The sequence below is a fragment of the Ornithinimicrobium sp. F0845 genome (assembly GCF_023015765.1).
Lineage (GTDB): Bacteria > Actinomycetota > Actinomycetes > Actinomycetales > Dermatophilaceae > Ornithinicoccus.
Map to the genome: position 1 here is coordinate 1 of NZ_JALKAL010000014.1, position 56,008 is coordinate 56,008.

At 71.0% G+C, this 56,008-nt stretch carries 56 protein-coding genes and 1 tRNA gene (1 of these 57 cut by a window edge); 26 read left to right on the plus strand and 31 right to left on the minus strand.

Features of this window, described 5'->3' with window-relative positions:
* Positions 1–485: 485 nt before the first annotated feature.
* Together MWU75_RS16460 and MWU75_RS16465 are read right to left on the minus strand one after the other, a co-directional pair.
* Positions 486–569 (minus strand) — tRNA-Leu (locus MWU75_RS16460).
* A 67-nt stretch (positions 570–636) separates the two neighbouring features.
* Positions 637–2,013, minus strand: a complete 1,377-nt coding sequence (locus MWU75_RS16465) for a DNA polymerase IV (RefSeq protein WP_247092940.1) — start codon at positions 2,011–2,013, stop codon at positions 637–639.
* Between the two features lie 38 nt (positions 2,014–2,051).
* Between MWU75_RS16465 and MWU75_RS16470 the strand changes: the two genes are divergently transcribed.
* From MWU75_RS16470 to MWU75_RS16480, 3 genes are read left to right on the plus strand one after another with little or no spacing between them, the layout of a single operon-like run.
* Positions 2,052–2,819, plus strand: a complete 768-nt coding sequence (locus MWU75_RS16470) for a HipA family kinase (RefSeq protein ID WP_247092942.1) — start codon at positions 2,052–2,054, stop codon at positions 2,817–2,819.
* Positions 2,816–3,193 carry a DUF3037 domain-containing protein gene (locus tag MWU75_RS16475; protein ID WP_247092960.1) on the plus strand — a complete coding sequence of 126 codons (378 nt, stop codon included), beginning with the start codon at positions 2,816–2,818 and terminating at the stop codon, positions 3,191–3,193. Before MWU75_RS16470 ends, MWU75_RS16475 begins: the two co-directional genes overlap by 4 nt.
* Positions 3,190–3,717 (plus strand): YbaK/EbsC family protein, encoded by a 528-nt coding sequence (locus tag MWU75_RS16480; RefSeq protein WP_247092962.1) that lies wholly within the window; start codon positions 3,190–3,192, stop codon positions 3,715–3,717. The genes MWU75_RS16475 and MWU75_RS16480 overlap by 4 nt, the downstream gene beginning before the upstream one ends.
* A 57-nt stretch (positions 3,718–3,774) precedes the next feature.
* Here the strand turns inward: MWU75_RS16480 and MWU75_RS16485 are convergent, their stop codons facing one another.
* Complete coding sequence (locus MWU75_RS16485) at positions 3,775–4,290, minus strand: phosphoribosyltransferase (protein ID WP_247092964.1); 516 nt, start codon at positions 4,288–4,290, stop codon at positions 3,775–3,777.
* Positions 4,291–4,323: 33 nt separating this feature from the next.
* Complete coding sequence (locus MWU75_RS16490; RefSeq protein ID WP_247092966.1) at positions 4,324–5,229, minus strand: LysR family transcriptional regulator ArgP; 906 nt, start codon at positions 5,227–5,229, stop codon at positions 4,324–4,326.
* Positions 5,230–5,299: 70 nt separating this feature from the next.
* Between MWU75_RS16490 and MWU75_RS16495 the strand changes: the two genes are divergently transcribed.
* On the plus strand, positions 5,300–5,893 hold the full coding sequence (locus MWU75_RS16495) for a LysE/ArgO family amino acid transporter (protein ID WP_247092969.1): 594 nt from the start codon (positions 5,300–5,302) through the stop codon (positions 5,891–5,893).
* On the opposite strand, the gene MWU75_RS16500 is transcribed toward MWU75_RS16495, so the two are convergent.
* From MWU75_RS16500 to MWU75_RS16510, 3 genes are read right to left on the minus strand one after another with little or no spacing between them, the layout of a single operon-like run.
* Positions 5,879–6,724 carry an RNA methyltransferase gene (locus MWU75_RS16500; protein ID WP_247092971.1) on the minus strand — a complete coding sequence of 282 codons (846 nt, stop codon included), beginning with the start codon at positions 6,722–6,724 and terminating at the stop codon, positions 5,879–5,881. The genes MWU75_RS16495 and MWU75_RS16500 overlap by 15 nt on opposite strands.
* Positions 6,721–7,482: a sulfite exporter TauE/SafE family protein gene (locus MWU75_RS16505; RefSeq protein ID WP_247092973.1), complete on the minus strand. Its 762-nt coding sequence runs from the start codon at positions 7,480–7,482 to the stop codon at positions 6,721–6,723. Before MWU75_RS16505 ends, MWU75_RS16500 begins: the two co-directional genes overlap by 4 nt.
* Positions 7,479–8,261, minus strand: a complete 783-nt coding sequence (locus MWU75_RS16510) for an ABC transporter ATP-binding protein (RefSeq protein ID WP_247092975.1) — start codon at positions 8,259–8,261, stop codon at positions 7,479–7,481. Before MWU75_RS16510 ends, MWU75_RS16505 begins: the two co-directional genes overlap by 4 nt.
* 43 nt (positions 8,262–8,304) lie before the next feature.
* Between MWU75_RS16510 and MWU75_RS16515 the strand changes: the two genes are divergently transcribed.
* Positions 8,305–9,054: a hypothetical protein gene (locus MWU75_RS16515; RefSeq protein ID WP_247092976.1), complete on the plus strand. Its 750-nt coding sequence runs from the start codon at positions 8,305–8,307 to the stop codon at positions 9,052–9,054.
* A gap of 351 nt (positions 9,055–9,405) precedes the next feature.
* On the opposite strand, the gene glgA is transcribed toward MWU75_RS16515, so the two are convergent.
* Positions 9,406–10,617, minus strand: coding sequence for a glycogen synthase (gene glgA / locus MWU75_RS16520; RefSeq protein ID WP_247092978.1), 1,212 nt, complete (start codon positions 10,615–10,617; stop codon positions 9,406–9,408).
* 54 nt (positions 10,618–10,671) lie between these two features.
* On the opposite strand from glgA, the gene glgC reads away from it, so the two are divergent.
* The 3 genes from glgC (at position 10,672) to cphA (ending at position 15,816) form a co-directional block, all read left to right on the plus strand.
* The gene (gene glgC / locus MWU75_RS16525) at positions 10,672–11,925 is read left to right on the plus strand and encodes a glucose-1-phosphate adenylyltransferase (RefSeq protein WP_247092980.1); all 1,254 of its coding nucleotides are present in this window, start codon (positions 10,672–10,674) and stop codon (positions 11,923–11,925) included.
* 65 nt (positions 11,926–11,990) lie between these two features.
* Positions 11,991–12,923, plus strand: a complete 933-nt coding sequence (locus MWU75_RS16530; protein WP_247092982.1) for a cyanophycinase — start codon at positions 11,991–11,993, stop codon at positions 12,921–12,923.
* A gap of 19 nt (positions 12,924–12,942) precedes the next feature.
* Positions 12,943–15,816 carry a cyanophycin synthetase gene (gene cphA / locus MWU75_RS16535; protein WP_247092984.1) on the plus strand — a complete coding sequence of 958 codons (2,874 nt, stop codon included), beginning with the start codon at positions 12,943–12,945 and terminating at the stop codon, positions 15,814–15,816.
* Positions 15,817–15,951: 135 nt separating this feature from the next.
* Here cphA and MWU75_RS16540 read toward each other — a convergent pair whose 3' ends face one another.
* The 3 genes from MWU75_RS16540 to MWU75_RS16550 are packed head-to-tail and all read right to left on the minus strand — an operon-like array spanning position 15,952 to position 19,699.
* On the minus strand, positions 15,952–18,153 hold the full coding sequence (locus MWU75_RS16540; RefSeq protein ID WP_247092986.1) for a tetratricopeptide repeat protein: 2,202 nt from the start codon (positions 18,151–18,153) through the stop codon (positions 15,952–15,954).
* 5 nt (positions 18,154–18,158) lie between these two features.
* Positions 18,159–18,914, minus strand: coding sequence for an enoyl-ACP reductase FabI (fabI, locus tag MWU75_RS16545; RefSeq protein ID WP_247092988.1), 756 nt, complete (start codon positions 18,912–18,914; stop codon positions 18,159–18,161).
* Between the two features lie 41 nt (positions 18,915–18,955).
* Entirely contained in the window at positions 18,956–19,699 is a 744-nt protein-coding gene (locus MWU75_RS16550; protein WP_247092990.1) for a beta-ketoacyl-ACP reductase, read from the minus strand.
* 66 nt (positions 19,700–19,765) lie between these two features.
* Here MWU75_RS16550 and MWU75_RS16555 point away from each other — a divergent pair, with 66 nt between their 5' ends.
* The 7 genes from MWU75_RS16555 to MWU75_RS16585 all read left to right on the plus strand — a co-directional run bounded on the left by MWU75_RS16555 (position 19,766) and on the right by MWU75_RS16585 (position 23,967).
* A complete protein-coding gene (locus MWU75_RS16555) occupies positions 19,766–20,158 on the plus strand; it encodes a DUF3099 domain-containing protein (RefSeq protein ID WP_247092992.1) in 393 nt (130 codons plus the stop codon).
* Entirely contained in the window at positions 20,145–20,348 is a 204-nt protein-coding gene (locus MWU75_RS16560; protein WP_247092994.1) for a hypothetical protein, read from the plus strand. The genes MWU75_RS16555 and MWU75_RS16560 overlap by 14 nt, the downstream gene beginning before the upstream one ends.
* A gap of 3 nt (positions 20,349–20,351) precedes the next feature.
* On the plus strand, positions 20,352–21,146 hold the full coding sequence (locus tag MWU75_RS16565; protein WP_247092996.1) for an SURF1 family protein: 795 nt from the start codon (positions 20,352–20,354) through the stop codon (positions 21,144–21,146).
* Positions 21,147–21,240: 94 nt separating this feature from the next.
* The gene (locus MWU75_RS16570) at positions 21,241–22,008 is read left to right on the plus strand and encodes an SDR family oxidoreductase (protein ID WP_247092998.1); all 768 of its coding nucleotides are present in this window, start codon (positions 21,241–21,243) and stop codon (positions 22,006–22,008) included.
* A gap of 97 nt (positions 22,009–22,105) precedes the next feature.
* On the plus strand, positions 22,106–22,522 hold the full coding sequence (locus MWU75_RS16575) for a universal stress protein (RefSeq protein WP_247093000.1): 417 nt from the start codon (positions 22,106–22,108) through the stop codon (positions 22,520–22,522).
* Between the two features lie 96 nt (positions 22,523–22,618).
* Complete coding sequence (locus MWU75_RS16580) at positions 22,619–23,137, plus strand: MarR family winged helix-turn-helix transcriptional regulator (protein ID WP_247093002.1); 519 nt, start codon at positions 22,619–22,621, stop codon at positions 23,135–23,137.
* Entirely contained in the window at positions 23,134–23,967 is an 834-nt protein-coding gene (locus tag MWU75_RS16585; RefSeq protein WP_247093004.1) for an alpha/beta hydrolase, read from the plus strand. The genes MWU75_RS16580 and MWU75_RS16585 overlap by 4 nt, the downstream gene beginning before the upstream one ends.
* Before the next feature lie 31 nt (positions 23,968–23,998).
* On the opposite strand, the gene MWU75_RS16590 is transcribed toward MWU75_RS16585, so the two are convergent.
* Together MWU75_RS16590 and MWU75_RS16595 are read right to left on the minus strand one after the other, a co-directional pair.
* A complete protein-coding gene (locus MWU75_RS16590; protein ID WP_247093125.1) occupies positions 23,999–25,879 on the minus strand; it encodes an ABC transporter ATP-binding protein in 1,881 nt (626 codons plus the stop codon).
* Positions 25,880–25,901: 22 nt separating this feature from the next.
* Positions 25,902–27,500, minus strand: coding sequence for an ABC-F family ATP-binding cassette domain-containing protein (locus MWU75_RS16595; RefSeq protein WP_247093005.1), 1,599 nt, complete (start codon positions 27,498–27,500; stop codon positions 25,902–25,904).
* 115 nt (positions 27,501–27,615) lie between these two features.
* Between MWU75_RS16595 and MWU75_RS16600 the strand changes: the two genes are divergently transcribed.
* Positions 27,616–28,539, plus strand: coding sequence for a neutral zinc metallopeptidase (locus MWU75_RS16600; RefSeq protein ID WP_247093007.1), 924 nt, complete (start codon positions 27,616–27,618; stop codon positions 28,537–28,539).
* 75 nt (positions 28,540–28,614) lie between these two features.
* Here MWU75_RS16600 and MWU75_RS16605 read toward each other — a convergent pair whose 3' ends face one another.
* From MWU75_RS16605 to MWU75_RS16645, 9 genes are read right to left on the minus strand one after another with little or no spacing between them, the layout of a single operon-like run.
* Positions 28,615–29,232 carry an acVLRF1 family peptidyl-tRNA hydrolase gene (locus tag MWU75_RS16605; RefSeq protein ID WP_247093009.1) on the minus strand — a complete coding sequence of 206 codons (618 nt, stop codon included), beginning with the start codon at positions 29,230–29,232 and terminating at the stop codon, positions 28,615–28,617.
* Between the two features lie 4 nt (positions 29,233–29,236).
* Positions 29,237–29,563, minus strand: a complete 327-nt coding sequence (locus MWU75_RS16610; RefSeq protein WP_247093011.1) for a metal-sulfur cluster assembly factor — start codon at positions 29,561–29,563, stop codon at positions 29,237–29,239.
* Positions 29,564–29,593: 30 nt separating this feature from the next.
* Positions 29,594–30,058, minus strand: a complete 465-nt coding sequence (gene sufU / locus MWU75_RS16615; RefSeq protein WP_247093013.1) for a Fe-S cluster assembly sulfur transfer protein SufU — start codon at positions 30,056–30,058, stop codon at positions 29,594–29,596.
* A 9-nt stretch (positions 30,059–30,067) separates the two neighbouring features.
* Positions 30,068–31,360 (minus strand): SufS family cysteine desulfurase, encoded by a 1,293-nt coding sequence (locus MWU75_RS16620; protein WP_247093015.1) that lies wholly within the window; start codon positions 31,358–31,360, stop codon positions 30,068–30,070.
* Positions 31,360–32,121, minus strand: coding sequence for a Fe-S cluster assembly ATPase SufC (sufC, locus tag MWU75_RS16625; protein ID WP_247093017.1), 762 nt, complete (start codon positions 32,119–32,121; stop codon positions 31,360–31,362). The genes MWU75_RS16620 and sufC overlap by 1 nt, the downstream gene beginning before the upstream one ends.
* Positions 32,122–32,146: 25 nt before the next feature.
* Positions 32,147–32,497: a non-heme iron oxygenase ferredoxin subunit gene (locus tag MWU75_RS16630; protein WP_247093019.1), complete on the minus strand. Its 351-nt coding sequence runs from the start codon at positions 32,495–32,497 to the stop codon at positions 32,147–32,149.
* The gene (gene sufD / locus MWU75_RS16635) at positions 32,494–33,711 is read right to left on the minus strand and encodes a Fe-S cluster assembly protein SufD (RefSeq protein WP_247093021.1); all 1,218 of its coding nucleotides are present in this window, start codon (positions 33,709–33,711) and stop codon (positions 32,494–32,496) included. Before sufD ends, MWU75_RS16630 begins: the two co-directional genes overlap by 4 nt.
* A complete protein-coding gene (gene sufB, locus MWU75_RS16640; RefSeq protein WP_247093023.1) occupies positions 33,711–35,132 on the minus strand; it encodes a Fe-S cluster assembly protein SufB in 1,422 nt (473 codons plus the stop codon). The genes sufD and sufB overlap by 1 nt, the downstream gene beginning before the upstream one ends.
* A complete protein-coding gene (locus MWU75_RS16645) occupies positions 35,129–35,842 on the minus strand; it encodes a winged helix-turn-helix transcriptional regulator (protein ID WP_247093127.1) in 714 nt (237 codons plus the stop codon). Before MWU75_RS16645 ends, sufB begins: the two co-directional genes overlap by 4 nt.
* Before the next feature lie 262 nt (positions 35,843–36,104).
* Between MWU75_RS16645 and MWU75_RS16650 the strand changes: the two genes are divergently transcribed.
* From MWU75_RS16650 to MWU75_RS16660, 3 genes are read left to right on the plus strand one after another with little or no spacing between them, the layout of a single operon-like run.
* Positions 36,105–36,806 (plus strand): ABC transporter ATP-binding protein, encoded by a 702-nt coding sequence (locus tag MWU75_RS16650; RefSeq protein WP_247093129.1) that lies wholly within the window; start codon positions 36,105–36,107, stop codon positions 36,804–36,806.
* On the plus strand, positions 36,803–37,597 hold the full coding sequence (locus tag MWU75_RS16655; protein ID WP_247093025.1) for an ABC transporter permease: 795 nt from the start codon (positions 36,803–36,805) through the stop codon (positions 37,595–37,597). The genes MWU75_RS16650 and MWU75_RS16655 overlap by 4 nt, the downstream gene beginning before the upstream one ends.
* Positions 37,598–37,639: 42 nt before the next feature.
* Complete coding sequence (locus MWU75_RS16660) at positions 37,640–38,581, plus strand: COX15/CtaA family protein (RefSeq protein WP_247093027.1); 942 nt, start codon at positions 37,640–37,642, stop codon at positions 38,579–38,581.
* Here MWU75_RS16660 and MWU75_RS16665 read toward each other — a convergent pair.
* Entirely contained in the window at positions 38,562–39,116 is a 555-nt protein-coding gene (locus tag MWU75_RS16665; protein WP_247093029.1) for a hypothetical protein, read from the minus strand. The two genes, MWU75_RS16660 and MWU75_RS16665, sit on opposite strands and share 20 nt — an antisense overlap.
* Before the next feature lie 108 nt (positions 39,117–39,224).
* Between MWU75_RS16665 and MWU75_RS16670 the strand changes: the two genes are divergently transcribed.
* Both MWU75_RS16670 and MWU75_RS20395 read left to right on the plus strand, forming a co-directional pair.
* The gene (locus MWU75_RS16670; protein WP_247093032.1) at positions 39,225–40,331 is read left to right on the plus strand and encodes a histidine kinase; all 1,107 of its coding nucleotides are present in this window, start codon (positions 39,225–39,227) and stop codon (positions 40,329–40,331) included.
* A complete protein-coding gene (locus MWU75_RS20395) occupies positions 40,328–41,086 on the plus strand; it encodes a response regulator transcription factor (RefSeq protein WP_247093034.1) in 759 nt (252 codons plus the stop codon). Before MWU75_RS16670 ends, MWU75_RS20395 begins: the two co-directional genes overlap by 4 nt.
* Here MWU75_RS20395 and MWU75_RS16680 read toward each other — a convergent pair.
* Positions 41,020–41,928, minus strand: a complete 909-nt coding sequence (locus MWU75_RS16680; RefSeq protein WP_247093131.1) for a heme o synthase — start codon at positions 41,926–41,928, stop codon at positions 41,020–41,022. The genes MWU75_RS20395 and MWU75_RS16680 overlap by 67 nt on opposite strands.
* A gap of 285 nt (positions 41,929–42,213) precedes the next feature.
* On the opposite strand from MWU75_RS16680, the gene tkt reads away from it, so the two are divergent.
* The 5 genes from tkt to pgl are packed head-to-tail and all read left to right on the plus strand — an operon-like array spanning position 42,214 to position 50,591.
* Positions 42,214–44,436, plus strand: coding sequence for a transketolase (gene tkt / locus MWU75_RS16685; protein WP_247093036.1), 2,223 nt, complete (start codon positions 42,214–42,216; stop codon positions 44,434–44,436).
* 5 nt (positions 44,437–44,441) lie between these two features.
* Entirely contained in the window at positions 44,442–45,602 is a 1,161-nt protein-coding gene (tal, locus tag MWU75_RS16690) for a transaldolase (RefSeq protein ID WP_247093039.1), read from the plus strand.
* Positions 45,599–47,230, plus strand: coding sequence for a glucose-6-phosphate isomerase (locus tag MWU75_RS16695; protein ID WP_247093041.1), 1,632 nt, complete (start codon positions 45,599–45,601; stop codon positions 47,228–47,230). The genes tal and MWU75_RS16695 overlap by 4 nt, the downstream gene beginning before the upstream one ends.
* On the plus strand, positions 47,227–48,771 hold the full coding sequence (gene zwf, locus MWU75_RS16700) for a glucose-6-phosphate dehydrogenase (protein ID WP_247093043.1): 1,545 nt from the start codon (positions 47,227–47,229) through the stop codon (positions 48,769–48,771). Before MWU75_RS16695 ends, zwf begins: the two co-directional genes overlap by 4 nt.
* The gene (gene pgl / locus MWU75_RS16705; RefSeq protein WP_247093045.1) at positions 48,768–50,591 is read left to right on the plus strand and encodes a 6-phosphogluconolactonase; all 1,824 of its coding nucleotides are present in this window, start codon (positions 48,768–48,770) and stop codon (positions 50,589–50,591) included. The genes zwf and pgl overlap by 4 nt, the downstream gene beginning before the upstream one ends.
* Before the next feature lie 186 nt (positions 50,592–50,777).
* Here the strand turns inward: pgl and MWU75_RS16710 are convergent, their stop codons facing one another.
* The 7 genes from MWU75_RS16710 to yvcK form a co-directional block, all read right to left on the minus strand.
* On the minus strand, positions 50,778–51,137 hold the full coding sequence (locus MWU75_RS16710; RefSeq protein ID WP_247093047.1) for an RNA polymerase-binding protein RbpA: 360 nt from the start codon (positions 51,135–51,137) through the stop codon (positions 50,778–50,780).
* A gap of 215 nt (positions 51,138–51,352) precedes the next feature.
* Positions 51,353–51,595, minus strand: coding sequence for a preprotein translocase subunit SecG (gene secG / locus MWU75_RS16715; protein WP_247093048.1), 243 nt, complete (start codon positions 51,593–51,595; stop codon positions 51,353–51,355).
* 107 nt (positions 51,596–51,702) lie between these two features.
* Positions 51,703–52,494, minus strand: coding sequence for a triose-phosphate isomerase (tpiA, locus tag MWU75_RS16720; RefSeq protein ID WP_247093049.1), 792 nt, complete (start codon positions 52,492–52,494; stop codon positions 51,703–51,705).
* 6 nt (positions 52,495–52,500) lie between these two features.
* The gene (locus MWU75_RS16725; RefSeq protein WP_247093050.1) at positions 52,501–53,706 is read right to left on the minus strand and encodes a phosphoglycerate kinase; all 1,206 of its coding nucleotides are present in this window, start codon (positions 53,704–53,706) and stop codon (positions 52,501–52,503) included.
* Positions 53,707–53,719: 13 nt separating this feature from the next.
* A complete protein-coding gene (gene gap, locus MWU75_RS16730; protein ID WP_247093051.1) occupies positions 53,720–54,724 on the minus strand; it encodes a type I glyceraldehyde-3-phosphate dehydrogenase in 1,005 nt (334 codons plus the stop codon).
* A gap of 180 nt (positions 54,725–54,904) precedes the next feature.
* Positions 54,905–55,885, minus strand: coding sequence for a DNA-binding protein WhiA (gene whiA / locus MWU75_RS16735; protein WP_247093053.1), 981 nt, complete (start codon positions 55,883–55,885; stop codon positions 54,905–54,907).
* Between the two features lie 34 nt (positions 55,886–55,919).
* On the minus strand, positions 55,920–56,008 hold the final stretch of the coding sequence (yvcK, locus tag MWU75_RS16740; RefSeq protein WP_247093055.1) for a uridine diphosphate-N-acetylglucosamine-binding protein YvcK. 877 nt of this gene lie beyond the right edge of the window; only the last 89 of its 966 coding nucleotides appear in the window; the start codon falls outside the window, past its right edge — the gene reads right to left on this strand; it ends in the stop codon at positions 55,920–55,922.

A 56,008-nucleotide genomic window follows, 5' to 3' on the forward strand; every position in this document is an offset into this window, starting at 1 on the left:
GCATCGATCGTGCGGGTCGCGGCTCTGGGCTGATTGAGGTGGCCCGGCCACGGAAACGATGGGCGTCATCGTCACAACCGCCAACCACCGCTTCTCGAGCTGCGACTAGGATGAGGGCCGTCGCTAAACATCCGGACATCGGCGGATCCGGTACGTCACGACCCTGCGTCATGTTCGAACAACTGTCTAGCGCGTCATAGTGGGCGAAATGACGCATCACCAAGTCGGCCGTCGGCGGACCAATCACCATCGGCATCGGGACAACGTCACTGACCAGCATCAGCACGTGGTCGAGGAGGCGCCGACAGGTGAATCTGACCCGCGAAACAGATGCGCTTCTAGCGCTTCGCGCCGAGGTCTGGCAGAGACTCGGTCACACGCCGTCGATCGGCTGGTCAGGGACACCGCGCGGTGACCGAAGCGCGTGGGGGTTCAAGTCGCCAATAGACGCAACGACCATATCCGCAGGCCAGAGGCCTGTTCGGTGTCCGGAGGGGGACTTGAACCCCCACGCCCGTTAAGGGCACTAGCACCTCAAGCTAGCGCGTCTGCCATTCCGCCACCCGGACGAGGGTGCCACCGCTTCACACGGTGGGCAACGACGGGAAAGATTAGCACGCATCGGCCCCAGAACCCTCACCCGTCCCGCCAGTCGGGGGGTGACCCGACCTCCAGGTCCGGGTCGTCGGCCGCGAAGGTTCGCACGGGTCCCGGTGCGGTCAGTGGCCCCTCGAACCGGACCGTCACCCGACCCAGGCCGCTCCCCCAGACCCAGCCCGCGCCATACTCCCGGTGGACCACGTCCGCACCGGGGCGCCAGTTCGTGCCCCTGACGACCTCCGCCGTATGCCGGGGTGCAGGGTCCATCTCCACCGCACCGAGACTGTCGGGCACCTCCGCACCGCCCGGGGCCACGGCAAAGAGGCCCTCGCCCAGGGCCAGTTCCTCCTGGGCGTGGGTGGTCAGGCCGGAGACGCCCACGCCGAGCAGCCGGATGCCGGAGGACACGTCGATGGCACCCAGCAGCCGCCGTGCCTGACGCCCGATCACGGCGGGATCACCGGTGGCATAGGGCAGGGTGCCCGAGCGGGTCTGCTGGCTGAAGTCGTGCTGGCGGACCTTCACGGTCGTGGTCCGGCCGAAGCTGGCGGCCTGCCCGAGTCGGCTGGCCACCCGGGCCACCATCAGGTCCAGCTCGCGCTCCAGCACGGCCGGGTCCGCGATGTCGGTCTCGAAGGTCTCCTCGACCGAGATGCTCTTGGTCTCGCGCTGGGTCTGCACCGCACGGTCATCCTCCCCCCGGGCCAGGTGGACCAGGCTCGAGCCGTGCGCCTGCCCGAAGATGGCGACCATGTCCACCTCGCTGACCTGCGCCAGGTCGGCCACGGTCTCCACCCCGAAGCCGTGCAGCCGCGCCGCCGTCGCGGGTCCGACGCCGGCGATCGCCCGGACCGACATCGGTGCGAGCACCGCCCGCTCGGTGCCCGCCTCGATCAGAGTCAGCCCAGCCGGTTTGTTCAGCTCGCTGGCGATCTTGGCCATCATCTTGGAGGTCGCGATCCCCACCGACGCGGTCAGCCCCCCGGTCTCGGCCCGGATGCGCTCCATCAGCTCGTTGCCCAACCGCTGCAGCGCCGGCGCCGAGAAGTCCGCCACGCCACCGCCACGCAGGTCGACATAGGCCTCATCCACCGAGACCTGCTCCACAACCGGTGACAGGTCCCGCAGGAGGCCCATCACCACCCTCGAGCTGAGCCGGTAGGCGTCGAACCGGCCACCCAGGAAGGCCGTCCCCGCCGGGCACCGCCGCCTGGCCTCGGCCGTCGGCATGGCCGAGCGCGCGCCATACTGCCGCGCCTCGTAGGACGCCGTGGACACCACGCCCCGCGGACCGACCCCGCCGACCACGACCGGTTTGCCCCGCAGCGAGGGCTTGTCGCGCTGCTCGACCGCGGCGAAGAAGGCGTCCAGGTCCACGTGCAGGATGCTGGACTCGCGGCGGACGGCGGGCATGGCGCCACTGTGACACACCCCTCGCATAGGCTCGGCACGTGCTCGACCACGTCACCGCCGTCCGCTACGTCACCCCGCTCCGCGAGGGCGGCTCGATGCCCGGCGTCGTCGAGGCGGACGACCTGGGGACGTATGTCGTGAAGTTCCGTGGCGCGGGCCAGGGGCTGAAGGTGCTGGTCACCGAGGTGATCGTGGGTGAGCTCGCGCGGCGCCTCGGCCTGCCGGTGCCGCGGATGGTGACCATCGACCTGCCGCCGGCGATCGCGCGCTACGAGGCCGACGAGGAGGTGCAGGACCTGCTCAACGCCTCCCCCGGCACCAACCTGGGGGTCGACCTGCTGCCCGGGTCGCTGGGCTACGACGGCTCCCGCCCGCCGGACCCCGCACTGGCCTCCCGGATCCTGTGGCTGGACGCCTTCACCGCCAACGTCGACCGCACCTGGTCCAACCCCAACCTGCTGACCTGGCACCGGGAGACCTGGCTGATCGACCACGGGGCCGCGCTCTACTTCCACCACTCGTGGCCCAGCAAGGCGCCCAACCCGGAGCGCTTCGCCCAGCAGGCCTATCGCGCCGACGACCACGTGCTGGGCGGTGTCGCCGACGACCTGCCCGCCGCGCACGCCGAGCTGTCCGCGCGGGTCACCCCCGACCTGGTCGGCGAGGTGCTCGACCAGGTGCCCGAGGACTGGCTCGAGACCACCACTGAGCTCACGGACGCGCAGGCGGTGCGGACGGCATACTGCGAGCACCTGCGGGCCCGCCTGGACAATCCGGGCGCCTGGCTGCCGGGAGGCGGGTCATGAGCTACGACTACCAGTACGTCACGCTGCGCCTGGTCCCCCGCGTCGAGCGCGAGGAGTTCATCAACGTCGGGGTCGTGCTCTACAGCCAGGAGGCCGACTACCTCGAGGCCGCCTTCGCGCTGCAGGAGGAGCGGGCGCTGGCCCTCGCTCCCGACCTGGACCTGGAGTCCGTGCGTGCCGCGCTCGAGGCAGTATGCCGGGTGGCCGCCGGCGAGCACTCGCCCGCCACCCCGCGGCTGGACCGGTTGGGGCCGCGCTTCGGCTGGCTGAGCGCGCCACGCAGCACGATCGTGCAGCCCGGCCCGGTGCACGGCGGCACGACCGAGGACCCGGCTGCCACGCTCGCCCACCTGGTGCGCATCCTGGTGACATGACTGCACTGACCTGGCACCCCTTCGCCGAGCGCCCCGACCTGGTGGCCGATCCCGTGCGGGAGGCCCTGGCCGGCTCACCGCTGGCCGACGTCGTGGAGGTCACCGAGATCGACCCGGAGATCGCCGACACCCAGGCCCTGGTGGACGCCACCGACGTGCTGCTGGAGGAGTGCGCCAACTGCATCGTGGTGCTCGGGCGCCGGGGCGAGACCGAGCGGGTCGCCGCCGGGCTGGTGCTGGCCACCACCCGCGCCGACGTCAACACCACCATCCGCAAGGCCCTGGACGTGCGCAAGGCCAGCTTCATGCCGATGGACCGGGCGGTCGCCGACACGGCGATGGAGTATGGCGGGATCACTCCCGTCGGTCTGCCCACCGGGTGGCCGGTGCTCGTCGATGCCCGCGTCACGGCCTCCGAACGGGTCGTCATCGGCTCCGGTCTGCGCCGCTCCAAGCTGCGCCTGCCCGGGGCCCTGGTCGCGGACCTACCGCGCGTCGACGTCGTCGAGGGCCTGGCCCGCTGACGGCCGAGCGTGCCGTGGCCCGCTACCGCCGGGCCGCCACCGCCCGGCGTCGGGTTCTCAGTCGCCCGAGGCTGTTCGAGCCACCGGTGGTTGAGCGGACCACGGGAAGACGATCCACTCGTCCGTGTGCTTCCACACGAAGTCGGGCTCCACGATCGTGGCCGACTTGGCATAGAGGACGGCGCTGCGGGTGTCCGCGCCATGTGCCCGGAGCAGGTCGAGGACGAGGGCCAGCGTCCTCCCGGAGTCCGCGACATCGTCCACGACGAGCAGGCGACGCCCCCTGATCGACTCTGTGTCCAGCAGTGGTGCCAGGAGGACGGGGTCGGGCAGCGTCTCGTGCACGTCGGTGTAGAACTCGACATTGATGGCGTCGGACAACTTGATCCCGAGGGCGTAGGCCAGGGCCCCGCCGGGCAGCAACCCACCGCGCGCGACGGCGATGATGATCTCCGGCTCAAAGTCCGCGTCCACCACGGTCTGGGCCAGTTCGCGACTGGCCTGCCCGAACCCGTCCCAGGTCAGGATCTCCTTGTCGGTCAGGTCACTGGAGTCTGCGTGGTATGCCGTCACCGGGTGAGGCTACCTCCCACCTGACGCGCTCGGTCACCTCGGGGGACGACGCGCCATGCGCTCGGTCATGGGTGGTGGACGCAGCGCCCTGGCCGCGTCGACGACCGTGTCGGTGAGCCTCTCCAGGTGACGTGAGCCGAGTCGCCACACCTGCCAGTGCAGCGCGACGTCGCGGGTCGCCGCGCCGGGGAGGCGGACCAGGGCGCCGGTGTCGAGCGAGGCGCCGATCTGGTGCTCGGGCAGCATGCCCCAACCCAGCCCGGCGCGCACGGCCCGCGCGAAGCCCTCCGACGACGGGACGCCGTGCCACGGCGCCGCCGAGGCGGCGTGCTCGTCCAGGACCGTGTCCTGGAGGGTGTCCTTGGCGTTGAACTGGACGACGGGCATCCGATCGAGGTCGAGCGACGCCCCGTCCTGGTGTCGCGCGAGGAGTCCCGGCGTGGCCACCGGGACGTAGCGCATCACCCCGAGCGCACGCACCGTGCACCCGACCACCGGCTGCCGGTCGGTGGTCACCGCGGCGAGCACCTCGCCGCCGGCCAGCATCGCCCGGGTGTGCTCCTGGTCATCCACCCGCAGGCGAAGCACGGTGTCGTCCCACGTCGCGGCCGCCCGGAGCGCCGCGGGAAACCACGTGGCGAGGGAGTCGGCGTTGACCGCCACCGTGAGGACCGTGCGGTCCCCGCCCGGACCGGTCAGTTCCTCGGTGGCCTCACCCACGACGAGGTCGACCTGTCGGGCGGCCCGGAGCACCACCGTGCCGGCTTCGGTGGCCGAGCAGGGGATCCCGCGCTGCACGAGCACGCGGCCGGTCGTCGTCTCCAGGGCTCGGATCCGCTGGCTGACGGCGGACGGCGTGATCGACAGGCGACGCGCCGCAGCCTCGAAGGTGCCCTCGTCCACGACGGCGACCAGCGCTCGAAGCTGCTCCAGGTTCATGAAGCAACACTAAGGGAAGAGCACAATGATTCACTTCCCCTTCACCGCAGACCTACCTATCGTGGTCGCCGTGCTGCCCATCGTTCTCGCAGGTCTGGTCTCCGGGCTCGGTCTGATCATCGCCATCGGTGCCCAGAATGCCTTCGTCCTCCGCCAGGGAATCCGCCGGGAGCACATCGGCACGGTCGTCCTGGTCTGCGCCCTGGCCGACATCCTGCTGATCACGATCGGCACCGCCGGTGTCGGTGCGCTGGTGAGTTCGTCTCCGACCGTCCTGACGGCGATCCGCTGGCTCGGTGCGGCCTACCTGCTGTGGTTCGCGTGGGGGTCCCTGCGCTCCGCCGCACGCCCGACCGGGCTGGTGGCGCAGGCTCCGACCTCGCGCGGCTCGGTCCTGGCCATGACCCTGGCACTCACCTTCCTCAACCCGCACGTCTATCTGGACACCGTGCTGCTGCTGGGCATGCTCGCGGCCTCGCACGAGGACGCCCGGTGGTGGTTCGCGCTCGGCGCCTGCGTGGGCAGCATCCTCTGGTTCACGGTCCTCGGTCTGGGTGCCCGGGCGCTGTCGCGGCCACTGTCCTCCCCCACGACGTGGCGCGTCGTCGACCTACTGGTCGCCGCGGTGATGGTGACACTGGCGGTGCGCCTAGTCCTCGGGTGAGGACGTCTGCAGTGCCCAGAACGCCACGGCGCTGGCGGCCGCCACGTTGAGGGAGTCCACCCCACCTGCCATCGGGATCCGCACGGCCAGGTCGGCCTCGGCGATGGTCCGGTCCCCCAGCCCATCTCCCTCGGTGCCGAGGACCAGCGCGAGCCGGTCCGGCGGGTCCTCGGCGAGCTGCTGCAAGGCGAGGCCATCCTCCCGGAGCGCGAACGCCGCGACCATGAAGCCCGCCTCACGCAGCATCTGTATGCCGTGCGGCCAGGGATCGATCCGCGTCCAGGGCACCTGGAAGACGGTGCCCATCGACACCCGGACCGACCGGCGATAGAGCGGGTCCGCGCAGCGCGGAGTCACCAGGACGGCGTCCACGCCGAGCGCGGCCGCCGAGCGGAAGACCGCGCCGACGTTCGTGTGGTCGACGATGTCCTCCAGCACCGCGACCCGCCGGGCCCCCTCGATCACGTCCGGCACCGTGGGCAGGACCGGCCGGTGCATCGCGGCGATCGCGCCGCGGTGCAGGTGGAACCCGGTCATCTCCTGGGCGACCGCGGGTTCCATCACATAGACCGGTGCCCCCTCGGACACCGCCCGCTCCACCAGGTCGGCCAGGTCCACGACCCACCGCGGGGTGAGCAGCAGCGACCGTAGGCGGTGGCCGGCGTCCAGGGCCCGACCGATGACCTTGGCCGACTCGGCCAGATAGAGGCCCTGCTCGGGTTCGAGGAGGCGCCGCAACGCCACGTCGGTGAGGCCGACGTAGTCACGCACGCGCTCGTCATCCGGACGATCGATCCAGGTGACGCCGGCGGGCAACTGGCGCTCCGTCATACGAGCAGCACCACGATGGCGACCACACCGATGACCACGATGGTCAGCCGCAGCAACCAGGGCGGCATGCTGCGCCCGATCCGCGCACCCAGCACTCCGCCGATAAAGGAACCGATGGCGATCAGGCCGACGACCGCCCAGTTGACCTGAGCCGGGTCGACGATGAGGAACACCACCGCGGCGGTGAAGTTGACGATGAGCCCGAGCACGTTCTTGACCCCGTTGAGCTCCTGCAGCCCGTTGGGCAGCAGGACGCTCATCAGGCCGATCAGCAGCACGCCCTGGGCGGCGCCGAAGTAGCCGCCATACATGCCGGCGAGGAGGATGCCGACGATGAGGACGACGAAGCGCGGGCCGGTGACCTGCTCGGCATGCTGTCTGGCGGCCCAGGCGTTGAGCCGCGGACCGAGGACGACGAGCACCAGTGCCAGCAGGATCAGCACCGGCACGATCGCCTCGAAGGCCTCGGGCGGGAGCACCAGCAGGAGCAGCGCTCCGATGACCGCGCCGACGAAGGATGCGGGCGCGAGCTGGACCAGGAGGGTCCGGAGCGAGCGGATCTCGTGCCGGTAGCCCCAGGCTCCCGACGCGCCACCGGCCACGAGCCCGAGGCTGTTGGAGATGTTGGCCGACACGGGCGGGTAGCCGAAGGAGAGCAGCGTCGGGAAGGTCACCAGCGTCCCGGAGCCCACGACCGTGTTGATGGTGCCGGCCCAGACGCCGGCCAGGATGATGGCCCCGACCTCGAACCAGCTCATGCGGCGCGCGCTGACCAGCGGGCGCCGTGCTTGTCCACCACGAGCGGGATGTCGAAGGTCGTCGACAGGTTTGCTCCCGTCAGCGTCGTCTCGATCGGCCCGGCCGCGACCACCTTGCCCTCGCGAAGCATCAGGATGTCGGTGAAGCCGGGCGGGATCTCCTCCACGTGGTGGGTCACCAGCACCATCGCCGGCGACTCGAGGTCCTCGGCGAGGACCGACAGACGTCCCACGAGGTCCTCGCGACCGCGCAGGTCCAGTCCGGCTGCCGGCTCGTCGAGCAGCATCAGCTCCGGGTCGGTCATCAGCGCGCGGGCGATCTGCACGCGCTTGCGCTCCCCCTCGCTCAGGGTGGAGAAGCGACGGGTGGCCAGATGTTCCACCCCCAGCGCCACGAGCAGGTCGGTGGCGCGCCCGGTGTCCAGCTCGTCATACTCCTCCCGCCACCGCCCGGTGACGCCCCAGGAGGCCGTGACCACGACGTCGCGGACCCGCTCCTCGGGCGGGATCCGCTCGGCGAGGGCGGCGCTGGACAGACCGATCCGGGGCCGCAGGTCGAAGACGTCGACCGTGCCGAGGACCTCGCCGAGGATGCCGGCCACCCCGGTGGTGGGGTGGATCCGCGCGGCAGCGATCTGCAGGAGGGTGGTCTTCCCCGCGCCGTTGGGGCCGATGACGACCCACCGCTCCCCCTCCTCCACGGACCAGTCGATGTCGTCGAGGAGCACGTTGCCGCCACGGCGCACACCGACACCGGCAAATTCCAGGACATCGCTCATGTCGAGCAAGGGTAGTTCGCCCCGGCCTGCTTACGATCACCGCATGGCCGACCTTCCCGCGAGCGTGCGCGTGGCCCTGTGGGGCACCGCGGCCCTCGCCGGGCGCCTCGAGCTGGAGGCGGTCGCCCGCCGGGCCATGCCGGACCTGGACCATGTCGACGGACTGGTGGCGCAGCTGGCGCTGTGGCGAGACCTGGGTGAGCGTCTCATCCTGGTCGCCCTCCCCCGGGCCGGCGATCTGACGAGTATGCCGCGTGGTCCCGCCGACCTGATCGCCGCGGCGACCGAGTCGGAGGAGTTGGTCTATGTGACCGGGCTCGGTGGTGCCCTGGTGCCGCGCATCGCCCCGTTCGGTCCCGAGGGTGACCAGGGGTGGGAGGCCCGCTGGACGGCCCACGACGCCGACCCGGTGCCCCAGCACGTCGTCCAGCAGCTGTCCCTGCCGGACGTCGAGCTCCAGCTGCGTCGCGAGGTCGCCGAGCTCACCGCCGAGCTCGGGCAGGCTCCCGGGCAGCCGCTGAGCGGACACGGTCTCGAGGCCGCGGCGCGTGACAGCGTCGACGCCCAGTGGGGACTGCCCGAGGGGCTCCCGCCTCGTGCGATCCGGGTGATCGAGCTCGCCGGCGCCATCACGGGTCTGGCCGGCACGGGCCTGGACCACCGGCTGCACAGTGTCAGCTCCAGCACCACCCTCGGGCGCGAGCAGATCCTGCGTCGGCTCCACGACGCGGGCTCCCGTGCGCTCGTCGCCGCAACCAACGTCGGCGCCCTCCACCTCGCCGGCTGGCGCTGACCGCACCTCTCGACCGGGCCTGGCGTTGCGGGGGTGCCGGCGCACCGGCCACGGCGTGGCTGGATTCCAGGCCACCGAGCGCACGGGGTTGGCTGATGGTCGTGATGTGTGGACTTTGTTCCCGTGTGTGGGAAAAGTGCCCTATATGGGGTCAAAGTCCACACACGGGAACGAAATCCACACGGGGAACGAAGTCAATACAGGACGACCCGACACCGAACCGGCGCCGAGTGGATCCAAACCAGCCCCGGAACCGAGCCTGCCCCGGTAGAACCGAGCCGGCCCCGGTAGATCCGAACTGGCCCTCGGCAGATGTCGCGTCAGACCCGGGCGGTGGAGGGGCCGGGTCGCTCAGAGCTCGAGGACGTGGCGATAGACCTCGACGGTCCGTTCGGCGATCGTCGTCCAGCTGAAGTGCTCGACCGCCCGGGCTCGTCCGGCCTCGCCCATCCGGGCCGCCCGCTCCGGGTCGGAGACGGCCTCGTTGATCGTCGCGGCGAGGTCAGCGACGAACTTGTCCGGGTCCGTGGGCGTGCCCGTGCCGTCGGTCTCCTGCTCGATCGGCACCAACCAGCCCGTCTCACCGTCGACGACGACCTCGGGGATGCCGCCGGTGGCGGTCGCGACGACGGCGGCGCCGCAGGCCATGGCCTCCAGGTTGACGATGCCGAGGGGTTCGTAGACCGACGGACAGAGGAAGACCGTCGCGTGGGAGAGGACCGCGATGACCTTGGCCCGGGGCAGCATCTCCTCGACCCAGACGACCGTCCCACCGCGGCCCTCGCGCAGCGCGTCGGTCAACCCGATCACCTCGGCCTTGATCTCCTCGGTGTCCGGCGCACCGGCGAGGAGGACGATCTGCACCTCAGGGGGCAGCTCGGCCAGCGCGCGCAACAGGTAGGGCAGCCCCTTCTGCCGGGTGATCCGACCCACGAACACCACGCTCGGACGGTCGGGGTCGAGCCCGAGCTCCTCGACGAACGACCGGGCAGCGTCGGAGGTGTCCCGCTGCCACAGCTGGGAGTCGATGCCGTTGTGGACGACGTGGACCCGCGCGGGGTCGATGGCCGGATAGCTCGCCAGGATGTCCTTGCGCATCCCGGCGGACACCGCGATGACTCCGGCAGCCGCCTCGTAGGCGGTCTTCTCGGCCCACGAGCTGACCCGGTAGCCACCGCCCAGCTGCTCGGCCTTCCACGGCCGCATCGGCTCCAGGCTGTGAGCAGAGATGACGTGGGGTATGTCGCCGAGCAGGCTGGCCAGATAGCCACCCAGGTTGGCGTACCAGGTGTGCGAGTGCACAAGATCAGCGCCACCGGCCACCACGTCGGCGGCCATGGCGACATCGACGCCCAGTGTCTTGAGCGCGGCGTTCGCGTCCTGCAGGTTCTCCGGCGTCGGGTATCCCGTCGTCCCCGCTTCCTGCACCGGGTCGTCGAACGCTCGCACCGCCACGGTGAGGTCCGGCAGATCTCGCAGGGCACGCGTCAGCTCCGCTACGTGGACGCCCGCGCCCCCGTAGACGTTGGGGGGGTACTCGCGGGTCAACAGGTCAAGGCGCACACCGCCACGCTATCCCCTATCGACCAAACGCGCTGCGGGCCCTAGGTTGTGGTCATGGTTGCTCGTACGGGACGGCTGAAGGTTCTCGCGATCGTGCTTGCGGGAGGTGAAGGAAAGCGACTCATGCCGCTGACCGCGGATCGCGCAAAGCCAGCGGTGCCGTTCGGCGGCATCTACCGGCTGATCGACTTCGCGCTGTCCAACATCGTGAACTCCGGCTGCCTGAAGATCGTGGTGCTGACGCAGTACAAGTCGCACAGCCTGGACACGCACGTCACGCGCACCTGGCGAATGTCAACCCTGTTGGGCAACTACGTCGCGCCCGTCCCCGCACAGCAGCGGGTCGGCAAGCACTGGTTCTCCGGGAGCGCCGATGCGATCTACCAGAGCCTGAACCTGGTGCACGACGAGCGCCCGGACATCATCGTCGTCGTCGGGGCGGACCATGTCTACCGCATGGACTTCTCGCAGATGATCGATCAGCACATCGAGACCGGAGCGGGGGTGACGGTCGCGGCGATCCGCCAACCGGTGAGCCTGGCCGACCAGTTCGGCGTCATCGAGGTCGACGAGTCCGATCCGCGCCACATCGCCGACTTCCTGGAGAAGCCGAAGAACCCCAAGGGACTGCCGGACGCTCCGGACGAGGTGCTCGCCTCGATGGGCAACTACGTCTTCGACGCCGACGTGCTGGAGCAGGCGGTCCGCGAGGACGCGGCGGACGAGACGTCCTCGCACGACATGGGCGGTGACATCGTCCCGGCGTTCGTGAAGCGCGGCGAGGGTTACGTCTACGACTTCAAGGACAACGACATCCCGGGCGCCACCGACCGGGACCGGGCCTACTGGCGCGACGTCGGGACGATGGACTCCTACTACGACGCCCACATGGACCTGGTGTCCGTGCACCCGGTGTTCAACCTCTACAACGACCGCTGGCCCATCTACACCAACTACGGCAACCACCCGCCGGCCAAGTTCGTGCACGGGTCCCAGGACCGGGTGGGGCACGCGCTCGGCTCAATGGTGTCGCCGGGGGCGGTGGTCTCGGGGGCGACAGTGGCCGACTCGGTGCTCTCGCCACGGGTGCACGTCCACTCCTTCAGCATGGTGTCCCAGTCCGTGATCCTCGACGGCGTCGAGGTGGGCCGCAGCTGCCAGATCCACCGCGCCATCATCGACAAGCACGTCAAGGTGCCGGCGGGCGTCAACATCGGTGTCGACCACGACCAGGACCGCGCGCGCGGCTTCACCGTGACCGACAGCGGCCTCGTGGTCGTCCCCAAGGGCACCGTCATCGACGGGTGAGGACACCGGTCCTGTTCGACTCCTGCGTGACTGGCGCGCGTCGCGACACGCATTAAGGTGCATCCATGTCGACGCACATGGCCTCCGTGTCCGACCCCGCCGACCCGCCCCGCGGGGAGCAGGTGGATCGCACGCTCCTGGTGATCGGGGGGGCCGAGGACAAACGCCGCAGGGTCATCGTCCTCAAGCGCTTCGTGCGCCTCGCCGGCGGAGCCGACGCGCGCATCGTGGTCATCCCCACCGCGTCGTCGATGGCTGAGGAGGCCTTCGAGGTCTACCAGTCGGTGTTCGGCCGACAACGCGCCCGGGAGACCTCCGTGGTCAACCCCCAGTCCCGCCAGGAGGCGTCCGACCCGGCACTCGTCGAGGCGATCGACGCCGCCACCGGTGTGTTCGTGACGGGCGGCAACCAGCTCAAACTCGGGCAGCTGATCGTCGGCACGCCGTTGCACGACGCCATCACGCGGGCCTACCACCGCGGCGCCGTCGTCGGCGGCACGTCCGCCGGCGCCTCGGTGCTGAGCCAGTTCATGATCTCCATGGGCGAGGAGGGAGTGGCGCCCCGCCAGCGGGTCTCGCAACTGAGCGCGGGGCTCGGTCTGCTGCCCGGCGTCATACTCGATCAGCACTTCGGCCAGCGCACCCGCTACGCGCGCCTGCTCTCGCTGATCGCCGCCTCCCCGAGCCTGCTCGGCGTCGGCATCGACGAGGACACCGCCGCCGAGATCGTCAACGAACGGTCGATGACCGTGGTCGGCTCCGGCGCGGTGTATGTCGTGGACGCCCGGTCCGCGGTCAGCGACGCCCACGAGGCGCGCCGGGACGCGCCGCTCATGGTGTCGGGCGCCGTCGTGCACTCCCTGCCCTACGGCGCGACCTTCGACCTGCAAGCCGCCCAGCTCACCGACTTCGTCGAGATGCACTCGGAGGTGGCCGTCGTCACCTCCCCCACCGACGTGCACGACACCGCCAACGCAGCCGCCGCGCTGCGCCGCTGACCGGACCAGGAGGACCCGCATGACCGACCCCCAGACCCCGACCGCTCCGGCCGCCCCCGACCTGCGGATCGTCGAGCAGCGTGTCTATCGCGGCCCCAACGTGTGGAACTACGAGCAGGCCATCCACCTGGTCGTCGACCTCGGGGTCCTCGAGCAGTACCCCACCAACCTGCTGCCCGGTTTCACCGAGCAGCTCCTTGAGTGGCTGCCGGGCCTGGAGAACCACGTCTGCTCCCGGGGCAAGCCCGGCGGCTTCGTCGAGCGGCTCCGCGAGGGCACGTGGGTCGGCCACGTCAGCGAGCACCTGGCACTCCAGCTGCAGGCCGAGGCCGGCCACGACCTGCGCCGCGGCAAGACCCGGGCGGTGAAGGGCTCACCCGGTCACTACAACGTCATCTACTCCTACATCGACGAGCGGGTCGGCCTCGCGGCCGGCGAGCTGGCCATCCGCATGGTCAACGCCGCCGTCACGCACGATCCGGAGTTCGACTTCCCGACCGAGCTGGACGACTTCCTGCGGTTGGCGCAACGAGCGGCGTTCGGCCCGTCCACCAACGCGATCCTCGAGGAGGCAGTCGCCCGCGACATCCCCTTCATCCGTCTCAACACCGCCTCGCTGGTGCAGCTCGGGCAGGGTGTGCACCAGCAGCGGATCCGCGCCACGATGACGTCGAAGACCTCAGCGCTCGCCGTCGACATCGCCGGCGACAAGTCCCTGACCAACACCCTGCTCTCCTCCGCCGGCCTCCCGGTGCCGCTGAGCGACACCGTGCGCACCGCGGACGGTGCGGTCTCGGTCGCCAACCAGATCGGCTACCCCGTCGTCGTCAAGCCGCTGGACGGCAACCACGGGCGCGGCGTCGGCATCAACCTGCGCAACGAGGCGGAGGTGCGGGAGCACTTCCCGGTGGCCGCCGCCCAGTCACGGCGCGGCATCATGGTGGTCGAGTCCTTCATCATCGGCAACGACTACCGCTGCCTGATCGTGGGGGGCCGGATGCAGGCCATCGCCGAGCGGGTGCCTGCCCACGTCGTCGGCGACGGCACGCACACCGTCAACGAGCTCGTCGAGATCACCAACGCCGACCCTCGGCGCGGCGTCGGCCACGAGAAGGTGCTGACCCGCATCGCGGTGACCGAGGGGGCCGTGGCGCTGGTGCGGCAGCAGGGCTTCGAGATGGACGCCGTGCCCCCTGAGGGCACGATGGTCAAGCTGGCACTCACCGGCAACATGTCCACCGGCGGCATTGCCGTGGACCGCACCTTCGACGCCCACCCGGAGAACATCGAGATCGCCGAGGAGGCGGCCCGGCTGATCGGCCTGGACGTCGCAGGCATCGACTTCATCTGCCCCGACATCTCAGCTCCGGTCCGCGAGACCGGGGGCGCGATCTGCGAGGTGAACGCCGCGCCCGGGTTCCGGATGCACACCCACCCGACCGTCGGTGAGCCCCAGTACATCGCCAAGCCCGTCGTCGACCTGCTGTTCCCGCCGGGCACCCCCTCGCGCGTGCCGATCGTGGCCGTGACCGGCACCAACGGCAAGACGACGACGTCGCGGATGATCGCCCACATCATGAAGGGTCTGGGCAAGCAGGTCGGCATGACCTCGACCGACGGCATCGTGATCGACGAGCGGCTGGTCAAGCGGGCCGACGCCTCGGGGCCCAAGTCGGCGCGGATGGTCCTGCAGAACCCCCGCGTCGACTTTGCCGTCATGGAGGTGGCTCGCGGCGGCATCCTCCGGGAGGGCCTGGGCTACGACCGCAACGACGTGGCCGTGGTCACCAATGTCAGCGCCGACCACCTCGGCCTGCGGGGCATCGACACGGTGGAGCAGCTGGCCGCCGTCAAGCGGGTCGTGGTGGAGGCCGTGCCCCGCAACGGTTTTGCGGTCCTCAACGCCGACGATCCGAACGTCCGGGACATGCGGCGCCACTGCAGCGGCAGCATCGTCTACTTCTCGATGCAGCCGCCCGGCAGCCCGGAGCGCGAGTTCATCGAGACCCGGCTGCGTCGTGGAGGCCGCGCGGTGGTGCTCGAGCCCACCGACCGCGGCGAGATGATCGTCATCCAGCACGGACGCCGGTCGATGCAGCTGGCCTGGACCCACCTGCTCCCCAGCACGTTCGGCGGCGCCGCCCGCTTCAACATCGCCAACGCCATGGCCGCGGCCGGCGCGGCCTTCGCGTGCGACGTGCCGCTGCACGACATACGGCAGGGCCTGCGCACCTTCACCACCAGCTACTACCTCTCCCCCGGCCGGCTGAACATGCTCGACGTCAAGGGCGTCAGCGTGGTCGTGGACTACTGCCACAACCCTGCGGGCATGCGGGCGATCGGGGAGTTCGTGGACAACCTGGCCGAGCAGCGGGAGGCCGCGCTCGAAAACGCCCGGATCAGTCGGATCGGCGTGATCGGCGGCACCGGCGACCGGCGCGACGACGACCTGGCCGAACTGGGTGCCGTCGCGGCCCGGCACTTCGACGTCCTCGTCGTGCGGGAGGACGACAACCCGCGGGGCCGGCCGCGGGGTGAGAGCGCTGAGCACCTCGTGCGAGGCATCAACGAGGCGATCGCGGCCGGTGAGGCCCGGGTCCGCCAGGTCAACACGGTGCTGCCCGAGGTGGAGGCGGTCCGGCACGCCATGGTGTTGGCCAACCCCGGCGACCTCGTCGTCGCGTGCGTGGACAAGCACGCGCGCGTGCTGGCCGAGCTGGAGGACATGAGCAACTCGGCCTACGCCGGCTCCCGGACCGACGACGAACGCACCGGCGACCCCGACCTCGACCCGGTGGAGCTGCACGAGTCCGCAGCCGCGTCGGCCGAGGAGGCCCGCGGGGACTACGCGGACCTGGACGCGGCAGAGCAGGAGGCCACCACGCGCGCCTGATCCGGGCTGGGCAGGTGCGCCCGCGGCGGGCGTTCATCGACCCGCCGCCGGCAGTATGCCGTAGGCCGGGCGGTCGTCAGGCCTCGGCTGCCGTGGGGCGCGGAGCCTTGCTCAGTTGTCGTGGGGCCCGGGACCTCAGGCCTGCGCTGCCGTGGGGCGCAGCTGCTCCGCCAGAGCGAGCAACGCCTCGCGCTGAGGGGTGTCGTCGGTGCCCGTCGCATGCGTCATCAGGTAGTCGATGAGGCGTGCCACCCCATGGTCGGCACGTCCGGCGTCGACGTCGAGGAGCGCCAGGAGGGCGACGACGGCCGCACTGTCACTGCGCTGGACCGCCACCTCGCTCAGCACGGTCTCCGCCTCCGCCGACCGTCCCAGGTCCCGCAGCGCCGTGGCCATCGCGACCTGCGCCCGGAACCGGTGCGGCTCACGCAACCTGGCGTTGAGCGCCTCGCGATAGCGACTGACGGCCTGGGTGGTCTGCCCTGCGGCCTCGAGCGCCGCCGCGAGCTCGAACACCAGGCGCGGGTCCTCGGGCGCCTGCTCGAGCAGGTTGCGCGCCGCCTCGACCCGCTCGGCGGGCGGCTGGTCCTGGATCGCGCCGAGCACCGCCTCGAGCTCGTGCTCACCGCGCGCGGCCTTGACCTTGCGCCGGATCTGCCGGGCCGAGTCCTGGTGCGCGCCATGACTGGTCAGCCAGTCGACCACCCCGGGCCGGTCGCGGTGCACCATGAGGGCACCGACGTCGCCGTCGGCCATGTGGTCGAGCAGGGTCTCCAGTCCGGCGACCTCGTCCTCGGAGGACCCGGACGAGACGGCCCCCACGTTGGCCAGCCCCTGCACGAACTGGGCCTCGAGGTTCTCCATGGTGCGTCCGCGCAGGTAGTGCCCCTTGTGGACGATATGCACGCGGTCCGCGCGCCGCCCGGCGATCTCGCCCAGCCCGATGAGGATGTCATCGGTCCGATCGCCGACGCCACCGAGCCCGAGGTGCACCCGGTCCCCCGGCGGACGCAGACCCTCGGCCACGTTGAGCAGGGCCTCCAGGCCGGCCTCGTTGTGCGCCAGGTCGATGATCATCGTCGCGCTGCCCCCGGCGGGCAGGGGGACGGTCCACACGTTCATCCGGCCGGGGTTGTGCTCCAAGTCGGGCGCGAAGGTGCGCAGCCCCTCGATCACCGCCTCCCGCGGCAGCCCCAGGCCGAGCCCGCCGGCCGTCGCCGCCAGCGCGTTGGCGATGTTGTGCTCCGAGAGACCGGACAGGGTCATCGGCACGTCCAGGATCCGGATCAGCCGGTCCGGGTCGGCGCCGCGGCGCAGGATGACGATGTCGCCCTCCAGGACCGTCATGCCACGGCCGCCCCGCTCGACGGTCTCCCGCAGGGCCGGGGAGTCCGGGTCGAGGCTGAACATCCAGAGCCGTCCACTGGCCTGCGCGGCCATGGCGCGCACCCGCGGGTCGTCGCCGTTGAGCACGACCCAGCCGTCCTTGCGGGTGACCCTGGTGATGATGGACTTGACCTCGGCCAGCTGGTCGACGGTGTCGATGCCGTGCAGGCCCAGGTGGTCCGCGGTGACATTGGTGACGATGCTGACGTCGTTGTGGGAGACCCCCATGCCCTTGAGCAGCAGACCGCCACGCGCCGTCTCGAGCAGCCCCAGCTCGACCGACCGGTCCTCCAGGACGTTGCGGGCCCCGGACGGTCCGGAGTAGTCACCGGCGACCTTGAGGTCACCCTGGATGAAGACGCCCTCGGTCGAGCTCCAGCCGCAGCGCAGCCCGGCGGTCATGCCCATGTGCGCCAGCAGCCGGGTGGTCGAGGTCTTGCCGTTGGTGCCGGTGATCGAGGCTACCGGGATCCGGGGTCGGAGCTGGGCGGGACGAGAGGCGTCGTCGGCCGACCGCACCTGCTCCGCACCGTGAGCCAGCAGGTCGTCCGCGTCCTCGCCCGCCAGCAGCCCGGCCAGGGTGGGGCCGAGCGCCTCGCCCAGCGTCACGGCCCGCCCGCGGTGGCGCCACGGGAAGGCGACGATGACAGAGTCCAGGTCGGTGCCGACCCGCACCCGGGCGCCAACCCGGCTCGGCACCGCGTCGGCGATCCGCCGCAGGACGGTGCCGGCCAGCCGGCTCAGGAAGCGCTGTCGCTGCTCGGTGTGCGGTGCTCCAGGGACGGCCCGACGGAGCCCCACCACGTCGGCGATCGCCGTCGCCGCCTGGGCGTTGAGCGCCTGGAAGCCGGGCAGGGAGAGGCTCACCTTGACGGCAGGGCGCGCGAAGTACAGATTCGGCCCCTCGAGCAGGCGCACCTCGGTCACCTGGACCGTGGTCGCGTCGGTCATCGTGCTCAGAAGCCCATCGCGTGGAACCCGCCGTCCACGTGGACGATCTCTCCGGTGGTCGCGGGGAACCAGTCGGACATCAGGGCGACACACGCCCTGGCCGCGGGCTCGGCGTCCTTGAGGTCCCAGCCCAGCGGCGAGCGCTCGCCCCACTTCTCGAACTGCTCGAACATCGGGATGGACCGGGCGGCGGTCGTGGCGATGGGGCCCGCGGACACCAGGTTGGAGCGGATCCCCTTGGGCCCGAGGTCCCGGGCGAGGTAGCGGTTGGTCGACTCGAACGCCGCCTTGGCGACTCCCATCCAGTCATACACCGGCCAGGCCTGCTGGGCGTCCAGGGTGAGCCCGACGACGCTGCTGCCCTCACGCATCAGCGGCAGGGCCGCGACGGCCAGGGACTTCAGGGAGTATGCCGAGACCTGCAGTGCCGTCGCGACGTCCTCCCACGTGGCGTTGAGGAAGTCGAACGCACCGGCGGGGGCGAACCCGATCGAGTGCAGCACGCCGTCCAGGTGGTCGGTGTGCTCCGTCAGCCGCTCGGCAAGGGTGTCCAGGTGCTCCTGGTTGGACACGTCCAGCTCGACCACCTCCGGGGTGACCGGCAGCCTCTTGGCGATGGACTGGGTGATCCGGAAGGTCCGGCCGAAGGAGGTGAGCACCACCTCGGCGCCCTGCTCCTGAGCAAGGCGGGCGACGTGGAACGCGATGGAGGAGTCCATGAGGACCCCAGTGATGAGGAGCTTCTTACCGTCGAGCAGCATGGGGAGCAGACTAGCGTCCCGCCGGGCCGGTCGTGACCACCTCAGTGGCCCATGCCGAGTCCGCCGTCCACCGGGATCACCGCGCCGCTGATGTAGCCCGCGTCGGGTCCGGCCAGGAAACGGACGACGCCGGCGACCTCCGCCGGGGTGGCGAACCGTCCGGCCGGGATGCCCGCCAGATACTGCTTCTGCAGGTCCTGCGAGAGCTCCGCCGTCATCTCGGTCTCGATGAAGCCCGGCGCGACCACGTTGGCGGTGATGCCTCGGCCACCGAGCTCGCGGGTGATGGAGCGAGCCAGGCCGACCAGGGCCGACTTGGACGCCGCGTAGTTGGTCTGCCCCGGGGAGCCATAGAGCCCCACGACGGAGGAGATCAGGATGATGCGACCCTTGCGCATCCGCATCATGCCCTTGGTGGCCCGTCGGGCGCAGCGGAAGGCCCCGGTGAGGTTGGTCTCGACGACGGACGCGAAGTCGTCGTCGCTCATCCGCATCAGCAGGGTGTCCTTGGTGATGCCGGCGTTGGCTACCAGCACCTCGACCGGTCGGCCCAGCAGCTCCTCGGCCTCGGTGAACGCCCGGTCCACGCTGTCGGAGTCGGTCACGTCGCAGATCACGCCGCGCAGCCCCTCCGGCGGCGTCCCGCTGCGGTGGGTGATGATCACCTCGGCGCCCGCCTCGGCGAACGACCTGGCGATGGCCAGGCCGATGCCGCGGTTGCCCCCCGTCACCAGGACGCTGGGCGGCGGGGCCGTCGGGGAGTCGGTCTGCTGGGTCTCGGTCACAGGGGTCACGCTAGTGCCTGCCCACGTGCCGCACGACCGGACCCGTCCGCGACGTATCGTGGAAGGGTGCGTAGGAACAAGGTCGCCCAGGGGGTGACCACGGCTCGGCGGTCCCCGAAGGAGGACCGGGAGCAGCGCATGCGCACCTACCTGATCGCGATGGCCGTCCGCACGGTGTCCTTCCCCCTGGCCGTCTGGGCGCTGGTCAGCGGCTGGATCGTCGTCGGGGTGATCCTCGCGGCCGCGGCGACCTTCCTGCCCCAGATCGCGGTGACCATCGCCAACGCCGTCGACAACCGGACCACCGGTGGGGGTGTGCCCGTCTCCCCGGCCCGCGCCCTCCCCGCGTCCCCCGAGGGCCCGCCCCACGACATACTGCCGGACGACGACGCCCCGGTGGACGATGCCCACCGCGACGACTCCCCACCCCGGCCGGACGGACCCGATGCTCACCTGTAGCGCCCGTGCCTGCCGCGCGGAAGCGGCCTACGCCATCGTCTGGAACAACCCCAAGCTGCACACCCCGGAGCGCCGCAAGGTGTGGCTGGCCTGCGACGATCACCGCGAGCACCTGAGCAGCTTCGTGTCACTGCGCGGCTTCCTGATCGAGGTCCTCCCCGTCGACGAGCTCGGCGAGCGGGACGGTTGAGCGTTGCTGCGCACACTCCTGACCCGCCGTTGGCTCACCGCCCTGGCGCTCGCCCTCGTCTTTGCCGTCGTGGCGGTCCTGCTCGGCAACTGGCAGTTCTCCCGGCACCAGGACAAGGTGGCCGCGCGCGACCGGGTCGAGGCGCACTACGGCGCCGACCCGGTCCCCCTCGCCGAGGTCACCACCGACCCTTTCTCACCTGCCGACGAGTGGATCCGTGTCACGACCTCCGGCGCCTATGTCCCGCAGGACCAGCTCTTCGTGCGCAACCGTCCCCACGAGGGCACGTTCGGCTACGAGGTGCTCGTCCCCCTGGAGACCCCCGGGGGCACGCTGGCCGTCAACCGGGGGTGGGTCGCCAACGCCGAGGACGCCAGCACGCTGCCCGAGGTGCCGCCCGCCCCCGAGGGCCAGGTCGAGGTGACCGGCTGGCTGCGTCCCGGCGAGCAGGATCTGGGCCGCGACCTGCCCGACGGGCAGCTGGCCTCGATCAACCTGGCCGGTGCCGCAGAGCAGTGGGAGCGGCCGGTGCTCGGTGCCTACCTGGTCCTGGAGACGGAGCAATATGCCGGGGAGCCGGGACGTGAGATCCCTCGCCCGACGCCGCTGGCCGCCCCGCGCACGGCGCTGGGGTCGCACTTCGCCTACTCCCTGCAGTGGTGGTTGACCTCGCCGGTCGGGCTCATCCTCGTCCTGGTCATGGCGCGGCGGGAGTGGCGTGAGGGGCAGCCCGGTGGCGCCGCGCCCCGGGCGGCCCGCCCCCAGAAGGTGCGCATCTGGGACGAGGAGGACGGGTAGCGCCGGGGATCTCGCGGTGACCCTGAGGGCCGCTATAGCGCACCGATAGACCCACGACCCGCTCGGTCGTGAGGGCGGGTGCGAGCATGAGCCCATGGATTGTGGACTGGCAGGCCGTGGCTACGTCGTCACCGGAGGGTCGCGCGGTCTGGGCCGGGCCACCGCGGAGTGCCTCGTCCGGGACGGGGCCGACGTGCTGGTGGTCGGTCGGGATCCGGACCAGGGTGCCCGCACCGCGGGCGAGCTGACCGGGCTCGGGGCGGGCACGGCATACTTCCTGGCCGCGGATCTGGCCGACCCGGACGCCGCCGAGTCGATCCGCGTCAGGGCCCGGGAGGAGCTGGACACCGTGGACGGCGCCGTCCTCAGCGTGGGTGGCCCGCCCGCCGGCCGCTTCCGCGAGCGGACCGACCAGGAGTGGCGGGCCGCCTTCGAGCAGGTCCACCTCGGCCCGCTGCGCGTCGCGCGTGCCCTGCTGGAGGACGCGGACCGGCCGATCGCCGTGACCTTCGTGCTGTCGACGTCGGTGCGCTCACCGTTGCCGGAGTTCGCGATCTCCAACGGGCTCCGCCCGGGCCTGGCGATGGCGGCCAAGACGATGGCCGACGAGTACGGCCCCGACGGGCACCGGGTCAACTGCCTGCTGCCGGGCCGCTTCGACACCGACCGGGTGCGCGCGCTGGACGAGGCCACCGGCGACCCGGCAGGACGGCGCGCCGCGCACGCAGCCATCGTCCCCCTGGGCCGCCTCGGGCAGCCCGAGGAGTTTGGTGCCGTCGCCGCCTTCGTCACCTCACCGATCGCCTCCTACATGACCGGCAGCGTGGTCACCGTGGACGGTGGGCAGACCAGGACGATCTGAGACGAGGGGCGACCCACTGGGCCGGAGTCGTGCGCACGGACTACGCTCTGTGCCTGCCGGCGTCCAGCCTGGCCCGTCCCGACACGAGGAGCTGACCATGCCCATTGCCGTGGCTCACAGCGCACTGCCCGAGGCCCGCACGGCCGTGGTGGCTGCCCTCGACTGGGCCCGCACCCACCAGACCTCGCTGGTGGTGCTCCACGTCGAGGAGACCGGCACGGTGGGCACGCCCGGCCTCCCCGCCTCCGAGAGTGAGGTGCGCGCCGTCGAGCAGGAGGTGCAGACGGTCATCGACGAGCAGCCCGGGGAGGCCCCGGACTGGCGGGTGGTCTCGACGACCTCCGCCCGTGACGTGGCGTCCGCGCTGCTGCAGCTCATCGCCGCGCACGATGTCGACCTGGTGGTGGTCGGGTCCCGCCGGCGCACAGAGATCGGGAAGTTCTTCATGGGTCGCACGGTCCAGCGCCTGGTGCTGGACTCCCCCGTGCCGGTCCTGGTGGTCAAGAACAGCTGAGTGATGGCGCCCGCGGCGCCCGGCACGCCCGAGCGCGGTGGCCGCACCCCCGGCGTAGATTGACAAGTCCCTTGTCATTATGACAGTCTCCTTGTCATGTCACGATCGTCGTCGCGCAGGTCGGCGGCTTCTTCGGGAGCCCAGCTGTATGCCGTGCTGCAGCGAGTCCGACCCGTCCACGAACTCGCTGCACGAGCGGTGGAAGCCGGGTTGGCCGACACCGCCCTGACGGTCCCGCTACGCGCCGTCCTCGAGCGGGTCCACGCCCACGGACCGCAGACCGTGCCGGCCATCGCCCGCAGCCTCTATGTCACCCGGCAGGGTGTGCAGGCCCTGGTGGACCGCGGCAGGGACCTCGGCCTCGTCGAGACCGTGCCGAACCCCGCGCACCGCCGGTCCCACCTGGTCGTCCTCACACCGGCGGGCAACGACCTGTTCGACACGGTGCGCGCGGACGAGCTGGCCCGCCTGGACGTGGTGGCGAGCGGACTGGACCCGGTCGACGTCGCCGCGGCCGTCCGCGTCCTCGACCACCTCATCCTCTCCCTCGAGGGCCTCACCCACCCCCAGACACCCACGACCTCGACCGACCCCGCTGAAAGGAGCACGCGATGAGCACAACCCAGCAGACTCTGCATCACCTCGAGGTGAACGGAGGGCAGCTTGCCTACGCGCTCGAGGGCTCCGGGACGCCCCCGGTCGTGCTGCTGCACGCCGGCTATGTCGACCACCGGATGTACGCGCGGGAGCTGGAGCACCTGGCCCGGCGCACCACGACCGTGGCCCCTGACGCCCGCACCCACGGGCAGTCCTCCACGGCGATGGCGCCGTTCCGCCACTGCGACGATGTCGCCGCCCTCGTGCGCCACCTCGACCTCGGCCCGGCCGTGCTCATCGGCACGAGCATGGGAGCCGGAGCAGCCGTCGACACCGCACTGGAGCACCCCGACGCTGTGCGCGCCCTGGTGCTCAGCGGTGCCGGCACCAGCGAGCCCACCTTCACCTCGCCCGAGGCTCTTGAGCTGCTGCACCGGGCGGAGCAGGCCGTCGCACGGCAGGACGTCGCAGCCTGGCTGGAGGCCACCCTGGCCTGGGCCGCGGGCCCAGAGCGAGACCTGTCCGACGTCGATGCCGCCGTGGGCGAGCTCCTGTCGGATCTCCACCAGGAGTTCGTCCGCACCCACATCCGTCCCGGCGTGGTCCCACCCGAGGCCGTCGCGAAGTCCTGGGAGCGGCTGGATGAGATCACCGTCCCGGTGCTCGGCATCGTCGGCGAGCTGGACTTCACCGACCACCACGAGATGACCGAGCGCGCCGTCAGCGCCGTCCGGGACGGGCGCGGAGTGGTGCGCATCCCCAACGCGGGTCACTACCCGAACCTCGAGCAACCGACCGCCTGGGAGCGCGCCGTGGACGACTTCCTCGGCGACGTGCTGTCCGGCTGAGGCAGGAGCAGCCGCTCGGCTCACGCGGGAGTCAGCCGGTGCGGAACGGTGTGTCCCGGAACTGCGTGTCGTGCAGGGTCCGGTAGAGGCCCCCCTCGGCCATCAGCTCCTCGTGCGTCCCCCGCTGCACGATGCGGCCGCGGTCCATCACCAGGATCAGGTCCGCGCCGTGGACGGTGCTCAGCCGGTGCGCGATCACCAGGGACGTCCGACCGGTGAGGGCCTCGTCCAGCGCCCGCTGCACCGCGGCCTCGGACTCGCTGTCCAGGTGAGCAGTGGCCTCGTCCAGCAGGACGACGGCGGGCGCCTTCAGGAGCAGCCGGGCGATGGCCAGCCGCTGCTTCTCGCCGCCCGACAGCCGGTGGCCGCGGTCGCCGACGACGGTGTCCAGCCCGTCCGGGAGACGCTCCACCAGTGACCAGACCTGAGCCGCGCGCAGCGCCTGCTCGAGCTGGTCCTGCGTGGCCTCGGGTGCGCCGTAGCGCAGATTGGCCCTGATCGTGTCGTTGAACATGTGGGCCTCCTGGGTGACCACGCCCACCGTGCGGGACAGGCTCGCCAGGGTGGCTGTCCGCAGGTCGGTGCCGCCGATCCGGACGGTGCCCTCGGAGGGGTCGTAGAGCCGGGAGACCAGCGAGGTCAGCGTGGTCTTGCCGGCACCGCTGGGGCCGACCAGGGCCACCAGCTGCCCGGCCCCGATGTGCACCTGCAGGTCCCGCAGCACCGGTCCGCTGTCCGTGGCGTCGAGGTCCGGTCGGCTCTCCAGGGACGCGATGGAAACCTCCGCGGCACCCGGGTAGGCGAAGGACACATCGTCCAGCTCGATGTCCACCGGACCCTCCGGCAGATCGACGGCGTCCGGCGCCTCCTGCACCAGCGGCTCGAGGTCGAGCACCTCGAAGATCCGCTCGAAGGAGACCAGCGCCGTCATGATGTCGACGCGCACGTTGGACAGGGCCGTCAGCGGGCCGTACATCCGGCCGAGCAGTGCCGCCATCGCGACGAGGGTGCCCACCGAGAGGTCCCCGGCGACCGCCATCAGGCCACCCAGGCCATACACCAGGGCCGTGGCGAGGGCGGCGACCAGGCCGAGGCCGGCCATGAAGATCACCCGGTTGACCGAGATCCGGACCCCGGCGTCGCGCACCCCCCGGGCGCGCTCGGCATACTCCCGCTCCTCCTGAACAGGCCGACCGAACAGGCGCACGAGCAGGGCACCGGCCACGTTGAACCGCTCGGTCATCCGGGTGGCCAGCTCGGCGTTCAGCGTCATCTGCTGCCGGGTCAGCGCCGAGAGCCGCTGGCCCATCCGGTGGGCCGGGACCAGGAAGATCGGCAGGAGCAGCAGGGCCAGGAGGGTGATCAGCCACGACATGGTCAGCAGGGCACCGAGGATCAGCGCGAGGGACACCACGTTGCTGACCAGGCCGGACAGGATGCTGGTGAACGCGGTCTGGGCACCGATCACGTCGGTGTTCAGCCGGTTGACCAGGGCGCCGGTCTGGGCGCGGGTGAAGAAGGCGATCGGCTGGCGCAGGACGTGCGAGAAGACCTCGGTGCGCAGGTTGAGGATCAGACCCTCGCCGATGCGCGAGCCGTAGTAGCGGGTGACGACCGTGAGCCCGGCCTCAATGACGGCCAGCGCGGCGACGACCACGCCGAGGGTGATGACGGTGCCACGGTCGCGCGGGATGACGCCATGGTCGATGATCCGGCCCAGGAGTAGCGGTGTCGCCACGCCCAGGGCGGCGACCACCACGGTCAGCACCAGGAAGAGGCTGATGTCCGAGCGGAACGGGCGGCCGTAGCCGAGCACCCGCCGACCGGTGCCCTCGCGGAGACGGTGGTCCCGGACGGACCGGTCGCGCGAGAAACCACGGACAGTGGCTCCGGGCCCGTGTCCCGGACCCATCGTCACGGTCGCGCTCCCCTGCTCATGCCAGGGCGATGAGGTCCTGGTAGTCCTGGTTCCACATGTCCTCCACCCCGTCGGGCAGCAGCAGGACCCGCTCCGGCTCGAGCGCGGCGACCGCACCCTCGTCGTGGCTGACCAGGACGACCGCGCCCTCGTAGGTCCGGAGTGCGGAGAGGACCTCCTCCCGGGAGGCCGGGTCCAGGTTGTTGGTGGGCTCGTCGAGCAGGAGCACGTTGGCGGCGGAGACGACGAGCATGGCCAGGGCCAGCCGGGTCTTCTCACCGCCGGACAGCACGCCCGCGGGCTTGTCGACGTCGTCGCCGGAGAAGAGGAAGGACCCCAGGACCTTGCGGGTCTCGGTGTCGTCGAGCTGCGGGGCGGCGGACCTCATGTTGGCCAGCACCGACCGGTCGACGTCGAGCGTCTCGTGCTCCTGGGCGTAGTAGCCGAGGCGCAGACCATGACCCGGCTCCACCTGGCCCGTGTCCGGCTCGTCGAGGCCGGCCAGGATGCGCAGCAGGGTGGTCTTGCCCGCACCGTTGAGCCCGAGGACCACGACCCGGGAACCGCGGTCGATGTTCAGGTCGACGTCGGTGAAGACCTCGAGGGAGCCGTAGGAGCGCGACAGGCCGCTCGCGGACAGCGGGGTGCGTCCGCACGGGGCGGGGGTGGGGAAACGGAGCTTGGCCACCCGGTCGACGACCCGCTCCCCCTCGATGCCGGCGAGCAGCCGCTCAGCGCGCCGCGCCATGTTCTGCGCCGCGACGGCCTTGGTCGCCTTGGCGCGCATCTTGTCGGCCTGGGCGAGCAGTGCCGAGGCCTTCTTCTCGGCGTTGACCCGCTCGCGCTTGCGGCGCCGCTCGTCGGTCTCGCGCTGCAGGAGATAGGTCTTCCAGCCCATGTTGTACTGGTCGATCTCCGCCCGGTTGGCGTCCAGGTGGAACACCCGGTTGACGACCTGCTCGACCAGCTCCACGTCGTGGGAGATGACCAGCAGACCGCCCGGGTAGGTCTTGAGGTAGTCCCGGAGCCAGACGATCGAGTCGGCGTCCAGGTGGTTGGTGGGTTCGTCGAGCAGCAGCGTGGACGCGCCGCTGAACAGGATCCGCGCCAGTTCGATGCGGCGGCGCTGACCACCGGAGAGGGTCGCCAGCTCCTGCTCCAGGACCCGGGTCGGCAGCCCGAGGCTGGAGGCGATCGAGGCGGCCTCGGACTCGGCGGCGTAGCCACCCCGGGACTCGAACTCGGCGTCGAGCCGCGCATAGCGGGCCATCGCCTTGGTCCGGACGGCCTCGTCCTCGCTGGCCATCCCGGCCTCGGCCGCGCGGAGGTTGCGGATCACCGAGTCCAGACCGCGGGCGGACAGGATCCGGTCGCGGCCCAGGACGTGCAGGTCGCCGGTGCGCGGGTCCTGCGGCAGGTAGCCGACGTCACCGCGCCGGGTGATGGTGCCCGCGGCCGGGTCGGCCTCCCCGGCCAGGACCTTGGTGAGAGTCGTCTTGCCGGCCCCGTTGCGACCCACCAGGCCCACCCGGTCCCCCGGCGCGACCTGGAAGGTCACGTCGTCCATCAGGAGCCGGGATCCCGCGCGGAGCTCGACGCCCGAGGCTGTGATCACGTGCGGAGCTCCTCATGGACAGATTTGGGCGGTTTGTCGTGCCTGGTGGGCGGGAAGTGACTAGTCTACGCCTGAGGCGCGTTGTGCCGAGACACGAGACGAGTGGAGTTGGGGCATGACCTTCAAGGAGAACGCCCGGCTGGACACCAGCCAGGTCCGTAGTGGTGGTGGCGGGCGCGGCCGCTCCGGCGGCGGGGGCATGGCCGTCGGCGGCGGGATCGGCGGCATCATCCTGCTCGTTCTCTACATGCTCTTCGGGGGCAACCTCGGTGGCACCAGCGGTGTGGCCGAGCCGGAGACCTCCTGGAACTTCAGCGGGACCGAGGTCGAAGGCACCGGCGAGGAGGGCGCCTCGGGCGACTTCTCCCACTGCAAGACAGGGGCCGACGCCAACGAGTACCGCGACTGCCTCGTCGTCGGCACGGTCAACAGCGTCCAGCAGTTCTGGTCCTCGGCGTGGTCGCAGTACCAGCCCGCCAAGACCGTCATCTTCTCCGGCGTGGTCAACACCGGCTGCGGCACGGCCAACAGCCAGGTCGGCCCGTTCTACTGCCCGCTGGATGAGCAGGTCTACATCGACGTGAGCTTCTTCGACCAGCTCGACCAGATGGGCGCCGACGGCGGCTCCCTGGCCCAGATGTATGTCGTGGGCCACGAGTACGGCCACCACGTCCAGAACCTCAACGGCGTCCTGGGCCGAGCCCAGCAGGACCCGCAGGGCCCCGAGTCCGGCGCCGTCCGCGTCGAGCTCCAGGCCGACTGCTACGCCGGCGTGTGGGTCGCCCACGCCGACGGCACCCGCCTCGGTCAGGAGGACGCGGCAATCCTCGAGCCCATCACGCGGGAGCAGATCCAGTCGGCGCTCAGCGCGGCCGAGGCCGTGGGCGACGACCGCATCCAGGAGACCATGCAGGGCCGGGTCACCCCGGAGAGCTGGACGCACGGCTCGTCTGCCCAGCGCCAGCACTGGTTCATGACCGGCTACCAGACCGGCGATCCCAACCAGTGCAACACCTTCGCCGCCGCTGACCTGGGATAGGCGCCGCCGCACTCCTGCTCTTTCTTCTAGGCGGGGCACCGTGCAGTTGCCGGGTCGAGGCACCGTCCAGGTGGCTCAGGGCGGCTCAGCGATGCCGATGCGGGTGGCCCTCCCACGGCGCAGCGTGTCCTGCAGGACCTTCAGCCGGGGATCCGGGATGTCGTAGAACTCCCGGCGCGGGAGCTCTCCCACGCGCGCCAGCAGCGGATCGTCCAGCACCTGGCGCACCAGGGCCTTGTCGCCACCGACGACGAGCCCGTCCACGACCGGCCCACGCGGCTCCAGCAACCGGTCCGCGGCCTGCTGTGCGACCCGCTGGACCAGCGCGTCGGCCTGGTTGCCGCGGCGGCGGGCGAACCGTTGCTGGGACCATCCGCCCGCCGCCGTACGGGACTGGGCATAGCGGGTCCCGCAGTGGTGGTCGGTGAGCCGGTCCCCCTCAGCCAGCCCCACGGCATACCCACCCCTGCGGACCAGCACCAGACCGAGGCGAGCCGGCAGGTCGACCACACCCGGGGCCCAAGCCAGCACCTCGGCGACAGCACCATCGGGAGCGGACAGCACCAGCGGCACGGCCCCCGGGTCGGCCCCGGGGGACCGCTCCGGCACGCCGTGCCGCTGTGTGAAGCCGTCGATCCACCGGTCCAGGCGGGTCGGGTCGATCTCGACCACCCGCGCGGGGCCGGTGCTCACCGGCTCAGACGTTGAAGCCGAGGGCGCGCAGCTGCTCGCGGCCCTCCGGGGTGATCTTGTCCGGGCCCCACGGCGGCATCCAGACCCAGTTGATGCGGTGGCTGGACACCAGGCCTTCCAGGACCGTGGCGACCTGCTCCTCGATGACATCGGTCAGCGGGCAGGCGGCGCTGGTCAGGGTCATGTCGATGACCGCGTGCGACTGGGCGTCCACGGTCAGGCCGTAGATCAGGCCCAGGTCCACGACGTTGATCCCCAGCTCGGGGTCGACGACGTCGTGCAGGGCCTCCTCGACGTCCGCGACGTTGGGCGGTGTGGTGGTCGTGCTCATCGGGTCCTCCTCGGTGGTGGTCTCAGGGTCTCACGGTCGGCTGGGAGCGGTCTCGGACACCACGGAGATGTCCTCACCGGTCCGGGCCAGGGCGTCGGTGAAGGCGGTCCAGCCCAGCAGCGCGCACTTGACGCGGGACGGATAGCGGGACACGCCGGCGAAGGCGACGCCGTCGCCGATCTCCTCGGGGTCGCCCGCGTCGGCGCCCTTGCTGGTCAGCATGCGGCGCATCGCCAGGAAGGTCTCCAGGGCCTCATCGACCGGGTGGCCGATCGTCTCCTCGGCCAGCACCGAGGTCGCCGCGATCGAGATGGAGCACCCCTGCGCGTCGTAGGACACGTCGTGGATGACGCCGTCGGCGACCTGCACCCGCAGCGTCACCTCGTCGCCGCAGGTCGGGTTGACGTGGTGCACCTCGGCGCCGAAAGGTTCGCGCAGCCCGACGTGCTGCGGGTGCTTGGCGTGGTCGAGGATCAGCTCGCCGTACAGGTCCATCCGTCCTCCTCAGGCACTCAGTCCGAAGACGCCGGGCACCGTGTCCAGCGCCTCGATGAAGGCATCGATGTCGCCGCGGGTGGTGTAGACCGAGAAGCTCGCGCGGGTGCTGGCCGGCACGCCCAGCCGACGGTGCAGCGGCCAGGCGCAGTGGTGCCCGGTGCGCACGGCGATGCCCCGGTCGTCCAGGACCTGCCCCACGTCGTGCGGGTGGATCCCCTCGACGGTGAAGGCGACGGCTCCGACGCGCCGGGCCGGGTCGGTGGGCCCGAGGACCCGCACCCACGGCCGCTCCGCCAACTGCTCCAGACAGTATGCCGTGAGCTCGGTGTCGTGCTGATGGACCCGGTCCATCCCGGTCTCGGTGAGGTACTCCACCGCCGTCGCGAGCCCGACGGCCTGGGCGGCCATCGGCACACCGGCCTCGAAACGCTGGGGCGGCGGGGCGTAGGTCGAGCGATCCATGTGGACCAGCTCGATCATCGAGCCGCCGGTGATGAACGGCGGCATCGCGGCCAGCAGCTCGGGACGACCCCAGAGGACGCCGATCCCGGAGGGGCCGAGCACCTTGTGGCCGGTGAACGCCAGGAAATCTACCCCCAGGGCCTGCACGTCGACCGGCAGGTGCGGCACCGACTGGCAGGCGTCGACCAGGGTGAGCGCGCCGACGGCCCTCGCCGCCGCGACCAGCGGAGCGAGGTCGTTGAGCGTGCCCAGGACGTTGGAGACCTGGGTGAAGGCGAGCACCTTGGTCCGCTCCCCCACCACGGTTGCCGGGTCCTCCAGGTAGCCGTCGTCGGTGACTCCGATCCACCGCAGGGTGGCTCCGGTGCGTCGCGCCAGCTCCTGCCAGGGCACGAGGTTAGCGTGGTGCTCCATCTCGGTGACGACGATCTCGTTGCCGGGCCCGAGCTGCAGCCGGGCAGCCACCTCCGGGTCGGCCCCGTCGATCGCCCCCGGGGCGCCCGCGTTGCTCATCGCGTAGGCGACGAGGTTGATCGCCTCGGTCCCGTTCTTGGTGAAGACGACCTCGTCGGGCCGGGCCCCGATGAACCGGGCCACCGTGGCGCGCGCTGCCTCGAAGGCCTCGGTGGCCTCCTCGGCGAGCTGGTGCGCGCCACGGTGCACGGCGGCGTTGCGGGTGGAGTAGTACTCCTGCTCGGCCTCCAGGACGCACCACGGCTTCTGGGCGGTCGCGCCGCTGTCCAGGTAGACCAGCGGGCGTCCGTCACGCACGGTGCGCGCGAGCACGGGGAAGTCCGCCCGGATCCGGGCCAGCTCCTTCTCCGTGAACGCGGGCATCAGACCGCGGCAGCCTGCAGGTAGCGGTCGTAGCCCTCGTTCTCCAGCCGGTCCGCCAGCTCCGGGCCACCGGACTCGGCGACGCGGCCGTTGACGAAGACGTGCACGTGGTCGGGGTTGATGTAGCGCAGGATCCGCGTGTAGTGCGTGATCAGCATGACCCCGAGGCCGGTGTTCTCCTTGACGCGGTTGACGCCCTCGGCGACGACCTTGAGCGCGTCGACGTCCAGGCCGGAGTCGGTCTCGTCCAGCACCGCGATCTTGGGCTGGAGCAGCTCCATCTGCAGGATCTCGTGGCGCTTCTTCTCACCACCGGAGAAGCCCTCGTTGACGTTGCGCTCGGCGAAGGAGGCGTCCATGCGAAGGGCCTCCATGGCGCCCTTCATGTCCTTGACCCAGGTGCGCAGCTTGGGGGCCTCGCCGTCGATGGAGGTCTTGGCGGTGCGCAGGAAGTTGGACACGGTCACACCGGGGACCTCGACGGGGTACTGCATGGCCAGGAACAGGCCGGCCTGGGCGCGCTCGTCGACACCCATCGCCAGCACGTCCTCACCGTCGAGGGTGATGGTGCCGCTGGTGACGGTGTACTTCGGGTGGCCCGCGACGGCGTAGGCCAGGGTCGACTTGCCGGAGCCGTTGGGTCCCATGATGGCGTGGGTCTCCCCCGAGTTGATGGTCAGGTCGACCCCGCGCAGGATCACCTTCTCCTCGGTGTCGGTCTCCACGGTGACGTGCAGGTCACGGATCTCAAGAGTGGTCATCTGTTTCTCCTCGAAGGCTTGGTGGTCAGTCGCTGAGGGCGACGAGGACGTCCTCGCCCTCGATCTTCACGGTGTGTATGGCGATGGGCTGGGTGGCGGGCAGGCCGGTCGGCTCCCCGGTGGTCATGTCGAAGCGCGAGCCGTGCAGCCAGCACTCGACGGTGTGGCCCTCCACGTCGCCCTCGGAGAGGGAGACGTTGGCGTGGGTGCACGTGTCGTCGAACGCGTGCACCCGGCCGCTGGAGTCGCGGGCGACGGCGACCAGGCGTCCGTCGAAGCTGGCCTGGACCGCGCCCACCTCGGGCAGGTCGGCCAGCGTGCAGACCCGGACGAAGGACTGCTGTCCCAGGTCGCCGGTCCGGAGGGACTCGGTCATGCAGTCGCCGCCATGTCGGTCGCGAGCTCCTCCTCGATGGCCGCCATGAGGGTGTCGACGACCTCGGGCACACCGATCTTGGCGATGATGTCGGCGAAGAAGCCACGCACCACCAGGCGGCGGGCGTTGGTCTCGTCGATGCCGCGCGACATCAGGTAGAAGAGCTGCTCGTCGTCGAACCGGCCGGTGGAGCTGGCGTGCCCGGCACCGGCGATCTCGCCGGTCTCGATCTCCAGGTTGGGGATGGAGTCGGCCCGGGCGCCGTCGGTGAGCACCAGGTTGCGGTTCAGCTCGTAGGTGTCGATCCCCTCGGCCTCCTTGCGGATCAGCACGTCGCCGACCCAGACCGTGTGCGCACCGTCGCCCTGCAGGGCACCCTTGTAGGTGACCAGGGACTGGGTGTGCGGGGTGTTGTGGTCGACGAAGGAGCGGTGCTCCAGGTGCTGGCCGGCGTCGGCGAAGTAGACACCCAGGAGGGTGGCGTCGCCGCCGGGTCCGTCGTAGCGCACGTTGGAGTTGACCCGCACGATCGAGCCGCCGAGGCTCACCGAGATGTGCTTGTAGGTGGCGTCGCGGCCGACCTGGGCATCGTGCTGCCCGAGGTGGACCGCGTCGTCCTCCCATCGCTGCAGGGTGACGACGGTCAGGTCGGCGCCCTCCCCGACGATGACCTCCAGGTTGCCCCGGTGGTCGGCGGAGCCGGTGTGGTCCAGGATCAGCAGGCCCTTGCTGTGGTGGCCCGCCTCGACGACGTAGTGCGCGCTGGACAGGCGTCCCGCGCCGTTGCCGTGGACGTTGACTCGCAGCGGCTCGGCATACTCCTTCTCCGCCTCCAGCGTGAGGTAGAGCGCCTCGGGGGTGTGGGCCGACGCGACGACCGCGCCGCGGTCGCCCGGCACCAGCACGGTGCCGCGCGGCGCCTGGCCGGGGGCCAGCGAGGGACCCATCAGGTCCAGCACGCCGGACACGTCGTAGTCCGCCGGGTGGTCGATGCCGTTGGTGTCATCGCCCCGGATGTCGTCGGCCTCGTCGGCGAAGACCCCGCCCAGGCGGTCGACCGGGGTGAAGCGCCACTCCTCCTCGCGCCCGTTGGGCACCGGGAAGTCGCTGACCTCGAAGGAGGTCAGGCGCGCGGCGCGAGACTCCTCGGGGGCGGCCCCGACGGTGCTCTGGGGGTCGACGTGGGTCGTGGGCTTGTCGGTGAGCAGGGTCATCAGCCGACGGCTCCTTCCATCTGCAGCTCGATGAGGCGGTTGAGTTCGAGGGCGTACTCCATGGGCAGCTCGCGGGCGATCGGCTCGACGAAGCCACGGACGATCATCGCCATGGCCTCGGTCTCGCTCAGGCCGCGGGACATCAGGTAGAACAGCTGGTTCTCCGAGACCTTCGAGACCGTGGCCTCGTGGGCCATCTGCACGTCGTCCTCGCGGATGTCGTTGTACGGGTAGGTGTCCGAGCGGGAGATCTGGTCGACCAGCAGGGCGTCGCAGACGACGCTGGACCGACTGTTCTTGGCGCCCTCGAGCACCTGGACCAGGCCGCGGTATGACGTGCGCCCACCACCGCGGGCCACCGACTTGGAGACGATGGTCGAGGAGGTGTTCGGCGCGGCGTGCACCATCTTGGAGCCGGCGTCCTGGTGCTGGCCCTCCCCGGCGAAGGCGACCGACAGGGTCTCACCCTTGGCGTGCTCGCCCAGCAGGAAGACCGCCGGATACTTCATGGTGACCTTGGAGCCGATGTTGCCGTCGATCCACTCCATGGTCGCGCCCTCGGCGCACGTCGCGCGCTTGGTGACCAGGTTGTAGACGTTGTTCGACCAGTTCTGGATCGTGGTGTAGCGCACCCGGGCGTTCTTCTTGACGATGATCTCGACGACCGCGCTGTGCAGGCTGTCGGTGTTGTAGATCGGGGCGGTGCAGCCCTCGACGTAGTGCACGGAAGAGCCCTCGTCGGCGATGATCAGGGTCCGCTCGAACTGGCCCATGTTCTCGGTGTTGATCCGGAAGTAAGCCTGCAGCGGGATCTCCACGTGGACGCCCGGCGGGACGTAGACGAAGGAGCCGCCGGACCAGACCGAGGTGTTCAGCGCGGAGAACTTGTTGTCACCCGAGGGGATGACCGAGCCGAAGTACTCACGGAACAGGTCCTCGTGCTCACGGAGCGCGGTGTCGGTGTCCAGGAAGAGGACGCCCTGCTCCTCCAGGTCCTCACGGATCTGGTGGTAGACGACCTCGGACTCGTACTGTGCCGCGACACCGGCGACCAGGCGCTGCTTCTCGGCCTCCGGGATGCCCAGCCGGTCGTAGGTGTTCTTGATGTCCTCGGGCAGGTCCTCCCAGCTGGTGGCCTGCTTCTCGGTGGACCGGACGAAGTACTTGATGTTGTCGAAGTCGATGTCCGAGAGGTCGCTGCCCCACGTCGGCATCGGCTTCTTGTCGAACAGCCGCAGGGCCTTGAGCCGCTGCTCGGTCATCCAGGCGGGCTCGGCCTTGCGTGCCGAGATGTCCTTGACGACGTCCTCGTTGAGGCCGCGCTTGGCCGAGGCTCCGGCTACGTCGCTGTCCGCCCAGCCGTACTCGTACTTGCCCAGGTCCTTCAGACCTGGGTTGAGCTCTTCGATGTTGGTGCTCATCGCATAGACCTTCCTTCGGGGGACTCGACGACAACCGGGCCCTCGCTCAGGGCTCCGGTGGGGATGTAGGTGGTGCAGACGTGCTCGCCACCGGCCAGGGTGGCCAGGCGCTGCACGTGGACGCCGAGCAGCCGCGAGATGGCCTCGGTCTCGGCGTCACAGAACTGACGGAACTCGGTGGCGACGTTGCGCACCGGGCAATGACCCTGGCACAACTGGATCCCGGCCAGGCCGGTGCCCTGGGCCACCGGGCGTGTCGAGGCGGCGAAACCCTCCGCGGACAGGGCCTCGGACAGTGCTTCGATCCGGGCGACCAGGTCGTCGCCCGCGGCGTCGACCGCGGTGCGCAGCCGCTCCTCCAGAGCGTGGATCTGCTCCTCGGCGAACTCCTCGACGGCGGCCTCCCCGGAGCGCTCCGACAGGAACTTCAGCGCTGCGGTGGCGACATCGTCGTAGGTGTTGGCCATCTGCTCCTGACCGCGCTCGGTGAGCACGAAGCTGCGGGCGGGGCGACCGCGACCGCGACGGCGGGTGACGGCCTCGTGCTCGACGATCAGCTCGCCCTCCTCGAGGGCGTCCAGGTGGCGGCGCACGGCGGCGGGCGTGAGCCCGAGCAGGCCGGCCAGGTCGCGGGCGGAGATCGGCCCGCGCTCGCCGATGGTCCGACGGACGCGGTCCCGGGTCCGGGACTCAGCGCTGCCGTCTGCCATAAACACCATGCCAGTGTGACCTATATCCACGTCAAGTCCAACGAAGGCCCCCCTAACCTCATTCCCCCACCCATTCTCGGGGAGGTTTTGTCGCCCACCGCCCATCTTTGGGGAGGTTTTGTACCCGTGCCGCCCCTCTTTGGGGAGGTTCTGCTCACCCCCATCCATCTTTGGGCCGATATCGGTACGCCCGCACCTCCACGGATGACACCGCACCGCCCGTCCTCGACCCCAGTCGCGTCACATAGGCTCTGCCCTCGTGATCCGCGTCCACGAGCTACGCCGGGCCTTCGGCAGAGTCCAGGCCCTCGACGGCGTGAGCTGGACCGCGCACGAAGGGCAGGTCACCTGCCTCCTCGGTCCCAACGGTGCGGGCAAGACGACCACCGTCGAGATCGCAGAAGGCCTGCAGCACGCCGACTCCGGCACGGTGGAGGTGCTCGGGACGAACCCCTGGCGGGCGGATGCCGAGCACCGGGCCCGTGTGGGGGTGATGCTGCAGGACGGTGGGCTCCCCCAGTCGGTGCGGCCCGTGGCACTCCTGCGGCACCTCGCCAGGTTCTACGCCTCCCCGGCCGACATCGACGCCCTCGTGCGCGAGCTCGGCATCGACGAGTTCACCCGGACGACCGTTCGCCGCCTCTCGGGCGGTCAGCGCCAGCGGGTGGCGCTCGCTGCAGCCCTCGTCGGCCGGCCCGACGTGCTCTTCCTGGACGAGCCGACCGCCGGGCTGGACCCGCACGTGCGCCGCACGGTGTGGGAGCTGATCGCCCGGACCGCCGCGGACGGGGCCACGGTGGTGGTGACCACGCACTCCTTCGAGGAGGCCGAGCGACTCGCCGACCATCTGGTGATCATGGCCCGCGGCCGGACCGTCGCCGAGGGGACCAGCTCCCAGGTGGCGGGCAGCGGGACCCTCGAGACGGCATACTTCTCCCTCACCGACGGGAGGGAGAGCGCGTGAGCAGCCCAGCCCCCACCGACCGACCGACGACAGATCACCCGGGTGCCGGGCGCGCGGCTCCCGCGCCGCGACGGGTCGTGGCCCAGGCGGTGTTCGAGGCAAAGGGTCTGCTGAGCCACGGCGAGCAACTCCTGGTCAGCGTCGTGCTGCCCCTCATGGCGCTGCTCGGACTCGCGCTGACCGACATCCCCTCCCTCGGCGAGGGCGAGCGGATCGACCTGGCGACCGCCGGCGTGCTGGCCCTGGCGGTGATCTCCACCGCCCTGACCGGGCAGGCGATCCTTCTTGGCTTTGAGCGACGCTGGGGCGTCCTCCGGATGCTGGGCACCACCCCCCTGGGGCGTGGCGGCTTGCTTCCCGCGAAGGCGCTCTCGGTCCTCGCGGTGGTCGCCGTGCAGTTCGTGGTCCTGGGCACGGTTGCCGCCGTCCTGGGCTGGCGGCCCGACCCGGCGGGGATCCCCGGGGCCCTGCTCGTCACGCTCGCCGGCACCCTGGCGTTCGCCTCCCTCGCCGCCCTGATCGGCGGCACGCTGCGGGCCGAGGGGGTGCTCGCCGTGGCAAACCTGCTCTGGGTCCTGCTGGCCGCGCTGGGCGGGGTGCTGGTGTCCGCGGACCGTTACCCGGCACCCTGGGACACCGTGGTCAGCCTGCTGCCCTCCGCAGCCCTCGGGGACGGCATGCGCGCCGCCCTCGTGCACGGTGCCTTCCCGGCGCTGGAGATCCTGGTGCTGCTGGTGTGGGCCGGAGCCGCCTCGGCCCTGGCCGGCCGCCTCCTGCGCTGGTCGGACTAAGGCGCTGCGGGAGCGGGCGGAGCCGCGACCTACCATGAGGGGGTGCCCGTGACCTCCCCCTGGCTGCGCCGGATCCTCGTCGCCAACCTCACCCTCCAGATCCTCATCGTCGTGACCGGTGGCCTGGTGCGCCTCACCGGCAGCGGCCTCGGCTGCCCGACCTGGCCCCTCTGCGAGGGCGACTCGTTGACCCCCGTGATCCATGAGGCGATGACCTTCCACCCTTTCGTGGAGTACGGCAACCGCATGCTCAGCGTCCTCGTCGGGGTCGGAGCGCTGGCGACGGTGTGGGCGGTGCGCCGCTGGGCCCGGCGCCGCACCCCGATGATGGCCCTGGCCTGGACGGTGCTCGGACTCACCCTGCTCCAGGGACTGCTCGGCGGGATCACCGTCCTCACCCGGCTGCACCCGATCACGGTGATGGGGCACTTCATGATCTCGATGGCGCTGGTGGCCCTGAGCACCGCACTGCTCCTGAGGGACCACCAGGGCGACGAGCGCGCACGCCCGACCGTCCCGCTGCTCGTGCGTCAGCTCGCGGTCGCCACCGGTGTGGTCCTCGTCGCCGTCCTGCTGCTGGGCACGATCGTGACGGGGTCCGGCCCCCACTCCGGCGATGCCGAGCACCCGGCACGCTTCGGTTTCGACCCGCGCACCATCTCCTGGCTCCACGCCGACGCGGTGATGCTCTTCGTGGGGCTGGTCGTCGCGATGGTGGTGGCGACCCGCCTGTTGTCCGGCGCGGCCCGGTCCCGGGACTGGTGGGGCTGGGTGCTGCTGATCTCCCTGGCGCAGGGAGCGATCGGCTACACGCAGTACCTCACCGGGCTCCCCGAGCTCCTCGTCCTTGCCCACATGCTGGGCGCGGCCGCCCTGACCGTCACGGTCACGGCCGGGGTGCTGACCCTCTGGGACCGGGAGGCGGCACCGGCGGGTGGCGACAGCGCCACGGATCAACCCCAGGTCACCGCGCAGCCGCGCTGACGCCCCGCGCCCGTGCCGTCAGGGCCACGCACACCCAGACGCCCGCCATCGGGACGCTGTTGAACGGCAGGGCGAACATGATGGGCAGGAACAGCGCCACCGCGACCCCGGTCCACCAGGGCCACAGTCTCCGCGTCCCGAGCACGCCTGCCGCGACGAGGCCCACGAACGAGGGGACGACGCCGAGCAGGAACAACCAGCCCGGCGGCTCCTGACCCAGGACGGGGACCGCGAGCATGGTGAGCCCACCCACGGTGAGCCCGAACGGAGCCAGCGACCACAGCCAGGCACGCCAGCCGCGGACGGGACGCTGCAGCACCAGGCAGAACGCGGCGGCCAGGAAGGCCAGTCCCGTGACGATCTCGGAGAGCGCCCCGAGACCCTGGGTGTGGTCGCCCACCTGCTCCGAGCCGGCCAGGATTGCGACGGTGCCTCCACCGAGGAGGAGCACGGCAGCAGCGACTGCGGTCCCTCGTGCCAGGAGCGGGCGAGGGGCCGGGGTGGAAGTATGCGGGATGTCGAGTGTGGTTGTCATGCCTCGACGATGCCTGCGGCCGGGTCCGCAGACCTCCCCCGACCGGCCCTTCCCCCTCTGTCTCGAGGCAGAGGTCCACCGGGCCGGGTCGTCAGTACGATCAGCGCTATGAAGCGGCTCCGTGCGGTCCTGCCCCGGGCCGTGTGGCGACGCGACCTGCTGCTGGGGGCGCTCGTGACGGCCATCGCCCAGCTCGAGCTTGCCGTGCTCACCAGCGCCGACGGCGTCCCGCTCAGCTGGTTGCTGAGCAATCTCGTCCTGCTCCCGGCGCTGGCCCTGCGCCGGCTGCGGCCACTTGCCGCGACGGTGGTCGCGGCGCTCGGCTTCGCCTTCCCGGTCAGTCCTCCCGAGCTCGGGGTGGCCACCCCCTTCCTCGTCCTGATCTTCCTCCTCGCCTCCCTGGGCTGGCACGCCTCGCTGCGAGACGGTGCGATCGGCACGGCCTGCGTGCTCGCGGCCGGCCTGGCACGGGAGGTGACCTCGCAGACCCCCTCGCTCCCGGACACCGTGGTCAACGTCGTGGTGATCGCGGGGAGTTGGCTGACCGCGCTCCTGCTGCGTCGCGCCGCGGACCGTCGGGTCGCTGCGGAGATCATGGCGGACCGAGCCGCCCGGGAGGCGGTCGCCACCGAGCGTGCCCGGATAACCCGAGACCTCCACGACTCCATGGGGCACGCCCTGACCCTCATCACGGTCCAGGCCGGGAGCTCACGCGAGCGTGCCACCGACGACGCGGTCCGCGCCCTGCTGGGCGGGATCGAGGGCACGGCCCGCAGCGCGCTGGACGATCTGCACCGGCTGCTCCGGCTGGGCGGCAGCGAGAGCGACGGCGACGGAGCGCTCGGCGTGGCAGCCCTGCCGGACCTGCTGGGCCGGCTGGCAGGCAGCGATCTACCGGTGGAGCTGCGCGATGACCTGCCCGACCCCCTGCCGAGCTCGATGTCAACCGCCGTTTACCGGGTGACCCAGGAGGGTCTGACGAACGTGCTGCGGCACAGCGACTCACCCCGCGCCCGGGTCCGGGTCGGCCGGGACGACGACGGCGGCGTCCTGGTGCGGGTCGAGGACGACGGGCCGCCGCGTCCGGTCGTCGTCCAGCGCTCCGGTCGCGGCGTGGCGGGACTGCGGGAGCGCGTCGCTCTGATGGGCGGCACCGTGGAGTCGGGGCCGCTGGACGAGGGGTGGCTCCTGGAGGCCAGGATCCCGTGGACGTGAGCACCGTCGCTCCCGTCCCGATCAGGGTGGTGGTGGCCGACGACGAGCCTCTGGTGCGACACGGCATACGACAGGTGCTGGAGTTCGACGGCGGGACGGAGGTCGTGGCGGAGGTCAACGACGGGGTGGCCGCGCTCGCCGCGATCCGCCGGCACCGACCCGCCCTGGCCCTGCTCGACATCCGGATGCCCCGGCTCGACGGCATCCAGGTGGCCGCTGCCATCACGTCCGACCCGTCGTTGACCGGCACCCGGAGTCTGATCCTCACCACCTTCGCCGAGGAGGACCTGCTCCTCAGCGCGGTGCGGGCCGGCGCCGGTGGCTACCTGCTCAAGAGCATGTCGCCCGAGGACATCCGGTCGGCGGTGCGCGCCGCCGCCCTGGGCCAGACCGCGGTCGCGCCCGCACTCGTCGACCACCTGCTGCGCGAGCACGCCCGGCGGCAGACCCCGCGCTCCCCCCTGCTGGACCGGCTCACCGATCGGGAGACACGGGTCCTCCAGGAGGTGGCCGCCGGACGGTCCAACGCCGAGATCGCGCGCCGTCTGCACGTGGGCGAGGGGACGGTCAAGACGCACGTCGCGGCGGTGCTGCGCAAGCTCGGGGTGCGCGACCGCACCCAGGCGGCGGTCGCCGCATACGAGCTGGGGCTGGTGCGCCCGGGGAGTGACGGGGCCGCCGGCCCGCCTCAGAACGGGAGCGCCAGGAACAGCAGCGGGTCCACGGCCACGCCGAGGAAGAGCAGCGTCAGATAGCTGATCGAGAAGTGGAACAGCCGCATCGCGCCGAGCCGGCTGCCGGTCTCCCCCGCCCTGGCCTTCACCAGGAGCCGGTGCGCCTCCACCAGGAGCACGGCGCCGGAGAGCAGCGCTGCGCCGGTGTAGATCCAGCCCATCGGGGCCACGGGGATCAGCGCCAGGGAGGTCGCGACGGTCAGCCAGGAGTAGACGACGATCTGTCGGGCCACGGCCACGTCCTGCGCCACGACCGGCAGCATCGGCACCCCGGCGGCCGCGTAGTCGTCCTTGAAGCGCATCGACAGCGGCCAGTAGTGCGGCGGCGTCCAGAAGAAGATCACCATGAACAGCACCAGCGCCGGCCAGGCCAGGGAGTTGGTGACCGCCGACCATCCGATGAGCACCGGCATACAGCCGGCCACGCCGCCCCAGACGATGTTCTGGGAGGTCCGGCGCTTCAGCAGGATCGTGTAGAAGCCGACGTAGAGCACGATGGCGCCGAGCCCCAGCCACGCGGACAGCCAGTTGACCAGCAGCCCCAGCCAGAGCGTCGAGATCACGCCCAGCACCGTGCCGAAGATCAGTGCGGCACGCGGGGTGATCGCGCCCGTCACCAGCGGGCGGTTCTCGGTGCGGTGCATCTGGGCGTCGATGTCGCGGTCGAGATAGCAGTTCAGGGTGTTGGCCGAGGCCGCGGCGAGCGTGCCGCCGACCAGGGTGGCGACCATCAGCCACAGCGACGGGATGCCGCCCTCGGCGAGGAACATCACCGGGAAGGTGGTGACCAGCAGCAGCTCGATGATGCGGGGCTTGGTCAGCGCGACGTAGTCACCGAGGACCTGGCGCCACCCGCGGTCCACAACAGCAGGGGTTGTCCCCGGCGAGCGGTCGAGAGTGGTCACGTCGTCCTTGTCCTGCACCTTGCGAGTATGCCGGGCGCTCCGGTCGGAGGGGCCCGCTTGCCTTGGTCATGCTACCGGCCCGGCCTCCGGAGGTGGTCACCGCATCGGTGCGCCGTGGGACGCGTCACACCGCAGAAGTGCGCCCCCTGACGGGTCGTGCGTCCTCGCCCGGTCGGGGCTAAGGTCGGGTGTGTCTGTGGTGCTGCCGCGCACCACCCCCCGCCGTCGAGCAAGGAGTGACTCGTGACCGAGACCACCCAGGAGATTCCCAGCCGAGACACCAGCCTCGCGGCACCGGTCGCCGACGACGTCGGCTGGACCGAGCTGGACGTCCGTGCCGTCGACACCGCCCGGGTCCTGGCCGCCGATGCCGTGCAGAAGACCGGGAACGGTCACCCCGGGACGGCGATGAGTCTGGCCCCGGTCGCCTACCTGCTCTATCAGCGTGTGATGCGTCACGACCCCAGCGACCCGCACTGGCTCGGCCGCGACCGGTTCGTCCTCTCCTGCGGCCACTCGAGCCTGACGCAGTACATCCAGCTCTACCTCTCCGGCTACGGCATGGAGTTGGAGGACCTGAAGGCGTTGCGCACCTGGGGCAGCGCGACCCCGGGCCACCCCGAGGTGCACCACACGACCGGGGTGGAGCTGACCACCGGTCCGCTGGGGTCGGGCCTGGCCACTGCCGTGGGCATGGCCGCGGCGCAGCGTCGACAGCGGGGGCTGCTCGACCCCGACGCGCCGCCGGGCACCTCGCCGTTCGACCACCACATCTGGGTCCTCGCCTCCGACGGCGACATCATGGAGGGGGTGGCCTCCGAGGCCTCCTCCTTCGCCGGGCACCAGGAGCTCGGCAACCTGACCCTGATCTACGACCAGAACTACATCTCCATCGAGGACGACACCGACATCGCGTTCTCCGAGGACGTGGCCAAGCGCTATGAGTCATACGGCTGGCACACCGAGACCGTCGACTGGCGCGAGCAGGAGCCCTACACCGAGAACGTCGACGCCCTCTATGCCGCCCTGGAGCGGAGCAAGACCTCGGACCGGCCCACGCTCGTGCTGCTGCGCACGATCATCGCCTGGCCCGCCCCCACCAAGCGCGACACCGGCGCCTCCCACGGTTCGGCCCTGGGCGACGACGAGGTCGCAGCCACCAAGAAGCTCCTCGGCTTCGATCCCGAGGAGACCTTCCCAGACGACCCGGAGGTGCTCGGGCACGCCCGCAAGGTGGTCGAGCGCGGGCAGCAGGCACGCGCGGAGTGGGAGACGACATACTCGCAGTGGCGCAGCGCCAACCCGGACCGGGCCACCCTGCTCGACCGCCTCGTGGCCAAGGCGACCCCCGAGGGGTTCGACGAGGCCTTCCCGGTCTTTGAGGCCGACGCCAAGGGGAAGGCAACCCGGGCGGCGTCCGGTGAGGTGCTGAACGCCCTCGCCCCGGTGATGCCTGAGCTGTGGGGAGGCTCGGCCGACCTGGCCGGCTCGAACAACACCACGATGAAGGGCGAGCCCAGCTTCGTCCCCGAGGCCAAGTCGACCGACATGTTCGCCGGGAACACCTACGGCCGCACGCTGCACTTCGGCATCCGCGAGAACGGCATGGGCATGATCCTGTCCGGCATCGCGCTCGAGGGACTGACCCGCCCCTACGGTGGCACGTTCCTGGTCTTCTCGGACTACATGCGGCCCGCGGTCCGACTGGCCTCCATCCAGCAGCTGCCCGTGGTCTACGTGTGGACCCACGACTCCATCGGCCTGGGTGAGGACGGCCCCACGCACCAGCCGGTCGAGCACCTCGCCGCGCTGCGGGCCATTCCGGGCCTGGACGTGATCCGCCCGGCCGACGCCAACGAGACCGCGGTGGCCTGGCGGACCGTGCTGCAGATCCACGACCACCCGATGGCCCTGGCGCTGACCCGGCAGAACGTCCCGACCTTCGACCGCTCCACGTTCGGCTCGGCCGAGGGCGTCGCCAAGGGCGGCTACGTCCTGGTCGACGCCGAGGGTGGTGACCCCGACGTGCTGCTCATCGGCACCGGCTCGGAGGTCCAGCTGGCCGTGGAGGCCCGCGAACAGCTCGCCGGGCAGGGGGTGCGCGCCCGCGTGGTGAGTATGCCGTGCCGCGAGTGGTTCGACAGCCAGGACCAGGCCTACCGGGACGAGGTGCTGCCTCCCTCGGTGCGCGCCCGCGTGAGTGTCGAGGCGGGCGTGGCGCAGGGCTGGCGCGAGCTGGTCGGCGACGCGGGCCGGATCGTCAGCCTCGAACACTTTGGCGCCTCGGCCGACTACCAGAGGCTCTACCGCGAGTTCGGGATCACCCCAGAGGCCGTCGCGGCCGCAGCGCAGGAGTCCCTCGCAGCGGCCGCCGGGGACGACTCCCCCGGTCACGGCACCCCGGGCGAGCCGGCCAGCGGAGAGCCCACGGTCGGCGACGTCCCCACCTCAACCCAGGAGCAGTGAGCATCATGACCGAGACCAACACCAGCACCAGCAGCACCAGCCAGACCGGCCGCACCCCGCTCGCCGACCTGGCCGCCGCCGGCGTCTCCATCTGGCTGGACGACCTCAACCGGTCGATGATCAGCACCGGAGAGCTGCAGGAGCTGATCGACACCCGCAACGTCGTCGGGGTCACCACCAACCCGACGATCTTCGCCAACGCCCTGTCCGACGGCGAGGCCTACACCGAGCAGGTGCGCGAGCTGGTCACTGCCGGTGCGGACGTGGACACTGCCGTCTTCGAGCTGACCACCGAGGACGTCCGCAACGCGTGCGACGTGCTCCGGCCGGTGTTCGACGCCTCCGACGGCGTCGACGGCCGCGTGTCCATCGAGGTGGACCCGCGCCTGGAGAACGACACCGAGGGCACGGTGGCGATGGCCCGCAAGCTCTGGGCCGCGGTCGACCGGGAGAACCTGTTCATCAAGATCCCGGCCACCCTCGAGGGACTGCCGGCCATCAGCCAGGTGCTGGCCGACGGCATCAGCGTCAATGTCACGCTCATCTTCAGCCTGGACCGCTACCGGGGCGTCATGAACGCCTTCCTCACCGGGCTCGAGCAGGCCCGTGAGGCCGGCAAGGACCTGTCGAAGATCCACTCCGTGGCCTCGTTCTTCGTCTCCCGCGTGGACAGCGAGGTCGACAAGCAGCTCGAGGCCATCGGCACCGACGAGGCGCTGGGGCTGCGCGGCAAGGCAGGTCTGGCCAACGCCCGGCTGGCCTACCAGGCCTACGAGGAGGTCTTCTCGACGCCGCGCTGGCAGAACCTGGCCGACGACGGTGCGCACGCCCAGCGCCCGCTGTGGGCCTCCACCGGTGTGAAGAACCCGGACTACCCGGACACCCTCTACGTCGCCGGTCTGGTCGCCCCCAACACCGTCAACACGATGCCGCACCCCACGATGGAGGCCACCGCGGACCACGGCGAGATCCCCGGTGACTCGGTGACCGGCACCTACGCCGAGTCCCAGCAGGTCCTGGACGATCTCGAGCGGGTGGGCGTCAGCTACGCCCAGGTGGTCGAGACGCTGGAGACCGAGGGTGTGGACAAGTTCGAGAAGTCCTGGGGCGAGCTCCTGGACTCGGTCTCGGGCGAGCTCGACCGCCTGCGGGGCGAGAGCCAGTGAGCACCCTCTCCGTCGAGGCGCTGGGCGCCGCGGCCGACGCCGTCGAGGCGCACCTGCTCCCCCTGGTCGATGAACGATTCGCCTCCCGGCTGTTCGCCCAGGACGCCACCCTCTGGGGGCCTGAGGCCGAGGCGGAGTCCGCCATCCGGCTGGCCTGGACCGGCCTGCACCGCACGTCCCGACCCCTCGTGGGAGAGATCGCTGCGCTCCGCGAGGAGCTGGCAACGCGCGGAGTCCGTCGGATCGCACTGTGCGGCATGGGAGGTTCCTCCCTGGCCCCAGAGGTCATCTGCGCCACGGCCGGCGTCGAGCTCGTGGTCGTGGACTCCTCCGACCCGGACATGGTGCGCTCCTGCGTGGAGGATGACCTGGCCGGCACCGCCGTCGTGGTCTCCTCCAAGTCCGGGTCGACGGTGGAGACCGACTCCCAGCGTCGCATCTTCGTCCAGGCCTTCGAGGACGCGGGCATCGATCCGATCGAACGGGTCATCATCGTCACCGACCCGGGCAGCGCGATGGACACCCAGTCGCGGGCCGACGGTTACCGCGTGATCAACGCCGACCCCAACGTCGGGGGCCGCTACTCCGCGCTGACCGCCTTCGGGCTGGTGCCCTCGGGGCTGGCCGGCGTGGACATCGGGGCACTGCTCGACGAGGCCGAGGAGGTCGCCGACCTGTTGGCCGAGGACGACCAGGCCAACCCCGGGCTGCGGCTCGGGGCGGCGCTGGGCGGCACCTCGCCGCTGCGGGACAAGCTGATCCTCACCGACCGCGGCACGCCCATCGTGGGCTTCGCCGACTGGGCGGAGCAGCTGATCGCGGAGAGCACCGGCAAGGAGGGCACCGGGCTGCTGCCCGTCGTCGTCGGCGCCGAGGGCGCGACGGAGGCCGTGGCCTCCGCAGCGGACGCCACGGTGGTGGCGCTCACCGCGGACGACGACGAGGCGGCCGACAGCGAGGCCGTCCCCTCCCAGGTGAGCGTCTCGGGCACCCTCGGCGCCCAGCTCCTCCTGTGGGAGGTGGCGACCGCCGTCGCCGGACGACTGTTGGGCATCAACCCCTTCGACCAGCCCGACGTGGAGAGCGCCAAGAGCGCCGCGCGCTCGCTGATGGAGGACCCGTCTGACTCCACGGAACCCGCGCTCGGCACGGACGGTGCCGTCGAGATCCGCAGCGCCGGTGACGCGCTCGACCTCGGCGAGGCCGCCTCGTCCCTCACCGCGTCGGTGGACGCGCTCCTGGGCGAGCTGGACCCGGAGCGGGGCTACGTGGCCGTCATGGTCTATCTGGACCGTCTCGCGCACGCCGACCTGGCCGCCGTGCGCGGCTCGTTGGAGGCACGGACCGGTCGGCCGGTCACCTTCGGCTGGGGGCCGCGTTTCCTGCACTCCACCGGTCAGTTCCACAAGGGCGGACCGGCCACCGGGGTCTATCTGCAGGTGACCGGGACCCCGTCGGAGGATGTCCCGGTGCCCGGCAAGGACTTCACGCTCGGCACCTTCATCGCCGCCCAGGCGGCGGGGGACGCCCAGGTGCTGGCCGACCAGGGCCGTCCCGTCCTGCAGCTGCACCTGAGCGACCAGGCAGCCGGCCTCCGGCAGCTGCGAGACGTGCTGGGCCACGAGTGAGCCCGGTCGAGGTCACGGCGGGGCACAACCCGCTGCGGCACCCCGACGACAAGCGCCTGCCCCGCATCGCGGGACCGTGCAGCATGGTCATGTTCGGGGTGACCGGCGACCTGGCGCGCAAGAAGCTCATGCCGGCCATCTACGACCTGGCCAACCGCGGCCTGCTCCCGGCCGGGTTCTCCCTGGTGGGCTTCGCCCGCCGCGACTGGGCGCACCAGGACTTCGGCCGCGTGGTGCACGACTCGGTGCGGGCGCACGCCAGGACCCCGTTCCGCGATGACGTGTGGCGCAGCCTGGCCGAGGGTTTCCGGTTCGTGCCGGGCGAGTTCGACGACCCTGACGCGTTCCGGCTGCTGGCCAGCACGGTGCGCGACCTCGACAAGGAGCGGGGCACGGGCGGCAACCACGCCTTCTACCTCTCCATCCCCCCGACCTTCTTTGCCACGGTGTGCGAGCAGCTGCGGTCCTCGGGACTGAGCGACCCCGTCCCGGGGAGCTGGCGCCGGGTGGTCATCGAGAAGCCCTTCGGCCACGACCAGGCCAGCGCGCAGGAGCTGAACCGGATCGTGGAGGACGTATTCCCACCCGACTCGGTCTTCCGGATCGACCACTACCTGGGCAAGGAGACGGTCCAGAACCTGCTGGCCCTGCGCTTCGCCAACCAGATGTTCGAGCCGATCTGGAACAGCAACTATGTCGACCACGTCCAGATCACGATGGCCGAGGACATCGGCATCGGCGGCCGCGCGGGCTACTACGACACCGTGGGCGCGGCCAAGGACGTCATCCAGAACCACCTGCTGCAACTGCTGGCGCTGACCGCGATGGAGGAGCCGATCGACTTCACCGCGCGCGCCGTGCGTGTCGAGAAGCTCAAGATCCTCGCCTCCGCCCGGCTCGCGGACGGCCTGAGCACCGCCACCTCCCGGGGGCAGTATGTCGCGGGCTGGCAGGGCAGCGAGCTCACCAAGGGCTATCTCGAGGAGGACGGGGTCGCCGCCGACTCGATCACCGAGACCTATGCGGCGATCAAGCTGGACGTGGACACCCGCCGGTGGGCCGGGGTCCCGTTCTATCTGCGTGCCGGTAAGCGCCTGGGCAAGCGGGTCACCGAGATCGCGGTCGTCTTCAAGCGGGCGCCGCACCTGCCGTTCGGCAGCACCGCGACCGAGGAGCTCGGGCAGAACGCCATCGTCATCCGGATCCAGCCGGACGAGGGGATCACCATGCGCTTCGGCTCCAAGGTGCCCGGCAGCCAGATGGAGGTCCGCGACGTCACGATGGACTTCGGCTACGGGGCCTCGTTCACCGAGTCCAGCCCCGAGGCCTACGAGCGTCTCATCCTGGACGTGCTTCTCGGAGACCCGCCCCTCTTCCCCCGGCACGAGGAGGTCGAGCTGTCCTGGCGGATCCTCGACCCGGTCATCGACTACTGGCAGCGCGAGCACATCGTTCCGGGGCCGTACCGGGCCGGCACCTGGGGACCGGAGTCGGCCGACGAGCTGATGCACCGGGACGGACGCGAGTGGAGGCTGCCGTGATCGTCGACCTGCCCAGCACCACCACGACCGACGTCAGCAAGCGGCTCATCGCGCTGCGCCACTCCGTGGGCGCGATGGCGATGGGGCGGGTCCTCACCCTGCTGATCGTCACGGACGAGGACCAGGCGGACAGCGCCCTGGAGGTGGCCAACGACGCCACCCGGCAGCACCCGGCACGCATCCTCGCCGTCGTCCGCGCCAACCGTCGCGGGACCAGTCGGCTCGACGCCCAGATCCGCGTGGGGGGCGATGCCGGGGCCAGTGAGGTCGTGGTGCTGCGGCTCTTCGGGGAGATGGCCGACCACGGGGCCTCGGTGGTGACCCCGCTCCTGCTGCCCGACTCCCCCATCGTGGCGTGGTGGCCGGGCGAGCCCCCGAGCGACGTCGCGGAGAGCGCCCTGGGCAGCATCGCGCGGCGCCGGATCACCGACGCCGGCGCGTGCGCCCGGCCCACCATACAGCTGAAGCGCCGGGCCACCCACTACGCCCCGGGGGACACGGACCTGGCGTGGACTCGCGTCACCCGGTGGCGTGGGTTGCTGGCCGCCGCGCTGGACGAGCCGCCGTTCGGTCAGGTGCGCTCGGCGCTGGTCGTGGCCGAACCCGACGAGCCCAGTGCCGACCTGATCGCCGGGTGGCTCGCCCATGCTCTCGACGTGCCGGTGCAACGGGTCACCAGCGACCCGGGCAGCGGGATCGTCAGTGTCCGGATGGAGCGCGAGGACGGCCCGATCGACCTGGTCCATGCCGATGAGGGGCTGTCGACCCTGGCCCAGCCGGGCCGTCCGGTTCGTGAGGTCGCGCTGCGCGTCCCGGACGCAGCTGAGTGCCTGGCCGATGAGCTGCGCCGGCTCGACGCGGACGAGATCTACGCCGCGGCGCTGACCGACGGCCTGCCCCGGGTCACCAGGAGAACCGGCAGGCAGCGCAGGACGGCCCGCGAGGAAGCCCCGACGGCACCGGCACCGGTGGACCACAGCGGCTCGCAGGCCATGTCCTCGGCGGCACTGGATGACCTGACCCCGCGGGAGGGCGCTCCCCCGGCAGACCGACTGCACGAACGAGTGAGTGACGAGTTGGAGCAGATGGAGACTGGCACGGTGCGCCTCTCGGACGACAGCGAGGCCCTGGCAGCCGACGTGGCAGCGGCGGTCGCCGTGGCGATCGAGGAGGCGGTGACGGCCCGCGGAGTCGCGCACCTGGTGCTGACCGGCGGGTCCATGGGCGCCCGCACCGTGGCGGCCCTCGCCGCCCTGGACCTCCCAGCAGAGACCTGGGACAAGGTGCACATCTGGTGGGGTGATGAGCGGTTCGTGCCCGACGGGCACGCCGACCGCAACGACCAGCAGGCACGGGACGCGGGTCTGGACCGGATCCCGGTCCCCGCGTCACAGGTCCACTCGACGCCGGCCGGCTCGGACGCGGATGAGCTCCCTGCGGCCGCAGATCGTTGGGCGGTCGACCTCGCGGCCCATGCGGCCGAGGGTGAGCACTCGCCACGCTTCGACGTGGTGCTCCTCGGGCTGGGACCGGACACGCACGTGGCCTCCCTGTTCCCCGGGAGGGATGAGTTGCACGTCACGGACCGGGTGGCGGTGCCGGTCACCGGGTCGCCAAAGCCGCCCCCGCTGCGGCTGACCCTGACGGTGCCCGCGCTCAACGCTGCCGAACGCGTGTGGTTCGTCGTGTCGGGCGCCGACAAGGCGGACGCCGTGGCTGCCGCTCGCGCCGCGCACGACGACCCCCAGGTCCCCGCCTCCTGGGTCCGCGGCACCCGCGAGACCACCTGGTGGCTCGACGAAGCCGCCGCCGCAACCTGAGCCGACCCGCCCTCCACGGGGGGAATGTCGAAGCGAAGCTCGGTCCTCTCGAGGCCAGGACCAATCCACGGCTCCGCGGGGTGCTCTCGCGGGGAACGCTAGGGTCGCCCTGGGGCCCTGGTGTGACCCACGAGAAGCACTACCGACCGGGCGCGGTGACTCGCAACATGACGCGCTCGGTGGTGTCTAGGGGGTGTCGGAGGTGCCGCGCCGCTCGCGGAGCGACGCGAGGGCCTCGTCCAGCAGGTCCGCGCCTGCCTTGTCTGACCGGCGCTCCTTCACGTAGGCCAGGTGCGTCTTATAGGGCTCATTCTTCGGTGGCGCCGGAGGGTTGTCCTTGTCCTGACCGGCCGGGAGCCCACAACGCGGGCAGTCCCAGAACTCCGGTGCCTCCTCGATGCCCTCCGCGGCAAAGCTGGGTCGGCTCTCGTGGCCGTTCTGGCACCAGTAGGACAGCTCGATGCGCGGCGCGGACTCGCCACGCTCCGCCTCACCGGAGGGGCCAGAACCCACCCGGCTACCCCTGATGGAATTCGTCCCGACCACAGTTGGACCTCCTGGAGCTCGCACCGATCCTGAGGCAGCAATGTAACCCGCCGGAGGTCGGCAGGACGTCAGGGGGTGGGGCGGGTCGCGTCAGGGGGCGTCGTCGTGACGGCCCGGCCACCGGGGCGTCAATCCGCCACAGCGGATCGGGCGTAGCGGGTCAGGCGTAGCGGATCAGGCGAACCGGATCAGGCGTGGCGGATCAGGCGACCGGATCAGGCGAAGCGGATCAGCAGCCCGATGCCGACGATCGCTGCGACCCAGATGATCGAGACGGCGATCGTGATCCGGGTGAGGTTGCGCTCGGCCACCGTGGACCCACCCAGGCTGCTGGACATCCCGCCGCCGAACATGTCGGAGAGACCGCCGCCGCGGCCCTTGTGCATCAGGATCAGCAACACCAGGAACGCGCTACTCAGCACGAGCAGCACATCAAGGAAGATCCGGACCAGGTCCACAGGCGAACACCTCACGTCGGGTCGGGCACCGTGGCCCGGGTTCAGGAGCAGGTGACAGGATAACCCAGCCGACCCCCGGGACCGACCGTGCGGTGGGCTGTGGGCTGTCAGCCGCCCACGTGCTGCTGGTAGCGGCAGATGCTCGCGAACTCGTCGACGTTGATCGAGGCACCGCCAATGAGGGCGCCGTCGACATCCTCCTGCGCCATGATGGACGCGACGTTGCCGGCCTTCACCGAGCCACCGTAGAGGATGCGGACCGCGTCCGCCGTGTCGCCCGTCGTGAGCTCGGCGACACGGGTGCGGATCGCCGCGCACACCTCCTGGGCGTCCTCGGGCGTCGCGACCTCCCCCGTGCCGATGGCCCACACCGGCTCGTAGGCGATGACCAGCGTCCTGACCGTGGCGGCGTCCAGGCCCTCCAGCGCGGCGTCGAGCTGGGCCAACACGTGCGGGACGTGCTCGCCGGCCTGCCGGACCTCCAGAGGCTCGCCGACACAGACGATGGGCACCAGCTCGTGCCTCAGGGCCGCTGCCACCTTCGCGGCGACCAGCTGGTCGTCCTCCGCGTGCAGCTGACGACGCTCGCTGTGGCCGACCACGACGTAGCTGCAGCCGAGCTTGGCCAGGAACGCCCCGGAGATCTCGCCGGTGTAGGCCCCTGAGTCGTGCTGCGACAGGTCCTGGGCACCGTAGCCGAGCTCGAGCCGGTCGCCCTGCACCAGTGTCTGCACGGAGCGCAGGTCGGTGAACGGGGGCAGGACCACCACCTCGACGGCCGCGAAGTCGTGCTTGGCGTCCCGCAGGCTCCAGTCCAGCTTCTGGACCAGGTGCGTGGCCTGCAGGTGGTCCAGGTTCATCTTCCAGTTGCCCGCCATCAGGGGGGTGCGTGCAGCCATCAGTGCTCAGTCCTCCAGGACGTCGAGACCAGGGAGGGTCTTGCCCTCCAGGAACTCCAGCGAGGCGCCGCCCCCGGTGGAGATGTGACCGAATTCGTCGTCGCGGTGACCGAACTGGCGCACGGCGGCCGCGCTGTCGCCACCACCGACGACGGTCAGCGCGTCATGCTCGGCCGTGATGTCGACCAGGGCGCGGGCCACCGCCCGCGTGCCGTCGGCGTAGGGCGCCATCTCGAAGGCCCCCATGGGGCCGTTCCAGAACACCGTCCTCGCGTCGGCGAGTTTGTCCGCGAACACCCGGGAGGAGTCCGGGCCGATGTCCAGACCCATCCGGTCGGCGGGGATCTGGTCGGCCGCCACCACCTCGTGGTCGGCGTCGGCGGAGAACTCGGTGGCCACGACGATATCCGTCGGCAGCACGATCTCCACCCCGGTGTCCTCGGCCGTCTGCAGGTATCCGCGGACGACGTCGAGCTGGTCCTCCTCGAGCAGGCTCTGGCCCACCTCGAGGCCCTGGGCCTTCAGGAAGGTGAAGACCATGCCACCGCCGATCAACAGCCGGTCGGCCTTGGCGAGCAGGTTGTCGATGACCCCGAGCTTGTCGCTGACCTTCGCACCGCCCAGCACCACGGCATACGGCCTCTGCGGGTCCTCGGTCAGGCGGCGCAGGACACCGACCTCGGTCTCGACCAGCCCGCCCGCCGCGGACGGCAGCAACTGGGTGATGTCGAACACGCTGGCCTGCTCGCGGTGAACGACCCCGAACCCGTCGCTCACGAAGGCGTCGGCCAGGGCGGCCAGCTGCTCCGCGAACTCTCGGCGCCCGTCAGCGGTCTTGGCCGTCTCCCCCGCGTTGAAGCGCAGGTTCTCCAGCAGCACCACCTGTCCGTCCTCGAGCGCTCCGACGGCCTGGCGGGCCGACTCCCCCACCGTGTCGGTGGCGAAGGCGACCGGCTGGCCGAGCAGCTCCTCCAGGCGCGTGGCGACCGGCCGCAGGGAGAACTGCGGGTCGGGCTCGCCCTTGGGCCGTCCGAGGTGGGCGCAGACGATGACGCGAGCGCCCTGGTCAGCGAGGTCCTTGATGGTCGGCACCGACGCGCGGACGCGGCCGTCGTCGGTGATCGCCCCGGCGTCGTCCAGCGGGACGTTGAGGTCGCTGCGGACCAGGACCCGGCGACCCCGGAGGTCACCGAGGTCGGCGATGGTCTTCATCGTGGCGCCCGGGTCAGAGCGAGCCGCCGACGAGGACGGTCAGGTCGACCAGGCGGCTGGAGTAGCCCCACTCGTTGTCGTACCAGCCGACCACCTTCACCTGGTCGCCGATGACCCGCGTGAGACCGGCGTCGAAGATGCAGGAGGCCGGGTCACCCTCGATGTCCTTGGAGACGATGGGGTCCTCGGTGTAGCGCAGGATGCCCTTGAGGTCGCCCTCGGCGTGCTTCTTGACGGCCGCGTTGACCTCCTCGACCGTGACCTCGCGGCTGGCCTCGAAGGTCAGGTCGGTCGCGGAGCCGGTGGGGGTCGGGACACGCAGCGCGAAGCCGTCCAGCTTGCCCTGCAGCTCGGGCAGGACCAGCCCGATGGCCTTGGCGGCCCCGGTGGTCGTCGGCACGATGTTGAGCGCCGCCGCCCGGGCCCGGCGCAGGTCCTTGTGGGGACCGTCCTGCAGGTTCTGGTCGGCGGTGTAGGCGTGGATGGTCGTCATGAGGCCCTTGACGATGCCGAACTCCTCGTGCATCACCTTCGCCATCGGGCCCAGGCAGTTCGTCGTGCAGGAGGCGTTGGAGATGATGTGGTGGTTGGCCGGGTCATAGTCACCGTCGTTGACGCCGAGGACGACGGTGAAGTCCTCGTTCTTGCCGGGCGCGGAGATGATGACCTTCTTGGCCCCACCGTCGATGTGGGCCTTGGCCTTGGTGGCGTCGGTGAAGATGCCGGTGGACTCGATGACGACGTCCGCGCCGAGGTCTGCCCACGGCAGCGCGGCCGGGTCCTTCTCGGCGAAGGCCCTGATCGTCTTGCCACCGACGGTGATGTCGTCCTCGGTCGAGGAGACCTCCTCGCTGAGCCGGCCCAGGATCGAGTCGTACTTCAGCAGGTGCGCGAGGGTCTCGTTGTCGGTGAGGTCGTTGACCCCGACGATCTCGATGTCGGCGCCCGAGGCGATGACAGCGCGAGCGAAGTTGCGGCCGATGCGGCCAAAGCCATTGATGCCTACGCGAACGGTCACTGGAACTGCCTCCTGATCTGAACCCGCGTGTGCAGGTCGTGATGGACGAACCTCTCACCCCCAAACCTAGGGGATGGTGGGTGGTGGCAACCACTCGGCCCCACGCCCCCTGACAGGTCACCGGTGCGAGCCTCAGACCGTGTTGGCTCCGTCCCCTGAGCGCGAAGGACACACCGGGGGTCAGTCCTCGAGCATCTCCGCCGTCAGACCCGCCTCGGTCCCCTCGATGCCGAACTCCTCGGCGCGCTTGTCGGCCATCGCCAGCAGCCGGCGGATCCGGCCCGCGACGGCGTCCTTGGTCATCGGCGGGTCAGCCAGCTGACCGAGCTCCTCCAGCGACGCCTGCTTGTGCTCGACGCGCAACAGACCGGCCACGCGCAGGTGCTCCGGCGCCTGGTCGCCGAGGATCTCCAGGGCCCGCTCGACCCGTGCTCCCGCGGCCACCGCCGCGCGGGCCGACCGCCGCAGGTTGGCGTCGTCGAAGTTTGCCAGCCGGTTGGCGGTGGCTCGCACCTCGCGGCGCATCCGCCGCTCCTCCCAGGCCAGCACCGCCTCGTGGGCGCCGAGTCTGGTGAGCATGGCGCCGATGGCGTCACCGTCACGGATCACGACGCGGTCCACGCCGCGGACCTCACGGGCCTTGGCCTGGATCCCCATGCGCCGGCCCGCCCCTACGAGGGCCAGAGCGGCCTCGGGACCGGGGCAGGTGATCTCCAGCGCCGACGAGCGGCCCGGCTCGGTGATCGACCCGTGGGCCAGGAACGCGCCACGCCAGGCGGCCTCGGCGTCGCAGACGGACGCACCGACGATGCGCGGGGGCAACCCGCGGACCGGACGGCCCCGGTGGTCGATCAGGCCGGTCTGCCGGGCCAGGGACTCCCCGTCGGAGGTGGCGCGCACGACATACCGCGTGCCCTTGCGGAGCCCCCCGGGACCCATGACGACCATCTCGCTCGTGGAGCCGTAGACCTCGGCCATGAAGGCCCGCAGCCGACGGGCCACCTGGGCGGTGTCCACCTCGGCCTCGATGACGATGCGTCCGCCGATGATGTGCAGGCCGCCGGCGAAGCGCAGCACGGTGGAGACCTCTGCCTTCTTGCAGCAGGTCTTGGTGACGGGAAGCCTGCTCAGCTCGTCCTTCACCCGGGCTGTCATCGCCATCGTGCCCCCCTTTGGGGTCCGGATCGTACGTGTCTCAGCCACCGAAGATCACATCCCGGTAGGCCGCGGCCAGCCGCAGGGTGTCGTGCTCCCGCGGTCTCCGCATCTTACGCACCGGTGTCA

What these genes read in the sequence shown, in the direction of transcription:
- MWU75_RS16475 (WP_247092960.1), top strand. Translation starts at nt 2,816, where the DNA reads ATGAGCTACGACTACCAGTACGTCACGCTGCGCCTGGTCCCCCGCGTC.
- MWU75_RS16465 (WP_247092940.1), bottom strand. Translation starts at nt 2,013, where the DNA reads ATGCCCGCCGTCCGCCGCGAGTCCAGCATCCTGCACGTGGACCTGGAC.
- MWU75_RS16560 (WP_247092994.1), top strand. Translation starts at nt 20,145, where the DNA reads ATGCTCACCTGTAGCGCCCGTGCCTGCCGCGCGGAAGCGGCCTACGCC.
- MWU75_RS16610 (WP_247093011.1), bottom strand. Translation starts at nt 29,563, where the DNA reads ATGAGCACGACCACCACACCGCCCAACGTCGCGGACGTCGAGGAGGCC.
- MWU75_RS16500 (WP_247092971.1), bottom strand. Translation starts at nt 6,724, where the DNA reads ATGACGGAGCGCCAGTTGCCCGCCGGCGTCACCTGGATCGATCGTCCG.
- glgC (WP_247092980.1), top strand. Translation starts at nt 10,672, where the DNA reads ATGGTTGCTCGTACGGGACGGCTGAAGGTTCTCGCGATCGTGCTTGCG.
- MWU75_RS16590 (WP_247093125.1), bottom strand. Translation starts at nt 25,879, where the DNA reads ATGGGTCCGGGACACGGGCCCGGAGCCACTGTCCGTGGTTTCTCGCGC.
- cphA (WP_247092984.1), top strand. Translation starts at nt 12,943, where the DNA reads ATGACCGACCCCCAGACCCCGACCGCTCCGGCCGCCCCCGACCTGCGG.
- MWU75_RS16645 (WP_247093127.1), bottom strand. Translation starts at nt 35,842, where the DNA reads ATGGCAGACGGCAGCGCTGAGTCCCGGACCCGGGACCGCGTCCGTCGG.
- MWU75_RS16505 (WP_247092973.1), bottom strand. Translation starts at nt 7,482, where the DNA reads ATGAGCTGGTTCGAGGTCGGGGCCATCATCCTGGCCGGCGTCTGGGCC.
- MWU75_RS16570 (WP_247092998.1), top strand. Translation starts at nt 21,241, where the DNA reads ATGGATTGTGGACTGGCAGGCCGTGGCTACGTCGTCACCGGAGGGTCG.
- tpiA (WP_247093049.1), bottom strand. Translation starts at nt 52,494, where the DNA reads ATGGCTGCACGCACCCCCCTGATGGCGGGCAACTGGAAGATGAACCTG.
- fabI (WP_247092988.1), bottom strand. Translation starts at nt 18,914, where the DNA reads ATGCTGCTCGACGGTAAGAAGCTCCTCATCACTGGGGTCCTCATGGAC.
- MWU75_RS16670 (WP_247093032.1), top strand. Translation starts at nt 39,225, where the DNA reads ATGAAGCGGCTCCGTGCGGTCCTGCCCCGGGCCGTGTGGCGACGCGAC.
- sufD (WP_247093021.1), bottom strand. Translation starts at nt 33,711, where the DNA reads ATGACCCTGCTCACCGACAAGCCCACGACCCACGTCGACCCCCAGAGC.
- MWU75_RS16480 (WP_247092962.1), top strand. Translation starts at nt 3,190, where the DNA reads ATGACTGCACTGACCTGGCACCCCTTCGCCGAGCGCCCCGACCTGGTG.
- MWU75_RS16540 (WP_247092986.1), bottom strand. Translation starts at nt 18,153, where the DNA reads ATGACCGACGCGACCACGGTCCAGGTGACCGAGGTGCGCCTGCTCGAG.
- MWU75_RS16600 (WP_247093007.1), top strand. Translation starts at nt 27,616, where the DNA reads ATGACCTTCAAGGAGAACGCCCGGCTGGACACCAGCCAGGTCCGTAGT.
- whiA (WP_247093053.1), bottom strand. Translation starts at nt 55,885, where the DNA reads ATGGCGATGACAGCCCGGGTGAAGGACGAGCTGAGCAGGCTTCCCGTC.
- MWU75_RS16580 (WP_247093002.1), top strand. Translation starts at nt 22,619, where the DNA reads ATGTCACGATCGTCGTCGCGCAGGTCGGCGGCTTCTTCGGGAGCCCAG.
- MWU75_RS16575 (WP_247093000.1), top strand. Translation starts at nt 22,106, where the DNA reads ATGCCCATTGCCGTGGCTCACAGCGCACTGCCCGAGGCCCGCACGGCC.
- MWU75_RS16630 (WP_247093019.1), bottom strand. Translation starts at nt 32,497, where the DNA reads ATGACCGAGTCCCTCCGGACCGGCGACCTGGGACAGCAGTCCTTCGTC.
- tal (WP_247093039.1), top strand. Translation starts at nt 44,442, where the DNA reads ATGACCGAGACCAACACCAGCACCAGCAGCACCAGCCAGACCGGCCGC.
- MWU75_RS16530 (WP_247092982.1), top strand. Translation starts at nt 11,991, where the DNA reads ATGTCGACGCACATGGCCTCCGTGTCCGACCCCGCCGACCCGCCCCGC.
- sufU (WP_247093013.1), bottom strand. Translation starts at nt 30,058, where the DNA reads ATGGACCTGTACGGCGAGCTGATCCTCGACCACGCCAAGCACCCGCAG.
- MWU75_RS16620 (WP_247093015.1), bottom strand. Translation starts at nt 31,360, where the DNA reads ATGCCCGCGTTCACGGAGAAGGAGCTGGCCCGGATCCGGGCGGACTTC.
- MWU75_RS16725 (WP_247093050.1), bottom strand. Translation starts at nt 53,706, where the DNA reads ATGAAGACCATCGCCGACCTCGGTGACCTCCGGGGTCGCCGGGTCCTG.
- MWU75_RS16665 (WP_247093029.1), bottom strand. Translation starts at nt 39,116, where the DNA reads ATGACAACCACACTCGACATCCCGCATACTTCCACCCCGGCCCCTCGC.
- sufB (WP_247093023.1), bottom strand. Translation starts at nt 35,132, where the DNA reads ATGAGCACCAACATCGAAGAGCTCAACCCAGGTCTGAAGGACCTGGGC.
- sufC (WP_247093017.1), bottom strand. Translation starts at nt 32,121, where the DNA reads ATGACCACTCTTGAGATCCGTGACCTGCACGTCACCGTGGAGACCGAC.
- MWU75_RS16510 (WP_247092975.1), bottom strand. Translation starts at nt 8,261, where the DNA reads ATGAGCGATGTCCTGGAATTTGCCGGTGTCGGTGTGCGCCGTGGCGGC.
- MWU75_RS16585 (WP_247093004.1), top strand. Translation starts at nt 23,134, where the DNA reads ATGAGCACAACCCAGCAGACTCTGCATCACCTCGAGGTGAACGGAGGG.
- MWU75_RS16490 (WP_247092966.1), bottom strand. Translation starts at nt 5,229, where the DNA reads ATGAACCTGGAGCAGCTTCGAGCGCTGGTCGCCGTCGTGGACGAGGGC.
- MWU75_RS16515 (WP_247092976.1), top strand. Translation starts at nt 8,305, where the DNA reads ATGGCCGACCTTCCCGCGAGCGTGCGCGTGGCCCTGTGGGGCACCGCG.